Genomic DNA, 57671 nt, shown 5'->3' with positions numbered 1-57671 from the left:
GTCATGAACTTTTTAAATAATATGAGCTTTACCATTGTTGCAGGTATAGGCGGCGTGCTTGCATTGTATGGGCATGTGTCAATAGGGGTTATTGTTATTTTCACGGAATATGCAAGGCAATTCACACGTCCATTAAATGATTTAGCAAATCAATTTAATACAGTGCTATCAGCTATTGCAGGTGCAGAGCGGGTATTTGCCTTACTTGATGAGCAGCCTGAAAAAGAAACGGCTTCTGTACAAAAGCATCAGCTTCTGGGGCAAGTGACATTTAAACATGTATATTTTAAATATGAGCAGGAAGAAGAAGCATACACATTAAAGGATGTTCATTTTAATGTGGAACCAGGTCAAACAGTCGCACTTGTTGGGGCAACTGGATCTGGTAAAACAACCATTTTACAGTTGCTTGCACGATTCTATGAGGTAACAAAGGGTGAAGTATTATTTGATGGGGTAAATGTTCAGCATATTGACCGTCAAGCACTGCGCTCACAAATGGCTTTTGTCTTACAAGACCCATTTTTATTTGAGGCGTCTGTGCGTGAAAACATACGCTATGGCCGGCTGGATGCAAGCGATACGGAAATAGAGGAAGCGGCTAAGCGTGCAAATGCACATGATTTTATTATGAAGCTGAAGGATGGCTACGATACGATTCTTGCTGCAGATGGGCGTGAAATTTCACAGGGGCAAAAGCAATTGCTTTCTATTGCAAGAGCGCTAATTGCCGATCCAAAAATTTTATTATTGGATGAGGCTACAAGCAGTATTGATACAGTAACAGAGATGGCAATTCAAGAGGCTCTTAATACATTAATGCAAGGTCGTACAAGTTTTGTCATTGCACACCGTTTAAATACTGTGCATAATGCCGATATAGTTCTTGTTATGCAAAAAGGAGAGCTGGTGGAAGCTGGCCCTCAGCTCAAACTAATCGAATCAGGCGGTCTTTATGCACAAATGTTGCAGTCCTCCAACCATCATCTTGAAGAATAAATACCAGAAGCTTCTTTATCGGGAGGGTGTGTCTTAACGTAACTTTATAGACACACCTTCTCTTATTTGTATTTTACAATATAGCAACAGTCAAATTTTGGTGATGCATGAACTTGATTGGATGTTATAATTGTTTAAAATAAACAATAAATGTATTTTGTGCTTGGAGTGAGGTATGTGTGACTGTTTGAGGGGAAGCTTTTATATTATATGATAAAACGTTCTCCCTATTAGTTATGGTAAAATATTGATAGACTACAGTTTTGAAATAGCTAAGCAAATTAGCTTAAATTTTCCTTTTTAAAATTAGATAGAATGATTATTGTCTAGTAAAATTCGGTTGTTTTAATAATTGATAATAGTATAAATCCTTTTATTATTGACTAAATTAGAGTAAAATTTTGATTAATAAAAGATATTGATTAATTTTGTTAATATGACAATAGGGCAATAGTCTGTGGCGGAAACGGAGTAGAGGATGAACATTTCAGTAATGACAGTGTCCTTTCCATTAGATGGAGAAACACTGAAGGAATTAAAATTATTATGTGAAGAAGCGACAATCCATGATTATCGTGTATATGAAACAATTATGAATATACCGATGGCTGGCTCTTTCGAATCAAAGGGCTTTATGGTGCTTGCATACGAAGATGAAAAGGATGTGCTAGTTGGTGCTGCGAGTGCTATTGATTTGATGGGACTCCATACATATGAATGGTCACTTGTTGTAACACCTGCATATCGACAAATGGGCATTGGTACAGTATTAGTTGAAGGGATACAAGTGGGACTAGAAGCTAGAGGGGCAGAGGGACAATTAGCGGTTGTTATTGATGGCTCGCCTTATGGTCAAATATTTATTGAAAATAAAGGTTATACGTATAGCTTTTCTGAAGCAACTTTAGAAACAAAAGCAGAGCCTGTAGCATTACAACAGGATATTTATATTCAGCCGTATCGTGATGAGCAGGTAGCACTAATAGCAATTTATAGCGCAGCCTTTGGAGATTTACCTGAAGAATCGGAAGAGCTAATTGCTTTTAATACATCCACAAATGGGCGAGAGCTTTGGGTTGCCTATCGAGCTGGTGAGGTTGTTGGAACGGTGACAACAGCGCAGGAAAATGAAATTCAATGGGTAACTGCACTTGCTGTTCATCCACAGTATGAAGGACAAGGCATTGGCACGGCATTATTAGCATTTTCAAAGGATTATGCGAGTAAAGTTGGTGCAAAGTTTGTCATGCTGGATGTAGAGATTGACAATAAAAAAGCATTATCTGTTTATGAAAAGGCTGGCTTTATGAAAGCACAGCAAATTGATTATTATGTAAAACAATAGCCAAAAGGCGGGGGGTAGCATGAGCTTCTCGCCTTTTTATCATATTTGCGAACTATCTTCATATAGTATTAATAAGGATGATGAAGGGAGTCGTGATTATGCGCATGCCAGCATTGCCAAAAAAGAAATCTCCTCCACAGGAAGCTCCTCGTTCATGGTGGAAGGTAGTAAAAGCCTATTTATCAAAAGGTAAGTTTTATAAGCTGCCGCCGAGAAAATGATGATCGAAATAAAAAGCTTCTCTACTACGAAAAAGAGGTAGTGTAGAGAAGCTTTTTATCGCTTAGGTGAAGAAATTTAAAAAACCTGTAATAACAACGGCATTAAAGAAAAATGTAGAGGCTTGTTCGATAAATTTATGGCAGCAGCTATTCTATCATAAAGATAAGTGGCTAGCACCACAAATGGAGGGCTTTATTAAATTATAATCATTCGCTTTAATTAATATAGTAATCTAAATAATAATTGGTATTTCTATGTAATAAGCAAGGGCTTATTATACGGAGTATGTGGGAAGCTCTTTATCTTACAACTTGTTTGCTAGGAGGTAGTAGAAGCGAAACAGAGGCTAGGTCACTGTAATTTGTGGCATTACCTCCGTTATCAATATAAAGATTACATTATATGAAGCTATCTAGCTCTCCAACAAAAATAGACGTTTGGATGGGCCGATTAAATAAAGCTCATGCATTGCTCGTGTTAGGGCAACATACAGTAGCTTTCGATCAATGGCTGTATCGTAAAAAGGGGTGTCAAAGGCAGCAACAATTACCGCATCAAATTCTAGCCCTTTGGCAAGATGGCTTGGCACAACAAGCAGCATATCCTGATTGATTGTTTCATTTTCTGTTAATAGCTGTGAGGCGATATGATGATTGGTAAGTGCCTGTTGCATTGCGATTGCTTCAGCAGTCGTTTTACAAATTAAAGCAACTGAACGATGTCCGTGCTGACGAATCGTGTTAAAAATATCTTTAATTTGTAAGGCATCAAATGTCTTAGCTTGAATAAAGCTTGGCATATTGCCATGGCGAACAACCGGCTCCACTAATGGAAGCTGTTCATCCATTTGCGCTAAAATTTGGTTAGCAACTTCCATAATTTCAATGGTTGTTCGATAGCTTTTTTGTAATGTGCGGAAGCTTGCGCGAGGAAATAAATTTTGGACAGGCTCCCATGAAGTGAGCGAACGATAGCTATGAATACCTTGAGCTAAATCACCAACCATTGTAAACATATCTGTATCAAGACCTGCTTTTAAAGCCGCAAGCTGGAATAGGCTGTAGTCCTGTACTTCATCAATAAAAACAACACGCATTTTCCATTCATCTGCAATACCTTTTAGTCGTGCCTGCAAATAATAAAGTGCGGCTAAATCTTCGAGTGCCCATTGCTCTTTACGATGTGCCTGCAAAAACTGCTGCTGTTCAAGATAATGCCATTCAGGGGCAAGCTCTGCTAAAAGTTCTGTATTCGTAAGCAGGTTACGATAGAGCGTTTTGATATTGTGCTTAGCAAAGCGGCGCATATAAGTGGTTGCTGTTGATTTTGCCTCTTTTTCAATCGCGGGAATTCGTTCATCGCGTTCATCAATAAACTTTGTAACAACACGTCGACGTTTGTCATCATCTCGAATACCATTTAAAGCTTTACCTAATGCTTCATCGTATTTTTTATGAAGTGTAGCTAAAATTACTTGCTTTTTTTGACGAACATGGCTGGCTAACACCTTTTTAATATGGGCAAGCCGTTTTTCGATAGGCATATAAGCAAATTCATATAAAAAGAGCTTTTTAAGATGAGAGGCACGCATAATACGGTATTTTTCGATATAAACATCTTCAAATTGTTCTGCAATGGCTTGCTCTATTTTTTGAACGTAGCGTTCAACCATATCACGATAATAAAGTGAACCTTTTACTTCCGTAATCCATGCAGTTGATGGGTTTGTTTCGCCAGCTACAAGCGATTCTAACTGTTCATTTGGGTTTTGAAGTTTTAGCTTTAGCTTTGTGGCAGCAAGAACGTATTCTGTAAAAGTAGTTTGGCAAATTTTATCAACGCCGAGCTCTGGCAAAACATCGCCTATATAATCAATAAATAACTTATTAGGTGCTAAAATCATGAGCTGCTCAGGGTTGAAGTGTTCGCCCATTGTGTAGAGGAAATAGGATATTCGGTGTAGTGCAATCGTTGTTTTTCCACTGCCTGCTGCACCTTGGACAATAATTGGCTGACGTAAATGAGCGCGAATAATATCATTTTGCTCCTTTTGAATCGTTGAAACAATTTCGGTTAGCCGAACATCTGCTTTACCTGCTAGTGCCTCTTGGAGCAGTTCATCATTTGTTGTTAAGTCAATATCACGAATATCGAGTAATTCGCCATTTTCGATTTTGTATTGCCTTTTTGCAAAGAGATGACCTTTATGAATTTCGCCACGCACGTCATATTCCATATCACCAAGACGGCCATCATAATAGACATTTGCTACAGGTGAACGCCAGTCAACAATAATAGGCTCATGTGTTTCTCGATGAAATAGAGAGGTTTTCCCTATATAGAGGAATTCTTCAGGGTCACCCGTTTTTTGAAAATGGATTCTAGCGAAGTATGGCTTCTTTTGAATGGCTTCTAAACCTTCCTTTTGCGTACGAGCCATTTCGAAAAATCTGGCATTCGCTAAGATATTTAGATAACTTAAACTTGAATCAAGATAATCAAGGTCTGCCATCGATTGACGAATATTTTCTTGAGCAGATCGTAAATCTCTTTGTGATTCATGTAAGATTTGTTGCATATAACTTTTGGTATATGCTAACCGCTCCACTTCAGCTTGAAAATCTGGATGTTGTACAGTCATTTTTAGCACCTCCTAGGTACTTACAATTTCAAAGTAGATTACCATACTACTATATATAAGTAAGCCCATCAAGCGAAAGCTAAAAAGCTGATGATGTTATGATTATGTTGAGGTGGAAATGACAATAGAGGAGGCTTATGCATTTGGATATCTTTGCACATAGAGGTGTTTCGGCACATTACCCTGAAAATACAATCGCAGCATTTCAAGCAGCAGCGAAACTTCCCATTGCAGGGATTGAGTTAGATGTACATCTAACAGCAGATCGAGAGGTAGTAGTGATTCATGATGAAACAATAGATCGCACCTCTAATGGCTCTGGCTATGTAAAGGATTTGACATTACAGCAATTACGAATATTTGATTTTGGTTCGTGGTTTTCACCACAATATGAGGATGAAAGTATTCCAACCTTGGGGGAAGTATTAGAGCTTTTTGCAGGTACAAACCATCGCATTAACATTGAACTGAAAACAGATGTCTTTGCATATGAAGGCATTGAAGCACTTGTGCTAAAGGAAATTGCTACCCATCAAATGATAGAGAGAGTTATTATTTCCTCCTTTAATCATGAATCATTACAAACGGTTGCTCAAATCGCACCATATATTGATATTGCACCATTGTTTGCAGAGGTACTTGTGGATTTTACAACGTATATTGCTCTTATACCAGCTAAAGCGTTGCATGTCCATGTACCAACAGCATTTCGTAAATCAATAAAACTAGCCCTTGCTGAAGGGGCAATTGTACGTGTATATACCGTGAATACTAAGCAGGAAGCTCGGCGCTTACAGCAGCTTGGGATACAGGGGATATTTACTGATGATCCAGTACAAATATTGGAGGCTTTACGTTAGAATGACTGAATGGAAGCGTTAGTCATTCAACGCTTCCATTACCATTTTGCATGATGTTCCTCAATACAGCCAAGCATTTGCTGAATAATTAATGTTTCGCCATTATCAAGTAAAATTGTACCATCGTAATAACCAAATAATTGATGTACCTTCGATTTAACAAGCTTTGCATTTGTGTGGGCTACACGTTCAAAAAATGGTGAAAATGTTAATGAAACTTGCTTCGAAAATTTTGTTTTCACTTTCCATCGCTGCATATAATCCTCTCGATCATATTGAAAAATCAAATCCTCATGTATTTTGGTCATTTTACCATCAACAAAAACAGCATTTTCCGTCATACCAGTGCCATCTGTCCATTTACCACCTAAATTAAGCCCGATGCGTCTTCCACGAACCCGTTGAGAGGCCATTCCCCAATTCCATAGAGCATCACGAGGCCAGACACCACGCCCATAATCTAACACAGCAAAACTTTCTTCAGGTGAGAATAGGAAACGGCGAGTACCGATTGTAACAACACCCGAAGTAGGGAGGATATGATGCTTGCCTGTAAATTGAAATGTTTTTCGATTCCAAGGAATGACTACATTTAAGGTTTCATCTGTTGGGGGATGCTGAATAATAAGCTTTGCACGCAAAATATCTCCATCAAAATTAGGGATCGAAACGGACAAATGGGTCGCATTTTGTGCATAGGACATATCAATCATCATTTCACTATTTTTAAATGATACAGATTCTAAAACTTGTGTAGGCATTTTTAATTTGCCACCGAAGGGAATAGTTATTGTTTTTTCAAAATAGCGCTGTGTTTCATATTCAAGAAAATAAACGAAGCAGACCGCTGCGTAATCTAGATGACTAATCGTAGCAGAAAATAGGATTTCGTCACCGAAGACACACCAATAGTTCCATTTCTTTTTGCGCATAATATGACCGCTTAAATTGCTATAAATAAGAGGCTTGCGCGCAAATCCAATGGCTGCTGGATTTAAGTTACCTTTTTTATCGCATAAAAAAGTAGGCTGTAAAATTTCTTTCTCAGCATGCTGCTTCACATTCAACATCCCTTCTAGTCATAAGATAAATTTGATTGTTCTGTTATTTTTATTGTAGCAAAAATGCTTTGGAAAATGGAAAGGATCGTGCTGAATATCCCGTACTTTTAGTAAGAATATGAGTAAGGGCCTAACTAATAGAATGCTCTTAATAGACATATGATGACATGGGGAGGTGTATGGCAAAAGTGTATAATAGGCAAGCTGCTGTACAATATGCTAATTATTGGTGGGATAAACGTAATCCAGCTTTTCCAAACTTTGATGTAGATTGTACGAACTATATTTCTCAATGTTTACGTGCAGGGGGTGCACCGATGCGAGGAGCGCCGAATCGAGAGAAAGGTTGGTGGATTCAACAAGGAAATTGGAGCTTTAGCTGGTCTGTTGCCCATTCATTAAGATGGTACTTAGAAGGGTCTACAACTGGTTTAAAGGGTAGACGTGTACAATCTGCACAGGAGTTAGAGCTTGGCGATATTATTTTTTATGATTTTCAAGGAAATGGGAGAATTGATCATTCGGTAATTGTAACAAGTATTCAAAATGGTATCCCTTATGTGAATGCTCATACTTCAGATAGCATTCATCGACCGTATTTTTATGAGGATTCTACTGCTTATACGCCAAATATGACTTATTTTTTCTACCATATAGACGATAGCTTTGCTTAAAAAGAGATAGTTTTAAAGCATAGGAATTTATGATACTGTGAAAGGTAGAAAAGAAAAATTGTCTTAGGGTAGAAGGAGAATGGGGATATGAGTGAACAATTTTTATCTGTGAGAGATGCCATTATTCAACGTCGTTCCATTAAAAAATTTAATGGTCAGCCTGTAGATCGTGAGGATTTACTCGCTATTATTGATGATGCTGTATGGGCGCCAAACCATGGCAACCGTGAGCCTTGGCGTTTAGTTGTTGCATGTGGTGAGGAATTAACAAAGCTGCATGAATTATTGCGCGATTTAGCAATTCCAAAATGGCAGGAGCTATCGCATGAAACATTGGCGAAGCAAATGGAGAAGTTTACAACTCCTGGAGGCTATGCCTTTGTCATTGTACCAGAGGATGTGCGTCAAAAAGAGCGCTTAGAGGATTATGCAGCAGCAAGCATCTTTATTCAAAATATTCAACTGCTAGCGTGGGATAGAGGCATAGGGTCTTGCTGGAAAACACCAGCTTTCTTAGATCAGCCTAAATTCCGTGAAGCCTTAAAGGTACAGCCAGGTGAGCGTGTGATTGCCATGCTGCAACTTGGTTATTTTGATGAAGTACCAAAAGGAAAAGAACGTAAAGCAGCGGCAGAAATTGTAACAATTTTTGGTAAGCAATAGTGAAAAGAAAATCCCTTCGCAAATGAGCTGCGAAGGGATTTGTTTATCTTGGTTCAGCAAACTTTTTTTGTATCGAAAGCGAAGAGATAGATACAGAAGCCCCTTCTTCTGTAGGGAGGGGGGACGAGTGTCACTTCAGTTCAGTGAGTGTCCAAACGCCCACTGAACCAAGATAAAGCCCCAGTGGATATACCTGACGCTGGCGCTTTCAGTATAGCAAACATTGTTACGGATTTTGGTGAGAAGCTTTTCGCATGAACTCGAAAAATCCGAGCGTATTGTTTTATCTGCGCGAAAGTGAAGCGTCAGCGGCAGATGCTTTATGTACCGAAAGCATTAGCGACAGGTACAATTACGCTGGGGTGTAATTGATTATTTTTGTAATTCTGCAACTTCGTATAAATAATCGCTTAACACACGTAAGCCTTTATCAAAGTTTTCTAAATGGAAGTGTTCATTTGGTGCATGGAAGTTTTCGCTTGATAACCCAAAGCCCATTAACACCACAGGCAATTCTAAAATTTCATCAAATGCAGCTACAATTGGAATAGAGCCTCCACCACGTGTATAGGCAGTTGGGACATTATACACTTTTTCATAAGAACGTCCAGCCGCTTGGATAAATGGATGGTCGAAAGGTGTTAAGAATGGACGCCCTTTATCAAATTCAGAAATCGTTACTTCTACACCAGCAGGCTTATGCTTTTCAACATGTGCTTTTAAAAGTGTCACAATCTCGTCTGGCTCTTGATTTGGCACAAGACGACATGTAATTTTAGCGCCAGCCTCAGCAGGTAATACCGTTTTAATCCCTTCACCTGAGAAGCCACCAAATACACCGTTCACCTCTAATGTTGGACGAGCCCAAGTACGTTCTAAATAAGAGAATCCAGGCTCACCAAATAATTCTTGGACGCCCACTTCCTGTTTCACAGCCTCCTCATCAAAGCCAAGGGCACGATAAGCCTCACGCTCTTCCTCTGTTAATGGCAATACTTTGTCATAAAAGCCTTCAACTTGGATTGTGCCATGCTCATCACGGAAGGATGCTAAAATTTCTGTTAAAGCATGGATAGCATTTTGAACGCCGCCACCATAAAGACCAGAGTGTAAATCTCCTTTAGCACCACGAATATCAATTTGAATGCCTGTTAAACCGCGCAGCCCATAGCATACCGCAGGCTTACCAGGACCATATAGCCCAGTATCAGAAATTAAAATTAAATCTGCTGCTAACTTTTCCTTATGCTGTTCAACAAAGGCAGGTAGGTGAGGGCTGCCAATCTCCTCTTCACCTTCATAAATAAATTTCACATTCACAGGTAGCGTGCCTGTTGTAGCAAATAAAGCCTCGATCATTTTTAAATGCATAAACACTTGCCCTTTATCATCACTAGCACCACGAGCAAATAATTTATTATCACGAATTGATGGGTTAAATGGTTCACTTTCCCATAAATGTAATGGGTCAACAGGCTGTACATCGTAGTGACCATAAAACAAAATCGTTGGCTTGTCCTCTGCGTGTAACCAATCCGCATAGACAACAGGATGTCCCTCTGTTTCCATAATAGAGATATTTTCAAGATTTAGTTTTTCAAATGCACCCGCTAGCCATTTTGCAGCATGCTGAATATCTTCCTTATGCTCAGATAAAGAACTAATGCTTGGAATGCGTAAAAATTCCTTTAATTCTTCTAAATGTGCCTCACGATGCTCCGCAAAATAAGCATCTAATTGCTGTAAGTTTGTCATGATAGAAGCCCTCTTTCCTAAGTATTTCGATAATGGAAATAGTATAGCACAACCTGCCTGAGGAAGCCCAATATATCAATGGTTTGGGAGCTATTTATTAAGAGTTAGCCCCAGTTGCCAAGCTTGCGCTAAAGACGGTTACAGATTCCTGCTCTAATTCCTTCATTACATGACCGTATGTGTTCATGACCATGTTAGGCGTATTTCCTATACGTTCAGCAATCACTTTTACATTTTGCCCATTGTTTAAAAGTATTGTAGCGTGGGTGTGCCGTAAGCCATGTAATGAGATTTTAGGGCTGCCATCCTCATCTACTAGCTTTGCCTGCAACTGTACTCGCTTCAGCATCATATAAAAGGTTTGATTATGCACAGGCTCCTCATAGCTGTTGATAAATATCCACTTCCATATAAAAGAGGTCAGTTCAATGTTGAGCGTACACATAACAAAAGCATCCGCTTCCTGAATACACAGCAAATCCATAGACAGCTTTTAATAATTAATTCGACCTTTTGAGTATAAAATAGCAAAAGCACCCGTTCTTAAAGAATAGGTGCTTTTAGTGCGGTCGTATCGAATGCAAAGACTGCTCTCAAAAAAGTTACATTGACGAGAAGTATGTACATGCTACAATAAGTACGCAGCATCTAGCTGACTCCTTTTTCGAAAGGAGGTGCACTACATGCATAAGTTATCACGACAAGAAAAGAGCAAGGCTAAAAGAGAGAAACAGCGTGAAGAAAGACTAGCCATCTTTCGATACGCAGCGGATTTATTTCGTGCAATCGATACCGTTTATCGTTTCTTTCGTATGATGCTGTAAACAGAAAGCGCCATTCAGTATTTTTACTGGGTGGTGTTTTCTTTTGAATAAATAAAAAAACGCCCAAGAGCCACTTGGACGTTGCACTACATGCGATTCTCACGACAAGAATCTTACTACCACTATATTAACCCCAACAGGTTAAACCGTCAAGGCTTTAATAGTATACGTGATATTAGCGATGGTTATTCGTGTAAAAGGTATTTACTCTCAGGAGGGGATGCCTTTATATGTAGTTATTCCTTGTTTTCTTTTATATATGAAATGATGGTTAGTGTTTTTATTCTAGTAGAACTTGCTCTGTACTTTATAATAGTGATAGGAAATCTCTTGAACTATCCCCATTTACTCGCTAACACTTCTTGAAGTGGGAGTCTGCTGTCGGAAAACGATAAATTGGTTGCCTATTTCTATTTCGCTTATGTTTTTTGGCATTACTTCTGTTGTTTCCCCTAAAAAAGTTTTATAGGCAATTTCTTGCTATCTATTATGAAGACATTATAAGATGATACTAAATTTGTAAATAAATGATAAGGAGGCAATCGAATTGAAGAAAAATAAACTATATTTAGCGATGCTAGCAACTACCATAGCAATGCCTGCTTTAACTATGCCTGTTACGCAAGTAGAAGCGAAAAATGCTGTTGTACTTGCTACGAATGCATTCAAAGATGTAGCTGTAAGCAACCCTTATTATCAGATGATTCATGAAATGTGAAGTGACCCTAAAAGCTAGACATAGTTATTTCATGAGGCAGCTTGGGTAAAACAAGTTCGGTATTGAACTGGACTCGTTTTAATTTTTTTATAAAAATACAAAAATAAGCAATGTATATAAAGGTTGAGATAACTTGCCCAACTCATGAAAACCCACCCATTCCTACACACGCCCACCAATTGATATTAGCCCCAAACTAGCCCCAATTTAAAGCTATTCCATGCCCCAAAATGCATAATCAATATAATAGTAGAAACGCCAATAACCATTGATACATAACGTTTTCTAAGCAGTTTCTAGTCCCTCTTTGCAAAGCAAAAAAAATAGAAATAGTATAGAACAACCAACAAGCAGAAGCCCGTAATAGCAATTGTTTGTATGGTATTTATTGTAAATTGACTCCAGTTTTAGCCCCAATAGGTTAAAATAATAAGCTTTAATAGTATATGTGGATTGATGTGAATATAAAAAGACACCGTAATCTGTCGCTACAGTGTCTTTGGAATCAATGGATTATTCACTTTTCTTCGCTTTACTACTACTAATATTCGGTGTTGGTGGTGAGTTATAGACACGGGAATGTGGTGGGATAGAATTCATAAGCCAAATATTACTGCCCAGCACTGAATTGTGACCAATTGTTGTTTCGCCGCCTAAAATGGTTGCACCCGCATAAATTACTACATTATCCTCGATATTTGGATGACGCTTAATGCCTTTAATTGGATTGCCATTTTCATCAAGAGGGAAGCTTAATGCGCCTAGTGTGACACCTTGATAAATTTTAACGTTTTTGCCGATGCTGCATGTTTCACCAATTACCACGCCTGTACCATGGTCGATAAAGAATGATTCACCAATAGTTGCTCCTGGATGAATATCGATGCCTGTTACGCTATGTGCATATTCTGACATAATACGAGGCACAATTGGTACACCCATTTCGTATAGCTCATGTGCAATACGATGTGTGTATATAGCAACGATGGATGGATAGCTTAATAAAATTTCCTCTGTGGAAAGAGCTGCTGGATCACCATTGTAGGCAGCTTGAATATCCGTTTGTAAAATTTGACGGATTTTCGGGAATTGCGAAATTAAGTTCATCACAATGCGATCTGCATCCTCTTGGCACGTGCAGTTTTCTGGGCCGCTATACTCCATATTATAAATTAATACCTTTTCAATAATATCGCGTAAATCCAATGCCGTTTCACGCAGTTTATTGCTGCTAACGATATTGATGCGCGTATCGTCAATCGGTGGGGCTGTATGAATGCCAGGGAACAGCACTTCATGGAAATTATCTAAAATTTTATAGATTTGATTGCGCCCTACAAAGCCGATGGAATTTTCAATATCAACATATTGTCGATTAATATCCTTTAATGAATTTGTAATTTCTGGCACCTTTTCATTTAGCCAATCATTTAAACTCATACTAAAATTGCACCCCTTTAATTTCGTAATTAAACTATCATATTACTGATGTTCTAATAAAGGTACAAAAGATTTCATCAATTTGCAAGATAACAATTTTGAAGTAGCTCTTTTTGCTTTAAAACAAAAGAAATCACTTTTTATATACGAAATGATTGATCGTTCCTGACACTTTATTTAGCAGCGTGACGGTATTTGTTGCGATATTGCAATGGGGCAAGATGATAATTTTTGCGAAATAACTCTACAAAATAGCTCACTTGATTAAAGCCGACTTCCTCGCTAATTTCAGAAACTGCTTTATTTGTATGCAAAATTAAGCCCTGTGCGATATAAAGTCGATGCTTGTTTACAAACTTAATTGGTGATAGGCGTGTATATTTACGAAAAAGCTGATTACAGGCACTTTTATTAATGAGTGCACAGTTGGCAAGGTCGCTAACTGTAATTGTATTTTGATAGTTTTCTTGGACAAATTGCAACATTTGATTAAAAATAGCGATTTCCTGTTCTTCATTATTGTGTACTGTCGCATCATAGTGTGTGAGTAAATGCTCAATAAGTGTTGTTAACAGTGTGATGACCGAAAAAAGTGTTGGCTTTTTACCTTGTGTCCAATCAGTAAGCTTCGCCTTTTGAGTGGGGGATAGTGGCAGCGAATAGTAAGCAAATGGATTGCTTTCAAAAAATGGCTGTACATGGGCTGTCACAAGCTTTGGATGCAAAAAATTCAAGTCAAAGTTGATACATAGCGCATTTGTATTTTGCTGAATGGTTTTCGAGCTATGAAGCTGTTTTTTATTAATCAGTAAAAGTATATTTTCTGAAACAGTTAAAATTTCATGATTAATTTGATATTCAAGTGTGCCTTGATATACCCAAACAATTTGCAGGGCATCATGCCAATGAATCGGTATATAGTCTGAGCGTAAATGATGATAGGTTTGCGTAAATAAAGCAATCGCATAGTCTTCAAATGTATAGATTATTTGCTCCTCTAAATCCTCCGTTAATGTTATTTCAAACATTGTTCCATCTAAAATATTCTGTGCAATTGGCTTCGATTTCATGGGTATCACCTTTTCATTCAAATTTGATAAAAATAGTTACAAAAATTATAGAAGGAAGATTTTGATTATATGTATAGTAGTTGTAATAACAATAGTTTAGCGAATTTAGAAAAAATCGTTAAGCTTTTTGTATTGTAATTAAATTTGATAAAAGGAGAATGGCAATGAAGTATAGTTTAGAACAAGGTGCAGTTCGTGTCATTGCTGATTTAAAGGAGCTCGCTTTATTGACTTCAGATGAGCATGGAGCACAGCGTGTTGCATGGACAGCGTTATGGCAAACAGCACGCGATTGGTATCGTCAAAAAGCAGAGGCACTTGGTGCAGAGATTTCAATAGATAGCGCAGGCAATGTGTGGACAAAAATGGAAGGGAAGAGCGCAGAGGCAATTGTTATTGGTAGTCATTTAGATAGTGTGCCAAATGGTGGCTGGCTTGATGGAGCACTTGGTGTATTAGCTGGGCTTGAGGCATTGAGACGCTATTCAGCAGAGGGGCAAAAGCCAAGGAAAACGTTATATGTTGTTGATTGGGCAGATGAGGAAGGGGCTCGCTATGGCTATAGCTGCTTAGGCTCATCCGCGGCGAGTGGTTCTTTACGTATCGAGGAGCTAATAGGAAGAGCTGATAATAATGGCATTGCATTTGAAGAAGCTGTATCCGCCTATCAGGTGATGCCCGATAAAATGCTGCAGGCGCATCAAGAATTATTACAAAGAAATATTATAGGCTATTTAGAGCTGCATATTGAGCAAGGACCTGTGTTAGAAAAAGAGCAGAAGGATGTGGCGTGTGTATTTGGTGCAGCAGGAGTGGAGCGACATTATATAGATTTTGTTGGACAGGCTGCTCATGCGGGCTCATTCCCTGTGCCAACACGTCAAGATGCCTTTTTAGCTGCGGCAGAGGCAGCATTAGAATTTAGAAAGCTTGCGTTAAAATATAAGGCGGTTTGCACGGTCGGTCAAGTGCAGGTGCAGCCTGATATTGTCACAATTGTGCCGGGGAAATGTACGATTTCTTTAGACATGCGTACAATTGATGCGGCTGATTTGCAAAAGATGTATAAGGAAGCACAGGCTGTGACAGAAAAAATTGCGAGCGTAAATGGTGTTTCGGTAGGTTGGCGAAAAATTTATTCGGTCGCACCACAATTATTTGAGGAGCGGTTCATTCGCCTATGTGAAAATGCTGTCGAGGAGGAAACAGGTGAGGCAACAAAAATGTACTCAGGTCCTTTGCATGATGCGGTGGAAATGGCGAAGATTGTGCCAACTGTCATGATGTTTACAATGTCTGAAGGCGGATTATCGCATACGAAGGAGGAGCATACGCCGGAGCCAAAGCTAGAAGTGGGGATTCGTGCATTTTTACGATTAGTTCATGATGTGTTGGAAAATAAGACGTAGATTATAGCATTAATTGGTCAAATAAATGGGGTGGTTATGTGCAAATTCCAGATTTTATAGTCAATCAAAATTTAAAGGAGTTAACGCATCATCAAACGGTTGGCTTACCTCTTGCTTGTTATGAAACAACCATTAGGCAAAATATACATGGCTATATTCCACTTCACTGGCATGAGGAAGTTCAATTTATTTTAGTTATGCAAGGAAAGGCCATTTTTCAAGTAAATGAAGAGAAGCTTGTAGTGCGAAAAGGGGAAGGGCTATTTATCAATAGTGGCTGCTTGCATATGGCTAAAGATAAGGAGCATTCAAATTGTATTTATCTTTGCTTAAATGTCTTGCCAAAGTTTATTTTGCCACAAGAGCTATATACAACATATATCGTTCCATATATTCAAGCAACGAATTTATCTTATATTTTTATAGATAAAGGTGAGCTGTGGGGAAGAAATATTGTAGAAGGCATGATAAAAGTGAAGGAATTGACAGAGCATAAGCCACAGCATTTTGATTTTGATTTAACGATGCAGCTACTATTTATTTGGAAAAATTTAATTATGAATGGCTTTGCACCAGAATATGTGCAAACGGAAATGGTAAAGAGCCAGCGAATCAAGCAAATGCTAAGCTGGATTCACCTTCATTATACAGAGAAAATAAGCTTAGAGGATATCGCAAGGGCAGGTCATTTAAGTCGTTCCGAATGCTGTCGCTATTTTAAGAGAATTTTAAATACGACACCGTTAAACTATGTGATGGATTATCGTATTCAAAAAAGCTTACAATTATTGCAAAATCCAGAAGCTAATGTGACAGAAGTTGCGTATCAAGTAGGCTTTAATAGTACGAGCTACTTTATTGAAAAGTTTAGAAAAACGATGAATATGACGCCATTAGTATATAAAAAGTATCATACAGATATGAATGTATAATAGAAGTTTGACGCCACATCCCAATGTATTATGTAGGAAAGGAAAAATCCCCCCCTCAATATATTGATAAAATCAAATAATAATCTTGTATATTCCTAATTGACGAAATATTAGAATAACTGAAACGGAATAAGCAATATATTTGATTGATACAAAGGGGATGACGGGATGGAACTGTTAAACAAAGTAAATGATTTTTTATGGGGCTCATTCATTGCATATTTATTACTAGGAGTAGGGGCTTTTTATACGATCCGTCTAGGTGTTCCACAATTAAGACATTTTGGTCATGCAGTGAAATGTATGAAGAAAAATCTAAGAGGCAAGGATGGGGATATTTCGGGCTTCTCGACTTTATGTGCTGCGATTGGAGGACAGGTTGGGACTGGTAGCCTAGTAGGGGTGGCAAGCGCTTTAGCTGCTGGAGGACCAGGGGCAATTTTTTGGATGTGGGTGACTGCATTATTAGGCATGGTCATTACGTTTGCTGAAACAACTTTAGGACAATTATTCCGTGAAAAAATAGAGGATGGGACTTATCGTGGTGGTCCTGCCCACTACATAGAAAAAGGTCTTAACAATAGAGCTCTAGCGATGATTATAGCTATTTGTTACATTTTTGCAGTAGGTTTATTTATTGCATCAATTCAAACAAACTCTATTGCCAACTCATTTACTGGGGTTGTGGATATCCACCCAATTATTCCTGGAATCGCAGTTGTTATTCTTACAGCGATTGTTATTATTGGTGGTGTCAAGCGACTTGTTGATTTCTCAACATTAATTGTACCTTTCATGGCTTTAACATTTATTGCTATTACATTGTTTATTGTTATCACGAATATTACACAACTGCCAGCTGTTTTATCATTAATTTTTGAAAGTGCTTTCACTGGTCATGCAGTAATTGGGGGTGCAATTGGACATACGATTATGGAAGCTTTCCGTCACGGTATTGCAAGGGGGTTATTCTCTAATGATGCTGGTAATGGTGTGGCTGGTATGATGCATGCTGCTGCGGATGTTAAGCATCCTATTGAACAATCATTTTTAGCAATGTTAGGGACATTTATTACGACGATTATTATTTGCTCGTGTACAGCCTTTGCATTATTAATGACAGATGTTCTTGGTACAGGTTTAACAGGTATTAATCTTTTACAAGAGGCATTTTTTGTTGCACTAGGCTCTGCGGGTAAATGGATTGTATTTGGGGCAATGTTCTTATTCGGATTTACAACACTCCTTGCGGATATATTTTATGGAGAAACAAATATTCGTTATGTATTTAAAAAGAACGCAACTCCTATAATATGGATTTATAGAATTATAGCTGCTGGTGTACTGATACTAAGCTCAGTAGTTCCACTTACCACAATTTGGGCTTCAGTTGATTTTATGTTGGCGATTATTGTATTTATTAATGTTTATGCATTATTTGGTTTATTTAAGTACGTTCGCTATGCCTATAAAAATTATATGCATCAATTAAAAAGTGGTGTAAAGGAGCCTGAGTGGAATAAAGAGTTAGATGTTACAACAATTAATTTAGATAATATCGATGAAGCAACACGTAAATAATCAGATTTTTCTGTGAAAGTGGAGGTATATTATGAATAATATAGAGTTTAAAAAACAATTACTAGAATGGCGTCATTATTTACATAAATATCCTGAAACTGCCTTTGAGGAAGTAAAAACATCCGCTTATATAGCACAGGAGCTCAAAAAAATGGGCTTAGAAGTGCATGAAAATATCGGTACTACAGGTATTGTGGCGAATCTTACTGTTGGGGATGGTAAAGGTGTAATTGGGTTACGGGCTGATATGGATGCATTAAATCTACATGAGGTAAAAGACCTTCTATATCGCTCTAAGCATAAAGGAAAAATGCATGCATGTGGACATGATGGACATATGACGACATTATTAGGCGCTGCTCAATTACTTTCTACTCGAAAAAATTTTAATGGGACTGTTCGATTTATTTTTCAGCCTGCTGAGGAAATTGGAAAAGGTGCTCAAGCAATGATGGATGATCAATTATTTGAGCGATTCCCAGTGGATGAAATTTATGGTCTTCATAATATGCCGGGATTACCTGCTGGAACGATACACACAAAGTCAGGTCCTATTATGGCTAGTGAGGATAATTTCGTTATTCGAATTAAAGGAAAAGGCGCACATTCATCAAGCCCACATATGGGCGTTGACCCTTTAGTTATTGCAGCTGAAATTATTCTTGCGCTTCAAACAGTAGTGGCAAGAAATCTTGACCCACTTCAAACGGCAGTCGTGTCATGTACAGAAATTCAATCGGATGGTATTCGTAATGCCATTCCTTCTAATGTAGAAATTAAAGGCGATACAAGAAGCTTTACGCCAGAAGTGCAAAAACTATTGGAGAAAAGAATGAAAAGCTTATGTGAGGGTATATGTGCAATGCATGGCGCTGAATGTGAGTTTGACTATACACATGAATTTTCTCCTACGATTAACTGGGATAGATGCAATGAGGTTGCGACATTAGCTGCCAAAAATATCGTTGGTGCAGAAAATACAAACAGTGATTGTACCCCAATTATGGCGTCTGAGGATTTTGGTAAGTTTATTGAAAAAATTCCTGGCTGCTTTGTATTTCTAGGAAGTAAAGTTAAAGGTGAGGAAGTGATTCCACTGCATAACTCACTTTATGACTATAATGATGAAATTATCGAAACAGGTGCTGAATTTTTTGCAGAAATTATTAAGCTTAGCCTAGTAAAAGAATAGGAGAGAGTCACGATGAAATTAATAAAATATACTAGAAAGAAAAATCCAAGTACAAATATCGACTTTTTAGGGCTAGAGGAGGCTCAAAAAGTACATGCATTTCATAAAAGTTTTCCACAGTATGAAACGACGCCTTTAGCTGTGTTAGATCATTTAGCGGAGGAGTTGAATATTAGCAAATTATTTGTAAAGGATGAATCCTATCGTTTTGGTTTAAATGCCTTTAAAGCTTTAGGTGGATCATATGCGATTGGGCAATATTTAGCAAAGCAATTAAATATTGAATCTTCCAATTTAACTTACGAAAAGCTTGTTTCACCTGAAGTGAAAGAAAAGCTAGGAAACTTGACATTTATTACAGCAACAGATGGAAACCATGGTCGGGGTGTTGCATGGACAGCTAAACAGCTAGGGCTAAAATCGGTTGTTTATATGCCTAAAGGTTCGTCAGTAGAACGATTAAATCATATAAAGGCACAGGGGGCGGATGCTGCCATTACAGATCTTAACTATGACGATACAGTTCGTTTAGCTGCTGAACATGCTGAGCAAAACAATTGGATATTAGTACAGGACACAGCATGGGAAGACTACGAAGAAATTCCTAAAAACATTATGCAGGGCTATATCACGATGGTAGTAGAAGCATATGAGCAGCTAAAAAAATTAGACGAAAAACCTACACATATTTTTATTCAGGCTGGTGTTGGTTCAATGGCAGCCGCAGTTCAAGGCTTCTTTGCAGATGTTTATGGTGAGGATCGTCCGCTTACTGTTGTTGTAGAACCAGATAAGGCAGACTGCATATTTAAAACGGCTGAAGCAAATGATGGCAAGCTGCATTATGTAAAAGGTGATATGGATACAATTATGGCAGGCTTAGCATGTGGTGAGCCAAGTACACTAGGCTGGGCAATTTTAAATGACTATGCGGATGCTTTCCTTTCTTGTCCAGATAATATCGCTGCTCAGGGAATGAGGATTCTAGCAGCACCGATGAAGGGCGATGTACAAGTTATTTCAGGTGAATCGGGAGCAGTGGGCGTAGGAGCTGTAAGCGAAATCTTAAGACGAGATCAGTACACAGCTTTAAGAGAGCAGTTAAAGATGACTGCAGATTCAAAAATTCTATTCTTTAGCACTGAAGGAGATACTGACGCTGCACATTATAAAAAAGTTGTATGGGATGGTGCTTATTCAATTTAAATGATGGTGAAAGGGGAAATGATAATGAGTATTCAAAAGGTATCAACGGATAAGGCACCAGCAGCAATCGGTCCATATTCACAGGCAATTAAAGCAGGAGATTTTCTATTTGTGTCTGGTCAGCTTCCAATAGACCCTGAAACAGGGGCTTTTCCAGACGGTGGAGTAAAGGAGCAGACCTATCAAGTGTTTATTAATATTCAACATATCCTAGCAGATCAAGGATTAGATTTTACCAATGTAGTAAAAACAACAGTATTATTAGATAATATTGCTGATTTTGCGATAGTGAATGAAATTTATGGTGAATATTTCGCTGGTGAAATTTTGCCTGCACGAGCTGCTTATGCAGTCGATTGCTTACCTAAAAATGCGCTAGTAGAAATTGAAGTCATTGCATATTACGGTTAATAAAAATAACAAGGTTTAAGTCCTCATCTTATTAGGACTTAAACCTTTGTATTGCTGCTATATTAGTGAGCTGTATAACCGCCATCAACAAGCAGTGTTGTACCATTGACAAAGCTTGCGTCATCACTTGCTAAGAACAGAACAGCTTTTGCAATCTCTTCTGGTTTGCCAAGGCGACCTTGTGGGTGAAGGGATGCTAAGTATTCTTTACTTGCAGTATCTACTTCTTTAAGCAGTGGTGTTTCGATATAGCCTGGACATACAGCATTTACACGGATGCCTTCTTTTGCATAGGCTGTACATAGGTTTTGTGTTAATAGCTTTACGCCACCTTTTGCAGAAGCATAGGCTGTTGGATTTGGTAAAGCGACAAAGCTATGGATAGAGCCAGCATTAACGATAACGCCACCTGTACCTTGTGCAAGGAATTGTTCAATCGCATATTTATCGGAAAGGAAGACACCAGATAAATTAATATCAATGGTTCTTTTCCATTTTTCAAAAGTTAACTCATGTGCAGGTGCATCATCAGCTACACCTGCATTGGCATACATAATATCAAGCTTGCCATATTTGTTCACTGTTGCACTAATCATATTTTTAATATCTTCTTCACTTGTTACATCTGTTTTCACAAACAATGTATCGAAGCCATTGTTATTTAATTCTTCTGAGATGCTTTGCCCGCGATCTGAAAAATCAGCAATGACTACTTTTGCGCCTTCTTCTACAAATAGGCGAACAGTTGCTTCGCCAATACCACTAGCGCCACCTGTGACGATTGCTACTTTATCTTGTAATTTCATCTGAAAAAACCACCTTTATCCTGTATTAACAGGCTGTAAGTCCCTTCATTTCATAAAAGGAGAGAAACAACCTGATTGGTGAAACGTCCAATTAATGGAAGGTTCACTTTATTATTTTGCAGTTGCGCCACCATCAATCACAAATTCAGCACCTGTTGAGAATGAAGATTCGTCAGAAGCTAAAAACAATACTGTTTGAGCGACTTCCTGAACGGAACCTAAACGACCTAGTGGGAATAAACTTTTCCCTAATTCATCTTTAGAGCTTCCTGTTGTTGCTGATGCATAATCTGCCATACCTGTATCAATATAACCGGGATGAATAGAGTTGACACGCACACCGAATGGCGCATATTCCATTGCAGCATCCTTTGTCATAATACGTACAGCACCTTTACTAGCACCATATAATACATGTCCAGCAGCACCTGTTAAGCCTGCAATCGAAGAGGCATTAATGACAGAGCCTTTTTGTTGCTGTGCCATAAGTGGCATAATGTGCTTCATTCCAAGGAAGACACCAGTTACATTAATAGACATTAAGCGATTCCAGTCAGAAAGTTCAATTTCTGCAAGAGGCTTAATAATATAAATACCCGCATTATTGAAAAGAATATCAACTTTGCTAAAAGCTTTTATTGTTTCATCTGCGACCTTTTTCCAATCATCTTCATTGCTAACATCATGACGTATAAATAGTGCTTCTCCGCCAATAGCTTGGATATCGCGTACTGCTTCGTTACCAGATTGTTCATTAATATCAGTAATAACTACCTTTGCGCCTTCTTTAGCAAATAACAAAGCAGTTTCTTTACCGATACCTGTACCTCCACCTGTAATAATGGCTACTTTATTTTCCAATCTCATGTCAAGCACGCACCTTTCATTCTATCTGGATATAGATTTAGCTATAGGGTTTAAAAATATTCCCTTTATTTTAGGGATACCTTTATTTTACGCTTCGCATTTTCAAAAACCATCCTATAAGATGCTGTATAATAGTATGACGAGTATCCACCATTTATAGGGGTATGTTTAAATAAAGGAGGAGAGCTTCCTATGACACATCCAATGCAATCCTTTGAAGAAATGACATTTCAAGAGTTTGTGCTAGTTATTAAAATTCATTATAAGCAAATCGAGGAGAATACAAATATTTATCTTTATCTTGAGTCTTCTATTTCTGAGGAAGATCGCAAAAAAACGGCTATGCTGCTCGATTCATTTCTACGTTTACTAGCACGTACACATATTGAAGATTTACAGGATGATTATCGAAATTTTTTAAATACATGGCTGCAATCGCAACTATCCGTTATTGATATAAAAAGCTTTAATCTCTTTCAATTAATTTTTGAAAAATCATTGATTACATGTATGATTCAGCAAAAACATCATCGTATGAATGCTGCATTAATGTATGTACTCTCGATATTTACGTACTTAGTACAGCTTTATGATGATAGGATAGTGCACCCAACAAGTGATAATCATTCAACAAATCAACAATTAAGCCATCTTCAATTATTGGATAAGCTCGATAAATTGCTAATTTACTCATCAGGCTATAATGATTTAGCTTATATTTTAAAAAAATGTGAAGAGTATTTTAACTATAAAAGATGTGTATTTTACGCATATGTACCATGGTCTAATCAATTTTACGGCGTGATTGGTGCAGAGCTGCCAAAGGTGCAAAGTATGAAAGGGCAGATAACGGAGCTAAACACAGTATTTAGCTCTAAAAAGCCAATTTATTTAAAAAATCCTAAAAATTACGTGAAAGAGGAGCATATTCAATTATTTAATTTATCTTCTGTTATTTTTATTCCAATTATTCAACAAGATCAATTATTTGGCTGGCTGACATTTGATCAGCTAGGGGAGGAATTTGATTGTACAAAGGATGAATTAGCATTGCTTGAAGAAGTAGGGAAGCGCTTAGGGCTATTTTTATCACGTAAAGGGGAAAGGATAGAACAAGCTCCAGAGCTGCATTTAACTGAAAGAGAGTCGATGATTCTTGGCTTGCTTGCAGAAGGATATGATAATAAAAAAATTGCAGGGTTGCTGTTTTTAAGTGAGCATACAGTGAGGGATTATATAAGTAGCTTAATGACCAAGCTAAAAGCAAAAAATCGAACACAAGTTGTAGCGTCAGCCTTTCGCTTAGGTTTGTTAAGCTAGCATCCTTATAATAAAAATTATTCAAAATATAGTAATAAAAATAGTGGAATAGCGTAATGATGGAGGCGTTAATGGAATAAGTAATATAGTAGTAAAACAATCTTTACGAATATTACAAGTGATAGTGTATAAGCTTACATGATTGTAATGAAATTGAAAGCCAATGCGATAGAGTGTAATACATTATTTTGCGAGAATATGTATAGAAGCAAGAACAAGAAGCGGAGGCATACACAATGAATGAAAAATTAGAAGGCGTATATGAGGAATACAATCGTTATATTTATCACTTATGTTTAAAACTAACTCGCAATAATATAGAAGCTGAAGATTTAATGCAAGAAGTTTGGGTTAAGGTTGTGCGCTATGAAAACAGCGTTGCTGAAGTAGAGCATATTAAAGCTTGGCTAACAACGATAACAATGAATACATTTAGAGATCGCTACCGTAAAAAAGTACGTCGTAGCAAGTATATGATGAACCAACCTGAAACATTAGACGTACCGATTTTAGATTTGGTTCCCAATAATGATATTTCAACGGAAGAAAAAATTGAAAAAGATATTGTAACAAAGCTAGTGCAGGATAAAATGGGGCAATTGGATGCTATTTATCGTAAAACATTATGGTATTTCTACATAGACCAATATTCACTTGCTGAGATTTCTACGATTATGAAAGTTTCCATTGGTACTGTAAAATCCCGTTTATTCCGTGCAAAAGCTCGTTTAAAAGAAATGCTTATGTCTGATGAATCACTTGTGGAATCTGTGCTGCCAGCATAATGAAAGCAGATTGGTCGCACACCATAAATACTTAGACAGAGGTATTTGTTCGACGAATCTATCTACAAAAGCTGCATTCGCTAAAATTGCAATGCAGCTTTTTTATGTTGGTAAAAAAATAGAGAATACCCCTGAATAAACAAGGTGAATTTGAGCTTCATCATCTTGTCTATCAGAGGTATTTCGTGGTAGTAGGTAATTTTTAGCGGGACTGATTTGGATCAACATCCAGTAAGCATTTTGAAAAAATATTACGCAATGTTTGTAGCTCCTCTGCTGTGAGCATGCCAAACATATTGTTAATAATGGCATTTACCTGTTGACGAGATTCTTCTAAAATAGTTTCACCCTCAGGTGTAATGACTAATTGTGAAGCGCGTCGGTCTGTTGCGTGCTGTGTTTTTTCAATAAAGCCAGCATTAATAAGCTTTGTTGTTAACACTGTAACACCACCTGTTGTTACTTTTAGGCGTTCAGCAATAGCAGAAGGGCGTTTAGGGCCCTCCTGCGATAAGTAGTCTAAAATTAAAATATGGGATTTTGAAAAGCCGAGCACATTATGATTATTCCACTCGTTTGCCCACTTACGCTCTATTGATGAAACTACTTCAAACAATGAGGTAATGGCTTGTTGTTTTTCTTGATCCATAGAAGGTCATCTCCAAAACTGTTTTAACTTTCTTGTGCCAATCTTGTCATCGCATTTAACTCGTAAGCACGTACTTTACGTGGAATAAAACGACGGATGTCCATCTCATTGTACCCAACTTGAATACGTTTTTCATCTATTAAAATAGGGCTACGTAGCATTCTTGGGTGTTCTTGAATAATGGCAAATAGCTCTTGAATAGAAAGCTGGTCGATATCAATATTTAAGTTTTTAAAATCATTAGAGTTTGTTGCAATAATTTCATCTGTGCCATCTTCAGTCATGCTAAGAATTTCTTTAAATTCTGCAAGTGTAAGTGGCTGTGATGTAATACGTTTTTCTTTATAGTCAATGTTGTGATCTTTTAACCATTTAAGTGCTTTTCTGGATGAAGAACAGCTCGCTTGTGAGTAAATTGTAACTGTCATTCTTCATTCCTCGCTTTCTTTTTTAGATTCTATTTTATAAATATCTTATCAGTAAGTTAATTAGCTTATATACATATCTTACTAGTAAGATATAAATAAATCAATAGTTATTTGAAAAAAATTTAGTATAAGAAGTTATTTTTTTACTTACATTAACATATACGCAAAAAGCAGCAAAAAGTTTCGTTATTCCAGCTTACAATGATGTAAGTTTAAAAAAGCTAATAGAAATCTCAGGCTTGTCTTATTTATTAATCCACTGATTATAATATGTTTGCAAATGACTATTTATGCGTTATTGCGAGGAAAAAAGATGCTGTTAATAGAGGAAAGGAGATTTTTAGAAAAGTAGGGAGGTGATTTTTAATACGATTACGTACTTCATGTACGGATATTTATTATGCGAGAGTGCATCTCCATATTCTTGAGTTATTATTTAGAAATGCTGGGAAAGAGGTTGGAATGCTCCAAAAGACTGTTTAACTTTTCAATACAATAATAAAGGGGCTGTCCGAAAAGTATATATCTTTTCGGACAGCCCCAGCTTCTATATTAAAAATTCGCTAAAAATGCTTGCTCCCGCGGTAGTCACAATCAATTGTCACTATCCTCGCCGCAAAGGGGTCGTTTCAAAATGACTTTTCAAACGACCCCCTGTAGTGATAAATATTAACTTTGTTGCCCTGATGTGAACCAATCTTGAACATTCCAAACTTTTGTGACGAGTCCATCGTAAAACTCAGGCTCATGACTAACAAGTACAATTGTGCCTTTAAATTCTTTCATCGCACGCTTTAATTCATTTTTAGCATCGACATCTAAATGGTTTGTTGGTTCGTCAAAAAGCAGCCAGTTTGCTTCTTCCATCATTAATTTACATAAACGTACCTTTGCCTGCTCGCCACCGGATAATGAATTAAGCGGACGTGTAATATGGTCAGTTTTTAAGCCTGCACGCGCTAACGCTGCACGCACTTGCGCTTGTTCCATAGAAGGGAAGGCATTCCATACATCGTCAATCGGTGTAATTTTCTCCGCTTTTACCTCTTGTTCAAAGTACGAGGGGTGAAGGTAATCGCCTCGAATAACTTGTCCAGCAAGGGGATTAATTTTTCCAAGCATGGTTTTTAATAATGTTGATTTACCTACACCATTCATGCCAACAAGCGCAATCTTTTCTCCGCGCTCAATAGTAAAAGTAAGCGGGGGAAGCAATGGCTTGTCTTTATCATAACCAATTACTAAATTTTCAGCCTCTACAACGTAACGGCTCGTGGAACGAGCTTCTTTAAAGCTAAATTCTGGCTTTGCCGCTGTTTCTGGGCGATCAATACGCTCTAAACGATCAAGCTGCTTTGCGCGCGATTTTGCACGACCAGTCGTTGAGTAGCGCGCTTTATTTTTAGCAATAAAGTCCTCTTGCTTCTTAATAAATTCCTGCTGCTTTTCATAGGCTTCAATATGCTGACGCTTATTAATTTCAGCAAGCTCTAGGAATTTTTCATATGTTGCTGTATAGCGTGTTAATTTTGAAAACTCAAGCTGGAAAATAACATCCACTGTTTCATTCATAAATTCTGTATCATGTGAAATTAAAAGAAAGGCATATGGATAGTTTTTTAAATAATTTTTTAACCATGTAACATGCTCTTCATCAAGATAGTTTGTTGGCTCATCCAGCAGTAAAACTTTTGGTTTTTCCAATAACAGCTTTGCTAATAACACTTTTGTACGCTGTCCACCAGAAAGAGCAGCTACATCACGCTCTAAGCCAATCGCATCAAGACCAAGCCCACGTGCCACCTCTTCAATTTTCATATCTAATGAGTAAAAATCTCCTGCGTCCAATGCATCCTGCACCTCAGCCATTTGCTCTAGCAGTACCTCTAATTCTTCAGGTGTTGCTTCTGCCATTTTACCTGTAATTTCATTGAGCTCTTCTTCTTTTTTATATAAAGGTAGAAAGGCATCACGCAACACATCACGCATTGTTCGACCAGCAGTAAGTACCGTATGCTGATCTAAATAGCCATAATGCGTACCAGGAAGCCATTCTACCTTCCCTGTATCATGGATGGTTTGACCAGTAATAATGCCCATTAATGTTGATTTTCCAACGCCATTTGCCCCGACAAGTCCAATATGATCACCCTCTACTAAGCGAAACGATACATCTTTAAAAAGTGTACGATCACCAAAGGAATGACCTAAATTTTCAACTGTTAATATTGCCATGTATGTTCCTCCAACTGTCTTTCAGTTTACATTTTAAAGCTCTGCTAATTGTTTATTCAGCTCTGCTAGCTTAGCTTCCATATTTGCAAGGCGTTCTTCTGCTTTTGCTACCTGATCGTTATGCCCTGTAGATTCCAATTTTTCAATATCGCCTTGTAAATTAATATAGTCCATTTTTAACTCTCGAATTTGGTATTCAATATCGCTTTTTGTTGGCATAATCATTGCTCCCTTAGACAGAATATTTGTATAGCGAATGCGTGCAAAAGCGATGAAGGCTTTTATAACCTTCACCGCCTAGTTATCAAAATCAATCAATTCCTTATTATTTTGGCTTTCTTCATAAGGCTAAGAAAGCACAAAAAGTAAAAAATTCTTATATATTGTATCATATTCACCTTTGTAGTAGCACTAAGTAGAGGCGATATTGTGTCGGTCATATGCAAAATCTAGTAGCAATGCTTGCAGCGTTTCATTGTTATGACCGAGATTTAATTGTCTTTGCTTTTTAATTGCTCGTTCACTTCGAGCTTCATGTAAGAGCAATTCCATAACAGCATTTTGTATTTGTGATTGCTTCATTTTACGACCAAGCCCCAAATGAATAAAACCATTGTGCTCTCGTGGGAAGGCATGGAGTAGCTCTGCCTCAGATTGTGCAAGTGTAATACATGGCACACCATAGGAGGCAATTTTATATGGCGTATAATTGGCATTACAAATTATAATATCAGCTTTTGGTAATAGTTTAAGAAGTGCATTTTTATCGCGAAGAATAGCTGTATTGCGACGGCTTAGCACCATCATTTGCAAGTCATCTGTAACATGGCGATAGCTATCGTCAATCATCACTGTAATTTGTAGTGGAATTTGTAGCTGCGTTAAGTGTCGAAGTGTACGGTAGGTTAAATTATGCTCGTCCCCATCCTCAAAAGCAACAACTATATGTGGAGGGTCTTCAAGTGTTTTATGCTCAGGTATATTATTAAATTGCTGGTAAGCCTTTGGCAGTGCAAAAGCAAAGTTTCCGCCAATATAATGCGATGGCAAATAATCTTTTACTTCCTGATAGAGTGCTAGTAGTACGCAGTCACAAGCTTGACCACCCTCGCCAAAATCATCAAAATGAATAATTGTTTTACAATAAGGACGTAAATTTTGTACTTGCCATTCTTCTGAATTGCGTCCATCCCTTACAATTAAATCGGGCTGAATTTCTTTTATATGCTGGGGTAGCTCATTAAAATGATTAAATAAAATAGGGGATAATCCTTCATTAAGTAAAATTGGAATCCCATCATTTGAAGGGCTTTTAACAAATATCACAACTTTTTCATGCGTCAGTAACTTCGCTAATGTTGAAACCCGTTCAAAAGGATACAGCCCTTTGTCAATACAGCTTTCGATAATGAAAACAATTGTTTTTTTCGGTTCTATTGCTCGTGTTTCGTTTTGCAAATGTATCCCATCCTTTCCTCTGTCCTTTTAAATTATGGTGAAGAAAGGGCAAGTATGTGTAAAATTTAGCATTTGATAAAAGATACTATATAAAAATTCTCTAGTCATCTGGGTGCAATCATAAGCTTTTGAAGTATAAAAAATGGTCGATATATAGTGTAGAGTAGGAAATACATATAGATTATTAAACAAAAGGAGGGATGGAAGTGGGTATGCGTGCAGCAATTGTTGTTGGGGCAACTGGTTTAACAGGCACGGCTCTTGTTGAGCAATTATGTGAAAATGATGAATATGTATCTGTAACAGCTATTGTACGAACGAAACCAGCTTTTACGCATCCGAAGCTAGAAGTGAAAATTCGAGATTTTGAGCGATTGGAAGAACAGGATATTGAATTTGCCCATGAATTATATTGCTGTTTAGGTACAACCATCAAAAAAGCTGGTTCTCGCGAGATATTTGAAAAGGTCGATTTTGAATATCCATTAGCGATTGCTTCTTTAGCAAAAAAGCGAGGCATTCCTCATTTTCTTGTGATTACCTCAATGGGAGCAAATGAACATTCACCTTTCTACTATAATCGAGTGAAGGGCAAGCTTGAGCAAGATTTAATTGAACTAGGTTTACAACGGCTGTCGATTATTCGTCCATCACTGTTAGTAGGGCAGCGTCAGGAATTTCGTTTAGGGGAAAAGGTGGGAGAGAAAATATTAAAGCTTGCCAAGCCTTTCTTAGTAGGGCCTTTTAAAGCTGCTAGAGCTATTGAAGCCTCACAGGTAGCCAAGGCAATGATTGTTATTGCGTTATATGGAAAACACCAGCCTGTGACAATTTATAAATCACCTGAATTGACGGCATTAGATTATCCTGAAATACCAGAAGAAGATACTTCAAGGGAAACATTATTTAATTGGGATAAGCACAAGCTAGCGGATACAGTTGTAGATAAGGAAGTTCATTTTCACCGTCAGGATCAGGAACAAAAATAATATGGCAGCTTTTTGAGCATTCCGTCTAAAGGCTGAATTTCTTCCTTTCATCACGACAATTCTTTTCGGGCAAGTTGTCATTTGTTACAATATTATTGTAGAAGATGAATGTGGAGGCAAAGTAAAGATGAAAATTTTACTCGTGGACGGCACTATGTTTGGTCGTAAAACTGGTGTTATTTTAGAGCAAGTGGAGCAATATATTAAAGAATTAGATGCTAGTTTCGAATTAGAAATGATGCATTTTAGTCAATATAAGCATCAAATTGTTGATGGTTCACCATTAAATGATGATATGAAGAAAATGATTCAACAATTTGAGGAAGCGGACGCATATATTATCGCAACACCCATTTTCCAGGCATCTATCCCTGGCGTGTTAAAGAATGCCTTTGATTTCTTGCATCCTAAAACAATGCGCTATAAGCCAGTATCAATTGTGGCGAATGGTGGCACATACCAGCATCACCTTGTAGTAGAAAATCAGCTAAAGCCTATTTTAGACTATTTCCGTGCCCTTGTAACACCAAACTATGTGTACACACATACATCGCATTTTGATGCAGACAATAATATTATAGACGAAGACGTTCATAATCGTTTACGTGAATTAGCACGTGTTTTTGTGCAATATTGTAAAATGAGCAAAAATCTACCGAAGGAAACAATTGACCAGCATTAATATGAATTTTACGCCCCTGTACAGTGGTAGGAAATCACTGTACAGGGGTTTTTTCATTATAAGTATTTTTTTAAAATATGATAAAATAAAACTTTAGTGATATGGAAGGGAGGGCTGCTCATTGCAGGACATTGCTTTACTAGAAAAGCAACGCTGTAGCCTTATTTTGACCAATAAGGCAAAGGAAGCAGTAGAGGAATGCTCAGCAAATGAGCATGCCTTTTTTACGTTACAAAACGCTTTTACAGTTTATATTGAAAAAAGAAAAGCTAAAACAGCGGGTGAAATATTTTTATCTATTTATTTTAATGCTGAGGATAATAAAAAGCTACATGAGGTTCTTGCAGGGAAAACTGTGATTATGGATTGTGTCCTCAAGGTTGAGGGATTGTTAGCAACAAATATTCGCTTTGTTCATATGCGTGGTCCTATTCATACCAATCGCCGCCTAGCAGCCGCAATGCAATTTATCACAAGACCGAATAACGGAGCAGGTATTCCGCTTGAGCTGCATACGAAAATAAGACAATTACCAATCGCAGAGGAACGTACAGAGTATGTAAAAAAACGGATAGCGAGCTGGGAAGGCTATTTAAAAATCCAAGAACGAGATGCTACGATAGATGATATTCATACAGAATTTAAACAAAGCTATTTCAATGAAGACTTTACACGCTTAACGATTGTTTGTCCCTACATAAAAAGCAAGGAATGGAAGCAGCTAGAAGGGCTAAGTGTCAGCATTCAAGGCGTACGCGGTGAGATTGGACAGGTTTTAAAGGCTACTGCTAGTAAGCAAACGGTAGAAATTGATTTAAAGCCCTTTATACAGGATTTGGCACGCAAGGATCAGCTCAATCTTCGTTCAAAGCAAGTAAGCTTTAGTAATTTTGCCACGCTGAGTCAAATTAGAAGGTTGCGCAATGGCTTTACAAAGCTGGAGAAGGGCGAGGCAGTAAACCCTCATTTAGAAACAATTTTATTTGAAAAACGCCCAACTGTTCGAGCATCTAAGCTTCGACAAGATATTGAGTTTCACAATAATTTAAACGAATATCAGCGTCGAGCGGTTTTAGGGGCATTATCTGTTGAGGATTTATATGTGATACAAGGTCCACCGGGTACAGGGAAAACAACGGTGATTTCAGAAATTTGTCAGCAAAATGTAAAGGCTGGCTTAAAAACACTCGTTGCCTCGCAATCCAACTTAGCGGTGGATAATGCATTAGGGCGATTATTATCCAATCAGGACATCCGAATTTTGCGCTACGGTAGAACAGAAAGTATTGAAGAGGAAGGTAAAAAATTTATCGAGGAAAATGTGGCTTTGCATTGGCGTGAGCAAACACTTACTGCCATTGAAGAGGCAATTGCAACATTTCCTGAGCGTGAGCAGGAGCTAAAGGGAAATCTATTAAAAGCACAAGATGAGCTAGCAAAATTGGAGCAGTGGCTAGAGGAGCTAACAAAGGAAATTGCCGCAAAAGAGCAGGCAGCTATCGAAGAGCCTATTGTACAGCAAGAAATTCAAACATTGAAAAAGGAATTAAAGGCTGCTAAAGCGGAGCAGCAAACATACGAGGCACAAAAAGAGCATTATGATAAACAGCTTGCACAAATTGAGCCTATTGTACAGCGACTTACACAAACACTTGCTGACAATCCTTCTTTAGAGGAGCTACAGCAGACCATTCAGGAAACAATACAAAAAATCGAACAACTAAAAGCAGCTATTCAATATAAGGAATTGCAAGAGCAAAAGCAGCAGCTAACAGAGCAATTTCAAGAGATACAGCTTAAATATGATACGGAAAGCCAACGTTTAGCTACAATGAAGGAAGCGCAAAAGTATATTCAAACATTAACAGCCTTTGAACGTATTCAGCGATTTTTACAGCACTATCAAATTCGACCTAGCCATGTACTGTCACAGCAAATTAGTCGCTTACAGCATTTAGAGGATGCAAAGGATTTAGCAGCTTGGTCTACTATTAATACACGCCTACAAAAAGCTATTGCAAAGCTGGAAGGATTGGTAACAGAGGAAGTAAAGGAGCGGGCTTTTGCTAAAAGCAGGCTACAGCCAATACAGTCATTTTCTTTGCAAAACCTTACGGGTGTTTTTGCACAGCTGAACAAGGCATTTCAAGAGGGGCAATCGCCAATGGCAGAGGAGCTAGAAAGCTACCTGCTTGGGCTCTATATGCGCCGTGATTTTGTGTGGCAAAAAGGGGTAGCATTGCAGCAACAGCAGGCACATAAAGACCAAGAGTTTGAGCTGTTTCGTAAAAATATGGCAAGCTTTATTCATCAGGAATGCGCCATCACAAGCTTTGATGTCCAAAGCTTACAGCGTCAATTGCAGCCATTTTTACAGCATACAGAGCGACTAAAGCAGTTAGCAAGCACCTTCCAGCTGGAAGAGGAGCCAGAAGAATCCGCTGAGTATTTAAAAATAGTAATAGCACAGAAGCAAGAATCACTACAGCAAGTACAGCAGCAGCTTGAGGGGGTAGAGCAAGCAAAAGCGCAATTAGTTCCAAAGCAGGCAGCTCTTCAGACTGTGCAAACAAGCTTGCAGGAGGTTGAGCAGCAGTTAACAGCAATAGAAGCACGCATTAAAGATATTAATATTGCTGGACTGAAAAAGGAAAAGCAATTAACAGCCTATACAAAGCTTTTACAATCAACGCCAGAACGCACGGCTGAGGAGGTTGTGGAAGCGATTAAAGCGGCTAACCAAACTATTGAAGAGTTGCAGCGTAAGGAACAACAGCTACCACTTCGCCAAAAATTACAGGAGCAATGGCGTGATAAGCTACAAAGTGCTACAGAATATGATTTAGATGAAATTAGAAAACTATATGTGCGCCATGCGAATGTGATTGGTACAACATGTGTAGCCTCTGCAAGCAAGGAGTTTATGGAAAATTATCCTACCTTTGATGTAGTGATTATTGATGAGGTATCAAAGGCAACACCACCAGAGCTATTATTGCCGATGCTTAAAGGGAAAAAGGTTATTTTAGTAGGTGATCATCATCAGCTACCGCCATTGCTTGGAGATGATACATTGGAGGAAACATTAAAGGCGATGCTGGAGGAAAATCCGAATTTTGAAGGTGCACAGGAATTAAAAAATCTATTGCGCGAGTCATTATTTGAGCGCCTATTTAATAATTTGCCGTCAACACATAAGCAAATGCTTGCATTACAATACCGTATGCATGAGAAAATTATGCAAAGCATTACACCATTTTATGCAAAAGAGGAAAATGGCTTGCAGTGTGGCTTACCAGATTCAGATGCAGCGCGAGATCATGGCTTAGAGAGTCAATTTGTCAAGCGTGATGACCATTTATTATGGATTGATATTCCAACTGAAAAGCCTTATTTAGAGGAGCAGGTAAAGGGTGGAACGAGTCGCTATAATAAAGGTGAATTACAAACAATTCGTCATATTTTGCTGGACTTAAATGATGCTGTTAAGGCAGCAAAAGAGGCAGGTCGTATACCACAGGATGCCCAAAAAAGCATTGGTGTCATTAGCTTTTATGGTGAGCAGGTGAAGAGAATCAATCGTCTGCTACAGCAGGAGTTACAGCTACCGCATTTACAATTTAGAACAGGCACTGTCGATAAATTCCAGGGTATGGAAATGGACATTATACTAGTAAGTATGGTTCGTAATACAGCAAAAGGCGGAGATATTGGCTTTGCGAGAGATTATCGCCGCTTAAATGTTGCATTATCTCGTGCGCGTGAGCTACTATTGCTAATTGGCAGTGCGGATATGTTTGCTAAACGCGCAAAGCATCAGGAAACAAGAGAAATGTATACAACATTATTAAAGACAGTGAAATCCTACAATGGCTTGCGTAATCATAAAGGGTTGGTGATGTAGATTGTCCAAATTACAGCAACGACTAATGCGAGAGCTTCAACAAAATCGAGCTATTAAGATTCTAAAAATGGATGAATGGTGTATTCCTATTCGAACGGTTGAAGTAACCTATAAGCCTGTGCGCCGATCAACAATGGATGTTTTAATGACAATGCTGCTGCTGAGTATTAAGGAAGCTAATTTTAAAAATGCACAGGAATTAAGTGAGCTATTGCTAGTAGACCCGCTATTTATCGAGGATTTAGTAGCTTTAATGAGTCGAGTCAACCTAATGAAAAGTGAAGACGATATTTTTACATTAACTGATAAAGGGCAGCAGCAGCTAGAGCAGGGCATTTTTGAGGAGGAGCTGGATATTGAAACAGCTACTCTCTATTTTAGTCCCTGCCATCAATTGTTTCTTCCTATTGAAGCAGATAGTATCGAAGAATATGATGACCTGCCAAAGCTCTATCGTTACGTTGATAAAGAGGCTGAGCAGCAAGAGCAGTTTGAAGAATCGTTGCTGATTACAGCATTACAGCATGAAAACGAAGAGGAGGCAGGCACTTCTCAAAAAATTATTACTATGATTGAGCAGGTAGAGGCGAAGCAAATTAATGATAGCCCATGTTTAGAGTTTGTGCTTTATAATAAGGAGCAGGATATGGTCTTTGTGCGTGTGTGGAATACTTTATGGAATCAATGGGATAAACAGCTTGAGCAGCAGCTAACGGAAAAAGAGCAGTTACAATGGCGGGAGCAGTATTTATAAGATTAGGCGATAATCGGCTGTTATGGCTATGGCACATTAATAAATAGCACATGAATAGCTTGACCAATTGAGATAGAAACAACGACCACAATTGTCATAAAAATAACATTGCGTGGTCTAAAATTTTTCGCTTCCATCAAAAACCCCCCTTAAACCAATTTATTAATTCAAGGTATGTAAAAAGGGCGTCTCTGATGATTGTTGAGACACCCTTTTTCTTATTCATCAAATTTTAACCCTTTTAATGCCTCTGCAAGTGCATTGTTGACAGGCTCTTCATTTTTTTGCTGCTTTAAATATTTTTGTACGGAGCGTTTATCGACCTTGCCGCCGCCTTCTTTTTTGCGTCTTGCTTCAAAGGCTGATAGTTTTTCACGATAGCCGCATTTGCATACAAAAATTTGACCATCACCTTCACCACGAAGCTCCAGTTTCTTTTTGCATTGTGGGCAACGTGCGTTTGTTGTACGGGAAACATTTTTACGGTGACCACATTCACGATCTTGGCATACAAGCATTTTACCCTTTTTGCCGTTGACCTCAAGCATTGGTTTCCCACAATCAGGACAGGATTTAGTAGAAATATTGTCGTGCTTATATTTTTTGTCACTTGCCTTAATCTCTGACACAATTTCCTTCGTATAATTTTTCATTTCACTAATAAAGACATCCTTTTTTAGCTGCCCTTTTGCAATAAGCTCAAGCTTCTGCTCCCATTCTGCTGTAAGAGCAGGGGATTTTAACTCCTCTGGCACTAAATCCAATAATTGACGTCCTTTAGAAGTAATATAAATATCCTTGCCACCACGTTTTTCAATTAAGAAGGAATTAAAAAGCTTATCAATAATATCTGCACGCGTTGCAACTGTCCCAAGACCGCCAGTAGATTTTAATGTGTCGGCTAGTTTTTTGTCATTTGTCACCATGTATTTTGTTGGATTTTCCATTGCTGATAATAATGTTGCCTCATTAAAACGAGCAGGTGGCTTTGTTTGACCAGATGTTTGTGCAAGTAGCTTTATCTTTAACGTATCTCCTTTATCAATACGAGGAAGTAGCTGTTCCTTGACATCATCTGCTGTATCCTCATCCTCAAAGCGATTTTCATAAACTTCCTTCCAGCCTGCCGATAAAATCGTTTTGCCACGAGCAATAAAGCTTTCATCGCCAATTTTTGCACGTAGTGTTAGTTGTTCATATTCAAAAGCAGGCAGTAGAACAGCTAAGAAACGCTTTACAACAAGATCATAAATTTTACGTTCCTTATCTGAGAAGGCTGAAAGATTCACATAGCCTTCTGTTGGAATGAATAGGAATAGGTAACTTTCCACTTCGGCATTATCCGTTAAGTGTACTTGTTTTCCCCTCCTCCGCACCGTACGTGAGAGTTTCCCCTCATACGGCGTTCCATCAAATAGTCAGTAGATTAATCGGTTCAAGATTACAATGTTTTCGAAGTTTATTTAGCTTGTTTAGGGCTTTTTTATCTTCAATGATATTTTGGTATTTCTCAATCGTTTCATTTGTTGTTGCGTGTATTAATTTGTGCACCAATTTATGGACAATTCGTAGGTTTTTATATTCATCTGTACCACCTTGATTTCGGGGGAGTACATGATGACAGTGTAGTTCTTCTATGGTTAATTGCTTTCCTGTTACTTCACATTTCATTTGTGACATGGAAGCTCTTGAAACACGGTTATCATTGTATTCAGCACTTTCATACGGATTATACATCTTTGCCAATTGGATAATGTCATCTCTTGTTTGACTTGTTAGGCTTTTCGAAGATTTTATTCGACCTTCTTGTGTATAATCACAGACATCTTGACTAAAGTTCATAACTTTTTTATGCTGAACGTAATGAATTGGGTAGATACATACATTGTGAATCTTCCATGTTTTTGATTCAGATTTCCCATAGAATTTCTTATATAACGGTGACATGTCGGTGTCACTTGGTTTTAAGAATTTTCCTACTTGCCTTAACTTATTGTGCATATATGGTTTCAGTGAGAAAGCCAATTTCGCAAAATCTATATTGCAGTAGGTGGCACAGCTATAATATTCATGCCATCCTAAAATCATGCTGTTGAGCTTTGTTACGTGGGATGATTGAATGTTATCGGGGATAATTTTGACTTGCTCTTTTATCTCCTTTTTCATTCTTTCAAGTGCTTTGTCTGATATATGTGATTGTGCCACATACCCTCCAAATGTTTTTCCCTTTTTCACAGCTTTAATTTTTACCCCTAAAAAGTCAGAGTAGTTTTTCCGCAAATTGATAATTTTTGATTTTTCCTCACTAATATCTAATTTCAAGCGAATCTTTAGCCAGTCTTTAACCGCACATAATATTCTTTTCGCACTTTGATAATCTCTACACATAATTTTAAAATCGTCTGCGTATCTCACAATATACATTTGTTTTAAGTTTGTTTTCTTTTGTTGATTGTATTGACTTTGATACGTTTTATATTGCTTTTGTGTTGTGAACGTTTCCCATTGTGAAGAAATCCACCAATCTAATTCGTTTAACACGATATTAGATAGTAAAGGGGAAAGAATTCCTCCTTGTGGTGTTCCTTTGTTTGGAATGCCTTCTCCTTGAATCGGAGCTTTTAACATAGCTTTAATGATGCTAATTAATTTTCTATCCTTTATTCCTAACGCGTACATTTGTTTAATAAGCTTTGTGTGATTTACGTTATCGAAAAAGCCCTTAATATCAATATCAACTGTATAGTAAAACTTCCCGATATTAAGGGCGTGTTTTGCCATTAGCTTTCGGAATGTAAACTCGTCGAACAGTGTCTGGTGTATAAAACTTTAGTTTTTCTTGCACTGCTTCAATATACGATTCCAATGATTGACCTTTAATATCTTTAATTGTGAGTTTATCTGTGCCAGCAGTTTGACTGCCTGTGTTACTTTTAATTGTGCGAAAGGCTAAGCGAATATTATTTTCACTCGAAATAATACGCATTAAATTTTGAAACGACTCATTGTTTTGTGACCGTTTGTATAAGTCATCAAATAGTTTTGTCATATCATAATAGTCATTGTATCTATACTTGTTCGTCACTCTGTTGGGACAACTCCTTTGCAGAAAATTGTTTTCCCTTTCTTACTCGAAAAACAGAGTTAGTTTTGAATCTATTAATCCATTCTTATTTGACTCGTGCCTATCCCTCCACTACTTATTATCGTAGTTTCATCGGTACTGTGGCACTACTTTCACCAAGATAAAGTAGCTTATTATACCCGAAGGATTTTCGTCTACAACTGTCCTCGACTATGAGTTTCTGTAAAACAGATACAGTTCTTGGCTTCCCACGTTCCAAAGATTCCCGTTCACGTAATACTTAGGTGCTTCCTTTGAGCCTGTTAGCTTGATACCGTCTGTCGCTCGGTATAGAGTTTTTCATAACGCCAAATTTTACTCAGCTCCACTAACTTACCACTATTGGTAATACCTTATCATCACAGATAAGATAACCACCTATAGACTCGTACATTCAGAAGTTCGTCAGTACATGTGTACATTCTCACCGTATATTACAACCACCCGACTACTCTAAGTGACAGTTCTTTATTCCTGTTCACTTTCGCCGACTTCACCCCGCTTTAAACAGTTCCATAATAGTCTGCTTCCCTGCTTAGGGGAGTATTAGTGTGAGGGTTTCAGCACAGCATGACGGCTTTCATTCCCCTCAAGGATTCTTCAGTTTTCTAATAAATCTTCCCAACCAATATTTCTATTGGAATTTCAGATTAACGTGTCGCACTGGCATGATGATCTGACACTTTGCTATCATCAACAAATGCTTTTGTTGCTTTGATTGGCTTTGTCAGCAGTTTATTGGCGATGGAACGGTACTCACCAATGCCACATGCCTTTAAGCGTTCAGGTATTGTAGCAACAATATCCTGAGAAATAAAGCGAGAATCTGTACGAGGGTATGTTAATACTTTATGTTGCTCATACAGCTTTTGCATAATATTTAATGTTTCCTTTGCGGAATAGCCGAAGATTTTATTGGCATCACGCTGTAATTCTGTTAAATCGTATAGACTAGGCGCAAATGATTTTTTTGGCTTCTTTTCAATATCTGTTACGACTGCATTACTATTTCCTAGCTTTTTCACTAGTATGTCGATTTTTTCCTTATCAAAGCTGCGACTATTGCCTTTTTGATCTTGCCAAGTAAGCTTTAAATTGTCTGCTGTTTGTGCCTCAATACCATAATAAGTTTGTGCCTTAAAGTTTTTAATTTCATCTTCACGTGCAGCAATTATCGCTACTGTCGGTGTTTGGACACGTCCACAATTCAACTGTGCGTTAAAGCGGGTAGTTAAAGCACGAGTAGCATTAAGCCCGATATACCAATCTGCCTCAGAACGAGCAACGGCAGAAGCATATAAATTATTGTAGGCTTGCCCAGGCTTTAAATTAGCAAAGCCATCTTTAATCGCCTTATCTGTAACAGAGGAAATCCATAAACGTTTAATTGGTTTTTTAACATTTACTTTATCAATAATCCAGCGTGCTACTAATTCGCCCTCACGCCCAGCATCTGTAGCAATAATAATTTCACCTACATCTTTACGAATAAGCTGGCTTTTGACCGCATTAAATTGTTTACCTGTTTGTTTAATAACGGTTAGCTTTAAACGCTCTGGCAGCATTGGTAGGTCCTCTAGGTTCCACGTTTTATATTTCACATCATAACTTTCAGGGTCAGCTAGTGTGACAAGATGTCCAAGCGCCCAAGTAACAATATATTGATCTCCCTCAAGGAAGCCATTTCCCTTTTTATGACACTTCAGCACACGCGCAATATCACGTGCAACGGAAGGTTTTTCAGCAATTACTACACTTTTTGCCATTGTTAACACCCTTTCATTATTCCATGATTTTAAATATAGCATAGGTTGAGAGCGTTAGCAGTTGAAGTGCCATGAAAAATAACAGGAAAGCAAATTGTCATAAAGAAAAGATGTTTATCATATTGTATAGATGTGTTTGTCAGAAATTTAAATCTCCTTTATGTTGCATATATGCTCGGAAATTTATAAAAAATCTACATTGCTGCTAGACATGAAATTTTGTGAATGCTATATTTAGATTGTCATAGTATTTTTATAATTTGGAAAAATCTATTTTCTTAATTATAAGGAGTGATACAGTTAGATAAAGGATGACAAGTGCCTATGGAAAAGAAAACGTTAAAGCAAAGAATTGTAGACGCTTCAGTTGAGCTGTTTCAGCAGGATGGCTATCACAATGTAACGGTTGATCGTATTGTGGAGCATATTGGAGCATCAAAGGGTGGATTTTATCATAATTTTAAGTCGAAAGATGAGCTGTTATATGAAATTCATGATGTCTTTATTTCATATGTTATTTTGCAATCACAGAATGCATATGACAAGTACGATACACCAATTACACGTTTGTGTGCCATGCTGCAGACATTGACTCAAGTATTTGATATGTATCAAGCACATATTACGATTTTTTATGAGGAAAGTCGTTTTTTATCTGAGGATTATAGTGACATCATTCATAAGAAACGGGATGAATATCGTGATATTTTACAAAAAGTGATTGCAGAGGGCCAAGAAGCAAAGGTTTTTCGTACGGAGCTGCCTTGTACAATTGTTACGATGGCAATTGTTGGGATGATTAACTGGACGTATAAATGGTTTAAGCAATCAGGACCATTAACAATGGAGCAAATAACAGAGGTTTTTACGGATATGGTATTACGTGCGATTGTAACGGAACAAGCAATCGAGGAAGCAAGGCAATTTATGATAAAGGGGTAGCCAGTAGGAAACACTGGTTTTATTATTTATTTCAACAAACCGACTGGTCGGTATTGTCTAAAGCAATAATCAATGCTACGAAATCTACTATGGCAAATTTAACATTCACTAGGGGGACTGGGCATGAATTTTGAATTAACAAAAGAGCAAGCGATGATTCGTGATATGGTACGTGATTTTGCTGAAAATGAGATTAAACCGTATGCTCGTGAGGTTGATGAAACATCAACAATGAGAATAGAGAGCTTTAAAAAAATGGCGAAACTAGGCTTATTGGGTATTCCGTTTCCTGAGGAGTATGGTGGCTCAGGCGGTGATACGGTGTCCTATGCTTTAGCTGTTGAAGAAATTGGACGTGCATGCGGAGGCACAGGGCTAAGCTATGCAGCAGCAGTTAGCTTAGGTGCTTCACCAATTTATAACTTTGGCACAGAGGAACAAAAGCAGGAATGGCTTGTTCCATTAGCAAAGGGAGAAACGTTAGGAGCATTTGGTTTAACAGAGCCTAATGCAGGTTCAGATGCTGGTGGTACACGTACTACAGCAGTAATTGATGGGGATGACTATGTTATCAATGGAGAAAAATGCTGGATTACGAATGCAGGCTATGCTCGCCAAGTAATTGTTACCGCAGTAACGGGTAAACGTGAGAATGGTAAAAAAATTATTTCTTCTATTATTGTGCCAACGAATACACCAGGCATAACGATTAATTGTAACTATGACAAAATGGGTGTCCGCGGTTCCAATACATGTGAGATTATTTTGCAAAATGTTCGTGTACCAAGAGCCAACCTTTTAGGGGATGAAAAACGAGGCTTTAGCCAATTTTTAAGCACACTTGATGGTGGTCGTATTTCTATCGCAGCACTATCTGTTGGTATTGCACAGGCAGCTTATGAGAAGGCATTGAGATTTGCGAAAGAGCGTGAACAATTTGGTGCACCTATTTCAAAGTTACAGGCGATCCAATTCAAGCTAGCAGATATGGCGATGGAAATTGAGCTTGCCCGCACATTAGTACATAAGGCGGCATGGCTGAAGGATCAAAAGAAACCATTTGGTAAGGAAGCGGCTATGGCAAAGCTGTACGCTTCTGAAATGGGCTTCCGTACATGTAACCAAGCTATTCAAATTCATGGTGGCTCTGGTTATATGAAAGAATACGATGTAGAACGTCATTTGCGTGATATTAAGTTAATGGAAATCGGTGAAGGAACATCTGAAATTCAACGTCTTGTTATTTCTCGTCTAATTGGTTGTTAATCATAGCAAAGAGCATGAATAAGGAGGATTTTCATGGCAGAACTTGTGTATCAAACAATTGGTCAATTGCTAGAGGAGCAAGCTAAAAAGTATCCGCACAATGAGGCTTTAGTTTATGCAGATAGAGATGTTCGTATGACATATGAGCAGCTGAACCAGCAAGCTCGTTTAGTAGCGCGAGGCTTAATGGCACTAGGTATTGAAAAAGGAGAGCATATCGCGGTATGGACAACGAATGTTCCTGAGTGGGTGCAGCTTCAATTTGGTACAGGTAAAATGGGTGCGCCAATCGTTACCGTTAATACAAATTATCGTGCAAGTGAACTAGAGTATTTATTAAAGCAATCCGATGCAACAACGATTTTTTTAATTGAAAATTATCGAGACCATTCCTTTATCAATACACTGCAAGAGTTATGTCCAGAGCTTGAATATTGTGAACCAGGTCATTTGCAATCAGAGCGACTACCCCTATTAAAAAATGTAATTTTAATCGGTGAAACAAAGTATCCAGGCATGCTTAATTGGTCAGATGTCTTAGCTGCTGCTGAGCAAGTAACAGAAGAACAATTAGCAGAAAGAGAGCAAATCCTTCATTATGATGATGTCATTAATATTCAATATACATCAGGTACAACAGGCTTTCCAAAGGGTGTGATGCTGACGCATTATAACTTAGTAAATAATGCGATTAATATTGCAGAATGTATGCATTTAACCACACAAGATCGTTTATGTATTCCTGTTCCATTTTTTCACTGCTTCGGATGTGTTATTGGCACATTAGCCATTACAACAAGTGGTGGAACAATGGTGCCAGTGCAGGAGTTTTCACCTGAAGAGGTGCTCAGAACGGTTCAGCAAGAGCGATGTACAGCATTACATGGTGTGCCAACAATGTTTATTAGTGAACTGAATTTACCAAACTTTGAAGCTTTTGATCTTTCCACATTGCGTACAGGGGTCATGGCAGGCTCTAACTGTCCGATTGAGGTAATGAAAGCTGTTATTGAGAAAATGGGCATGAAGGATATTACAATTTGCTATGGTCAAACAGAGGCATCACCAGTTATTACACAAACGAGAACAGATGACCCGCTAACATTAAAGGTAGAAACAGTTGGTAGAGCATTGCCAAATCTAGAGGTGAAAATTGTTGTGCCTGGTACAACAGAGGAAGCACCACCAAACGAGCAGGGAGAGCTATGCACAAGAGGCTATCATGTAATGAAGGGCTATTATAAAAATCCAGAGGAAACAGCTCTTGCTATTGATCAAGATGGCTGGCTGCATACAGGGGATTTAGCAACAATGGATGAAGCAGGCTATGTTCGTGTTACAGGTCGTTTGAAAGATATGATTATTCGTGGTGGTGAAAATTTGTATCCACGAGAAATTGAGGAGTTTCTTTATACACACCCAAAAATAGCAGACGTGCAAGTTGCTGGTGTGCCTGATCCTGTTTATGGAGAGGAAGCGGCAGCTTGGATTATTTTAAAGAAGGGCGAGCAGGCAACAGAGCAAGAAATTCGAGATTTTTGCCAAGGCAAAATTTCAAGACATAAAATTCCACGATATATTTTCTTTATCGATCAGTATCCAATGACTGCATCAGGAAAGGTGCAAAAATATAAATTACGAGAAGATTTTGTAATGACCGTTAAATAGGGGGGGCAATGGTGATGTTCAACAAGGTATTAATTGCAAATCGTGGAGAAATTGCTAGACGTGTAATCAGAACATGCAAGCGCCTCGATATTCAAACGGTTGCAATCTATTCAGAGGCAGATGCTGAAAGCTTACATGTAAAGGATGCAGATGAGGCGTACTGTGTAGGGAAGCCTCCTGTTGCACAAAGCTACTTAAATATTGATCGTATTCTTGAAATTGCACAAGAGAGTGGCGCAGAGGCTATCCATCCTGGCTATGGCTTATTATCGGAGAACGCAGACTTTGCGAGGCGTTGTACAGAGGCAGGCTTCGTATTTATCGGACCGAATGCCGATGTAATAGCCTCGATGGGCAGTAAATTAGAAGCACGTAAAACAATGAAAGCTGCTGGTGTGCCTATTGTTGAGGGTGTGGAAGCACCTGTGAAAGATATAGTAGAAGCGACTGAAATTGCTGAGCGTCTAGGGTATCCAATTATGTTAAAAGCCTCTGCAGGCGGTGGTGGTATTGGGATGCAGCTTGTTGAAAATGCAGAGGAGCTTGCGAAAGCATTTGAGGGCAATCAAAAACGTGCACAGTCATTTTTCGGTGATGGCACAATGTATATGGAGCGCTTTATTGCCAATCCACATCATGTCGAGGTACAAATTATCGCAGATCACCAAGGAAATGTAGTGCCGTTATTTGAGCGTGAATGCTCTATTCAACGCAGAAATCAAAAGGTAGTAGAAGAAGCACCGTCACCGTTTATTTCACAGGAAACAAGAGAAAAAATGCTAGAAGCCTCCGTCAAGGCAGCGAAGCATATTGGCTATATTAATGCTGGCACAATCGAATATTTAGTAGATGAACAGCAAAACTTTTATTTCTTAGAAATGAATACAAGGCTGCAGGTGGAGCATCCAGTGACAGAGGAGATTACGAAGCTCGATTTAGTAGAGGAGCAATTAAAAATAGCCGCAAAACAGACTCTTACATTTACAAGAGAAAGCATTACTAAAGAAGGGCATGCAATAGAGGTACGGATATATGCTGAAAATCCCTCTACGTTTTTCCCATCTCCAGGTACGATTACGGCTCTTGAATTACCAGCAGGTGAAGGTGTTCGCCATGAATGTGGTGTAGAGGCAGGCTCAGTTGTAACACCGTTCTATGACCCAATGATTAGTAAATTGGTTGTGTGGGGAGAAACAAGGGCTATTGCTTGTGAAAGACTGATTCAAGCATTGCAAGCCTATAAAATAGAGGGCATTCAAACAAATATTCCAATGCTATTGAAAACTGTTACACATGAACAGTTTTTACAAGGCAATACAACAACTAAATTTGTGGAGCAGTATTATTTACCACAATTAACAGAAACAAAGTAAATATTAAATAGTAGGAGTGAATGATTATGGCAACAGTAAAAGCAAGCATGGCAGGGACAGTATGGAAAATCGTTGTAGCAGAGGGCGAGCAGGTGACAGCGGGGCAAGATGTAGTTATTTTAGAGTCAATGAAAATGGAAATTCCTATTGCGGCGGAAGAGGATGGCGTAGTGACAAAAATTATTGCCAATGAAGGGGACTTTATTAACGTCGATGACGATATTTTAGAAATTGAATAAGAGGAGGCTTCTTTATGCAGCTACCTAAGCATGTCACAATTAAAGAGGTAGGTCCCCGTGATGGCTTGCAAAATGAACAAGCGCATATTCCAACAGCAGATAAAGTACAGCTAGTCAATTTATTAAGTGAAACAGGCTTACAGTATATTGAGGTAACTTCATTTGTGCATCCGAAGTGGATTCCGCAATTGGCAGATGCTATGGAGGTGCTGCAAGCCATTAAAAGAAACAAGGATATTACCTATGCAGCGCTTGTGCCGAATATGCATGGCTTGGAACGTGCACTGCAGGCTGAAGTAGATGAAGTAAGCATTTTTATGTCCGCGAGTGAAAGCCATAACAAAAGTAATATTAATAAAACAATTGACGAAACATTTCCTATTTTAGAGGAAGTAGTAGTAGGGGCAAAGGCTGCAAAGAAAACAGTTCGTGGTTATATCTCAACAGTAATCGGCTGTCCTTATGATGGCTATATCCATCCTGATAAAGTGCTACGTGTAGCTGATCGATTATTAGAGATGGGTGTGACGGAAATCTCCCTTGGCGATACAATTGGCGTTGGCGTTCCAACTCAAGTCGAGTTTCTTTTAGAGGAGCTATTAAAAAGATATACTGCTGAACACTTTGCCATGCATTTTCACGATACACGCGGGACAGCACTCGCTAATATGATGAAATCTTTAGAGATGGGTGTTACCAAATTCGATAGTGCCCTTGGTGGCTTAGGAGGCTGCCCATATGCAAAGGGGGCATCGGGCAATGTAGCCACTGAGGATGTCTTATATTTATTTGATGAAATGGGCATTGAAACAGGCATAGACCGCCAGAAAGTGCTAGAGGCAGCACTCTTTATTGAACAGAAGCTAGGGAAGGCTGTTGCATCAAAGCAGATGGCTATTGTCCGCAATGAAAGGAGTGCACATCAACCATGACACAGCTTGTACGCTTTGAAATCGTAACCGAAAATATTGGACTGATTACCCTATCAAGACCAGAGGCTGCGAATGCAATGTCTGTCCAATTATTGCGTGAGCTATCCGATACACTTGATCAAATTAATGGTGATCCAGCAGTACGTGTAGTTTTACTAACAGGTGCAGGGGAGAAGGCATTTTGTGCAGGTGCAGACTTAAAAGAACGTAAGGGGATGTCTGATCGACAAGTCAAGCAAATTGTACAGCTAATTGGTGCAACTGTAGCAAAGGTAGAGGCACTTGCTCAGCCAGTTATTGCGGTATTGAATGGTGTAGCCTTTGGCGGAGGGCTAGAGCTAGCACTTGCCTGTGATTTACGTCTTGCAGCTACACATGTAAAGCTAGGTTTAACAGAAACATCTCTTGGTATTATTCCGGGAGCTGGCGGGACACAGCGATTGCCACGGCTTATTGGTGTTGGGAAAGCAAAGGAATTAATTTATACAGCTCGTAGATTAAATGCAGATGAAGCGCAAAGCTTTGGCATTGTTGAATATGTTTACGATGGTCGTGAATTGTTGGAGAAGGCACAGCAGCTTGCGCAGGAGATGGCGAAAAACGCACCATTATCATTAATACAAGCGAAAATTGCTATTAATCAGGGTGTAGAGGTAGAGTTAGCAACTGGTTTAAAAATTGAATCACTGGCATATAGTGCATTGATCCCGACAGAAGACCGATTAGAGGGCTTGCTGGCCTTTCAGGAAAAGCGAGCACCACAATACTCAGGGAAATAAAGGGGAAAAGCTTGGCATACCGTAATAGATTATTGTGCATAAAAAGTGTGCCAGTAAAATGCTGTTATGGATTGGCAAAGGGAGGAATAAAGTATGAGCAATATATCAACCGAAAATACATCACCAACAATGAAGGAGCAAATTTTAGCAGGCGGTGCACCAAAATATCATGATAAAAACGCACAACAAGGAAAGCTATTTGTACGTGAACGTCTTGAGTTATTACTAGATGATGGACTGCAATCAGAGGACGGTCTTTATGCAAACTGCTTAGCAGGGGATTTACCTGCTGATGGTGTTGTAACGGGGATTGGTAAAATTCATGGTCGTACAGTTTGTGTACTTGCCAATGATTCAACAATTAAAGCTGGCTCTTGGGGGAAACGTACCGTTGAAAAAATGATTCGTATTCAAGAAACTGCTGAGAAGCTGAACTGTCCATTATTATATTTAGTTGATTCAGCAGGGGCACGTATTACAGACCAGTTAGAAATGTTCCCAGGTCGCCGTGGGGCAGGACGCATTTTCTATAATCAAGTAAAGCTGTCAGGAAAAGTGCCACAAATTTGCTTATTATTTGGGCCATCTGCAGCAGGTGGGGCTTATATTCCTGCCTTTTGCGATATTGTGGTGATGGTGGAAGGCAATGCATCCATGTATTTAGGGTCGCCTCGTATGGCAGAAATGGTTATTGGAGAGAAGGTTGATTTAGAAACAATGGGCGGCGCAAAAATGCATTGCTCCGTTTCAGGCTGTGGGGATGTACTTGTAAAAACAGAGCAGGAGGCGATTGCCTATGCTCGAAAATATTTGGGCTATTTCCCAAACAACTACGCAGAGCGCAGCAAGGTAGAGGAGCCTAAATTACCTGCTTCATTTGATAAATCGATAGCAGAATTAATACCGCAAAATCAAAATGTGCCATTTGATATGTATAAGCTAATTGAGCGTATTATTGACGAAGATTCGTTTTGTGAGGTTAAGAAACTATTTGCACCAGAGTTAATTACAGGTCTTGCACGTATTAATGGGCAGTCTGTCGGCATTATTGCGAATCAGCCGCGTGTAAAGGGGGGCGTGCTATTCCACGACTCTGCGGATAAAGCTGCGAAATTTATTTCTCTTTGTGATGCTTTCAATATCCCGCTATTATTCCTAGCAGATGTTCCAGGCTTTATGATTGGTACACAAGTGGAGAAGGCTGGCATTATTCGGCATGGTGCGAAAATGATTTTTGCGATGAGTGAGGCAACAGTTCCAAAGATTACAGTAATTGTCCGTAAGGCATATGGTGCAGGCTTATATGCCATGGCAGGCCCAGCATTTGAGCCTGATTGCTGTATCGCATTCGCCAATGCACAAATTGCGGTAATGGGACCAGAGGCTGCTGTTAATGCAGTGTATGCCAATAAAATTGCTGAGCTACCAAAAGAGGAGCAAGCAAGCTTTATTGCCGAGAAGCGTAAAGAATATCAAGAGGAAATTGATGTGTACCGCTTAGCATCAGAGCTTATTATTGACGATGTCATTGAGCCAAATGATTTACGTAAGGTATTAGAAAATCGTTTAGAGCTTTATATGTCAAAATACTTACTATTCTCAGAGCGTAAGCATGGGGTAAATCCTGTATAAATTACTTGTTAGGCTGCCTTATTTATAGAGGCAGTCTTTTTTCTTGATATAAGTTCTAGGCTGCTATTTGTGTATAGAAAATGAAAACAGCAATGACACTGAAATAGTGCTTCAACCTAATAAGCTGATAATAATAAATTAGGTAGCCTATTTTATTATAAGTAACCAATTGCTTTTATAGAAAGGGATGACTTTACATAAAGCTTAATTAAAAATAGTGGATGAAGCTGTATTGTACGGAAAAATTAAAAGAATCCATTTTGACAAAAGATTAATCAAAATGGATTCTATCTAGCAGAATTTAAACTTTGGTTTTATGAAAAATTTATGCATTTGCTACTTATATTGCTCTACAATAGCGCCCCGCAATTGAATAACGAAAGTACCTTATAATTAAAATATACTTATTTTGCCGTTATTTAATAGAATGGCCAGAATAGCGGTACTAATACAACACATACAATAAGTTGAATAATAATGAATGGGACACCACATTTAATATAGTCTATAAATCTATAATTACCTGGAGCATATATCATCGTATTTGGAGGTGTACCGATTGGTGAAGCATAAGCAGCAGAAGCACCTACACAAATTGCCATTAAAATTGCTCGTGGGTCTGCTCCCATACTTGTAGCGATTACTAAGCCAATAGGAGCCATTAATGCAGCAGCTGCTGTATTAGACATTATTGAAGTTAAGAAAGTTGTTAATAAGAATAGCAATGCAGTAATCAAATATGGACTAGTGCTTTCACCTGCAAAGCCAATAACTGTATCTGCAATAATTTGAGCAGCGCCTGTTTCTGATAAGGCAGTAGCCATAGGCATCATAGCAGCTACTAAAATAATAGTAGACATATCAAGTGATCTATAGGCTTGCTTTTCTGTCATTGTACGGGTTAGTACAATTAATAATGCACCGATAATGGAGACAACATGTAACGGGATACCAATTTGTTTTTCGAATACCATAAAAATAACCGTAAAGATTAAAATACCAATGGCAACGAATTGTTTTAATGTATTCTCATTTTTAGTATTTTTTGATTCTGTTTTTTCTTCATGTACATCAAGCATTGCATTTTCTCTATTGGGAATAAGCTTGTAACCAATCGTCATCATATAAATAATTCCAATAATGGCTAGCGGAATCCCAATTTTCGCAAATTCAAAAAATCCAAATGTAGTAATTCCTTCATTCTCCATTACACCTTGAACAGCTAAATTACTATTTGTCCCAACTAATGTAACTAAGCCACCTAAAGCTGTCGCATAAGCTAACGGCATTAATAGCTTTGCGCGATTAAATCCTAATTGATCTGCAATTAAAATAATGATAGGCATTAATACCGCAGTTGTACTAGTATTTGATAAAAATCCAGATAATCCCGTTCCGATAATCATTATTGCGAGTAATAATTGTTTTTCGGTTTTAGCAAATTTTGTAATTAAACTACTAATTCGTTTTGCCGCTCCGGTTTCAAACAATGCTGCCCCAATAACAAACATCCCTGTAATCAAAATAACAATATTATTGGTAAACCCTGAAAACAACATATCTGCATCAATAATTCCAAAAAGGAATAGTAGAAATGCGGACAAAAGAGCAGTCGACGCAACTGGAATGACTTCTGTGACAAATAAAATTCCTGCTAATAGTAAAATCAATAAAGTAATTGTTGCTGCAGTCATAAATTTCCCCCTTTCCCTATCAGTGAATTATTTATCCCACTTTGCTATAACTTGGTTAACAAAAGTTGTACATAGTCCGATATAACTTTTTGGATTTAAGTATTCGCATACTTGCTCTGGTGTGAAATGTTTCATAACTTGTTCGTTTTCTAAGGCAACATCGACAAGAGGACGCTTAGATTCGAATGCCTTCATTGAGATTTCATAAACATAATCATGAGCTACTTGGCGACCAACAAATTCGCCTAGCTTTAACATTAGGTTTTCAGAAACAATCAGCCCCTGAAGTAGGTTTAAATTACGTTCCATATTTTCTTCATGTACAATCATGCCTTCAAGTACACCCTGCATTTGTTCTAATCCACCGCTTGTTAAAATACAAATTTGAGGGATATAAGACCACTCTGTAAGCCAGAAAGTCATATCACGCTCATGCTCTTGAATCATCCCATCAAAAGCAAGACTTGCATTTCGTTGAACAATCCGTGTTAATCCTACGACATACTCACAGACCATTGGATTTCGCTTGTGAGGCATTGTGCTACTTCCAACTTTCCCCATATCAAATCCTTCTTCAATTTCTCCTAGTTCTGAGCGTTGAAGGTTGATAATTTCATTTGCAATTTTGCCGATAGTTCCAGAAATCATAGCAACAATTGAAGAGAACTCTGCAAATCCATCACGCTCAACATGCCAAGTAATAGTTGGTTGACCTAAACCAAGAATGTCACAATATTTCTCTTGAACTTGTAATCCATATTCACTAATAGATGCTAACGTACCAGCAGCTCCGGCAAATTGGCCAAGTAAATATCGTTTTTCACCATCTTTTAGACGTTCTATATGACGTCCAATTTCATCTGCCCAAATTGCAATTTTATAGCCAAGTGTTATAGGCAAAGCATGCTGACCATGGGTACGTCCAGGCATAATTGTTTCCTTATATTGTTCCGCTAATGATAAGCATGTTTTTAAAAACTTGTTCAATTGTGATATGAGAATTTGTTGTGCATCTTTCATTTGTAACACTACTGCAGTGTCCATAATATCTTGCGTTGTTGCCCCCCAATGTACATAACCACCAGCATCACCATCACATAGCTTTTCAAGTTCACGAATTAGTGTAATCAGTGGGTGGGAAGTATCTACAATACCTTTTTGGATTGTTTTCATATCTAAATATTTATATTTTGCTTTTTTCGTAATTTCCGTTGCAGCTTCTTTTGGAATTAAACCAATTTCAGCTTCTGCTTGTGCTAATGCAGCTTCCGCATCTAACCATTTTTGAAGTAAAGACTTATCAGAAAAAACATTACTCATTTCTGTTGATACATAAATGCCTTTATAAAGCTCTGAATCAATTACAAATGAACCCATAATATAATTCCTCCTATTTGTATAAGGAAAACGATTTCCTTGTGGATAAAAATAAAACTCTTTAATAATATGAATATTTACTAAGAGATTAAGGAAAACGTTTTCTTTTTTAATAGATTAATCGATCGAAGAATGACTGTCAATATAATTTTGAATATTCACCCTATTCAGGAGGGGACATTGTTATTCTTATAGTGAGTTTGTTATAATTTTTACAAGACTATGAAGTTTAGGTGATTCGAATTGACTACACTAAAAGATGTTGCAAAATTAGCTGGTGTTCATCCATCTGTTGTATCGAGGGTTTTGAATAATAATGACACGCTACATATTAAACCTGAAACACGCCAGAGAATTATGGATGCTGTTAGAGAATCTAATTATGAACCAAACCAAGCTGCCCGAAATTTAAAAAATAAAGAAACAAAAATGCTAGCCATTATTATTCCTGATTTTTCAAACCCTGTATATGCCGAAATTATTAAAGGGGCAGAAAAAGAAGCAATTAAAAAGGGATATACGTTGATTGTTTCCACTCTTCAACAAGAGAAAAAAAATATGACTCAACAATTACTCAGTCTTCAAACGAAAGTAGATGGACTGCTTATCGGTAGTATTACAAATGAGCAAGAAATGACCAGGACGTTGAATAAATTTAAAAAGCCTTTTGTTATATTTAATCGTGAAGTTGAAAGTGTAAATAATAGTGTGTTACTTGATGATTTAACAGGTAGCCGAATAGCTACGGAATATTTAATTGAATTGGGACATGAGAAAATAGCACATATTGCAGGTCCACTTTTTACAAGTACGGGTTTAATGCGTTTAAAGGGATATCGAGAAAGTTTAAATAAGTATGGTTTAGAGTATCACGCACATTTTGTACAAGAAAGCGATTATTCACTACAGGGTGGATTTGCTGCAACAAAGCGTTTACTACAAGATCAAACGGGTTGTACGGCTATATTTGCATCTAATATTTTGATTGCCTTGGGTGTACTTGAGGCATTGCATAGTGAAGGAATTCGAGTACCAGAGGATATCTCTGTCGTTGGGTTCCATGATGTTTTCTTTGCAAATACAATTCACCCTCCGTTAACAACTGTCGAGCTTCCATTATCTAAATTAGGTGAAGTAGCGGTGGAAAAATTAATTGCGACATTAAAAGGTGAACATGTAATTATGGAGGAAAAGACGATAATAACCGGTGGGAAATTAATTGAAAGATCGAGTGTGAAAAGAATAAAGCGCTAAATGGATGCAGATTATTATGGAATATTAATGATTATTGGAACACCTTATAGCGCGAGCATTGCATTAAGAAGTTGAACTAGGTAAGAGATTTATTGATGAAAGAAAACTACAACTAGATATAAGTATGTTATTATCCATATCTTTCTATCCAATTGCAAGGCATTGCACGCTAAAAGACATGAAAATAAGGTAGAGAGCACCATCCTCTTCTTGAAAAGTGCTCTCCTACAACTATTAATACTAAAAGACTCAATCTAGCAACTTAGCATATATAAATCAATCGAATTTTCATCAAGTAAACTACCTCGTCAGCTATTTACAATCTCCAAAGCATTTTACTTTATTCCACAATCTAACCTGTTTGTGGAACAGGCCCTCCTTGATACCAACATAGGATTTTTAAATAAATTTTTTTCAAAAGTTATAAAAAGGATAATTTGTGTGGAGTCTGTATTACTTGTAGGAGATTCTCAGATAAGACCTTGCAATGAACAGAGCGAATGAAGTAGTTTATGCTATCGACGCTTTTTATTTTAATTAATGGAAGAGCCCTTTGTAGCACAGGTTTGCAGCTAAAAATAGCGAATAGCTTTATCAATCAACATATTTGATAATAGTTTGGTGATAAGTGATTACCCACTTGCACAGTGTAAGACAGCGTATTAAAATATGAGAAGAATAAAGGGAAGTAGGTGTTAAGCTTGTCAAAAAATAACATAACGAATATACAAGGTAATGCCAAGCTTCCATTACCATATCGAGATGTTATTGATACATACTATTTACCAATAAAAGTAATTGGTTGGATTTTATTTAGTATTTATTCATTTGTGGCTTTTTATAAATTAGTAATTGATCGTTTAGTCAATGTTGCTGTTATTTTATTGAAAGACGATCATTCTATAGGTGATTTAGGATTGTTTGATTATAGTAGCTGGCGGATTACTACTAATTTTGTTCCTTTTGAAACCATTCTCCGTTATATTAACTACTCTCAATATTTTAATTGGGATATTATTATTATTAACTTACTAGGTAACTTATTCATTTTCACCCCAATGGGCTTTTTGTTACCATTATTATCAAAGAAATTTCGCAAAGCATGGGTTGTAATTTGTTTAGGCTTTCTTTCGAGTCTTGCTGTCGAAACAATTCAATTTATTTTTACAGTAGGTTCTGCTGATATTGATGATTTAATTTTAAATTCAATTGGTGCATGGCTTGGTTATATCGCTTATAAAGGAATATTAATACCACCTAAAAAGGTAAACGAGCAGTCCAATTAAAAGGACTGTTTTTTATTTCCTATTAATAGATAAAATAGTTGCTTTGTACCTATGTAGAAGGGAATTAAGTATCTCTTTAAGCGGTTAGTCGCGAATTGTCCTTGAATTTAAGAAAAAAATTCCGATAATGAGTGTACAGAAGCTGTTCAGATGGTATAGATATAGTAATAAAAGATATGTATATATCTAATTGGTTATTTGCATATAAAGATAGAGAGATGAGGTGAAAAGCTATGAAAATATCCAGCTTAATAGAGCAAGAAAGAATTTCAACGCAACAGAGTCGTAAAAAGATTATCCAACGCAAAGAGGCAGGAGATGCCTATCGCAAAAATGCTATGTATTTTCAGCCAAAGAAAAATCCATTATTGCTTGAGCTTGAAAACTTATTGCTAGGGCGTACTGATCAGAAGCTTTATGAGCAACAGCAAGAAGATGCTAATGAAGTCACATCTCAACAACAAACTATTATGCAAAGTTTACAGCAAACTGAAAAAAATGTACGTGCACATGAGCAAGCATATAAAACAGATAATAATGAGAGCGTCCAAACACCCACTACATCAGAAATAGCTGACCCAGAGCTAAATAATACGCTACAAATTTTAGAGCAGGTACGGAATGCAGCATTGGCATCAGAGGCTCCTTCTCCTCAAGATTTACGTGTTGCAGCAAGCGCTGATGCTCAGATTCAGCATCTATTAGATGGGGAGGGTGATGTAGAAGATATTGAGCCTCCTTTTATCCATGATACAATTGAAATAAAGGTTCCTGAACGTTTTTCAAAGGAATTGAAATTAGACCCATTTGCAGATACAATTTTCGGTAAGGGTTACGAGGATGCACTAAGAGTAAATAAATTTAAGCATGCATCTGAAAAATACGCGACTCATATTGAAATGACGAAAAATGGCTATCGTCCAGATCAGGATCCAATGTTTTCTTTGATAGCCTAATGCTGTAGATAGGGGATTGTTAACATGGCAAAGGCAAAGCATGCGAAAACAAATGCAATTAGATTGTTAGATCAGCAAAAAATCGATTTTGATGTAATCGAATACGAAATTGGAGACGGTCAAATTGACGGTATATCCGTAGCAGAAAAGATTGGTCAACCTGCTGCAAGAGTGTTTAAAACATTAGTTGCAAAAGCAAGCGCACAAAAGTTATTTGTGTTTGTGATTCCTGTAGCTGGGGAGCTAGATTTAAAAGCGGCTGCAAAAGTAGTTGGAGAAAAGAAAATTGAGATGTTAGCTGTTAAAGATTTGCTTGGCTATACGGGCTATGTTCGAGGTGGATGCTCGCCAGTAGGGATGAAAAAATTATACCCAACCGTGATTGATGCCTCTGCACAACAGCAGGGTAGTATTATTGTAAGTGCTGGGAAAATTGGCTTACAAGTACATGTACAATTAGCTGACTTAATACAGATAACAAAAGCGCAAGTAGCACAAATTACAGCTACCCATGATTAAATGGGTAGCTTTTCATCGTAAGGGAGATCGATCAAAATGAGCAGAGTAAAAAGCTGGCGTTGGGCATTTTTTATTGGAGGTCTTATTGTTATGTCATTAGGGATTTCCATGTCTATTAAAGGAAGAATTTTAGGAACAAGCCCATGGGATGTATTACATATTGGTTTATTTAAGAATTTTGGTTTAACGATTGGCACTTGGTCGATTTTGACAGGGCTATTTATTGTCGTAACGACATCTATTATTTTACGAGAGATGCCGAAAATAGGCACATGGTTAAATATGCTACTAATCGGTCTGTTTATTGATATTTTTAATTGGCTATTACCAACTACAACAAACTATGGCTTACAAGTAACTTATTTTATTGTGGGCTTATTTGTTTTAAGCTTTGGCTGTGGTATGTATATTGCGCCTAATATGGGTGCAGGTCCACGTGATACATTGATGATGTTAATTGTTGAGCATTTTGGTGGAACTATTAAAACAGCGCGAATGGGTATGGAGATTCTTGTAACAGTTGTTGGCTGGCTACTAGGAGGGCCTGTTGGTGTAGGAACAATTATCATTGCACTGCTGTCGGGCTATATTGTGCAATATTCATTACCGTATTGTCGCAAGGTTTTAATCAAACATACAGGTCCTATTGAAGGGATATAGAAAAACGCTTTGTCGAATGGAGATTTGAAATTCGGCAGAGCGTTTTTCTTTGTTTAGAAACATAGTAGTCAAAATAATTAGAATATTTATCTTACACAGTGTCTAATGGCGAGAAAGAAAAATTTTATTAATGTAATACATATAAACTATAAAGAGGTGATAAAACGTGACAACAGTAAAAGAGACAATTCCACAGACTCCACGTGTATCAGTGCAAAAAATGTATATATATATACGGTGAAAGAAAATTAGAGTTTCAAGCACAGCCTATTCACCGTATTTTCAGGTGTTTGATTAATCATTTGGATAAAGCCTTGGACAGCA

The 57671-nt window shown here is 37.8% G+C and carries 51 protein-coding genes and 2 pseudogenes (1 of these 53 running past the window's edge); 34 read left to right on the top strand and 19 right to left on the bottom strand.

The genetic code is table 11. The annotated features are described in order from the left end of the window. From ACIQVU_RS09650 to ACIQVU_RS09635, 4 genes are all read left to right on the top strand, one after another. Nucleotides 1-999: the 3' portion of an ABC transporter ATP-binding protein gene (locus tag ACIQVU_RS09650; RefSeq protein ID WP_402895205.1), read on the top strand. The gene continues 834 nt to the left of window position 1, outside the view; 999 of the gene's 1833 nt are visible here — the last part of the coding sequence; its start codon lies beyond the left edge, outside the window; it ends in the stop codon at nt 997-999. 478 nt (nt 1000-1477) lie between these two features. After that, nucleotides 1478-2344, top strand: a complete 867-nt coding sequence (locus tag ACIQVU_RS09645; protein WP_340804113.1) for a GNAT family N-acetyltransferase — start codon at nt 1478-1480, stop codon at nt 2342-2344. Between the two features lie 98 nt (nt 2345-2442). After that, nucleotides 2443-2565, top strand: coding sequence for a hypothetical protein (locus ACIQVU_RS09640; protein WP_402895201.1), 123 nt, complete (start codon nt 2443-2445; stop codon nt 2563-2565). A gap of 66 nt (nt 2566-2631) precedes the next feature. Beyond that, nucleotides 2632-2772, top strand: coding sequence for a hypothetical protein (locus ACIQVU_RS09635; protein WP_340804116.1), 141 nt, complete (start codon nt 2632-2634; stop codon nt 2770-2772). Between the two features lie 206 nt (nt 2773-2978). Here the strand turns inward: ACIQVU_RS09635 and helD are convergent, their stop codons facing one another. Further along, nucleotides 2979-5207 carry an RNA polymerase recycling motor HelD gene (helD, locus tag ACIQVU_RS09630; RefSeq protein ID WP_340804117.1) on the bottom strand — a complete coding sequence of 743 codons (2229 nt, stop codon included), beginning with the start codon at nt 5205-5207 and terminating at the stop codon, nt 2979-2981. Between the two features lie 143 nt (nt 5208-5350). On the opposite strand from helD, the gene ACIQVU_RS09625 reads away from it, so the two are divergent. Then, nucleotides 5351-6067, top strand: a complete 717-nt coding sequence (locus tag ACIQVU_RS09625; protein WP_402895197.1) for a glycerophosphodiester phosphodiesterase — start codon at nt 5351-5353, stop codon at nt 6065-6067. Nucleotides 6068-6105: 38 nt separating this feature from the next. Here ACIQVU_RS09625 and ACIQVU_RS09620 read toward each other — a convergent pair whose 3' ends face one another. Continuing rightward, complete coding sequence (locus tag ACIQVU_RS09620; RefSeq protein ID WP_340804120.1) at nt 6106-7128, bottom strand: DUF2804 domain-containing protein; 1023 nt, start codon at nt 7126-7128, stop codon at nt 6106-6108. Between the two features lie 179 nt (nt 7129-7307). On the opposite strand from ACIQVU_RS09620, the gene ACIQVU_RS09615 reads away from it, so the two are divergent. Then, nucleotides 7308-7802: an amidase domain-containing protein gene (locus ACIQVU_RS09615; RefSeq protein ID WP_340804121.1), complete on the top strand. Its 495-nt coding sequence runs from the start codon at nt 7308-7310 to the stop codon at nt 7800-7802. 87 nt (nt 7803-7889) lie between these two features. Further along, the gene (locus tag ACIQVU_RS09610) at nt 7890-8465 is read left to right on the top strand and encodes a nitroreductase family protein (protein ID WP_340804122.1); all 576 of its coding nucleotides are present in this window, start codon (nt 7890-7892) and stop codon (nt 8463-8465) included. A 372-nt stretch (nt 8466-8837) separates the two neighbouring features. On the opposite strand, the gene ACIQVU_RS09605 is transcribed toward ACIQVU_RS09610, so the two are convergent. Further along, nucleotides 8838-10220, bottom strand: coding sequence for a dipeptidase (locus ACIQVU_RS09605; RefSeq protein WP_340804124.1), 1383 nt, complete (start codon nt 10218-10220; stop codon nt 8838-8840). Nucleotides 10221-10317: 97 nt separating this feature from the next. Then, nucleotides 10318-10665, bottom strand: coding sequence for a tyrosine-type recombinase/integrase (locus tag ACIQVU_RS09600; protein ID WP_402895193.1), 348 nt, complete (start codon nt 10663-10665; stop codon nt 10318-10320). Between the two features lie 238 nt (nt 10666-10903). Here ACIQVU_RS09600 and ACIQVU_RS09595 point away from each other — a divergent pair, with 238 nt between their 5' ends. Both ACIQVU_RS09595 and ACIQVU_RS09590 read left to right on the top strand, forming a co-directional pair. Continuing rightward, entirely contained in the window at nt 10904-11044 is a 141-nt protein-coding gene (locus ACIQVU_RS09595; protein ID WP_340804126.1) for a hypothetical protein, read from the top strand. A 547-nt stretch (nt 11045-11591) separates the two neighbouring features. Then, on the top strand, nt 11592-11762 hold the full coding sequence (locus ACIQVU_RS09590; RefSeq protein WP_340804127.1) for a hypothetical protein: 171 nt from the start codon (nt 11592-11594) through the stop codon (nt 11760-11762). Nucleotides 11763-12275: 513 nt separating this feature from the next. On the opposite strand, the gene epsC is transcribed toward ACIQVU_RS09590, so the two are convergent. After that, nucleotides 12276-13202, bottom strand: coding sequence for a serine O-acetyltransferase EpsC (gene epsC, locus ACIQVU_RS09585; protein ID WP_340804128.1), 927 nt, complete (start codon nt 13200-13202; stop codon nt 12276-12278). Nucleotides 13203-13375: 173 nt separating this feature from the next. Next, the gene (locus ACIQVU_RS09580) at nt 13376-14272 is read right to left on the bottom strand and encodes a helix-turn-helix transcriptional regulator (RefSeq protein WP_402895189.1); all 897 of its coding nucleotides are present in this window, start codon (nt 14270-14272) and stop codon (nt 13376-13378) included. Nucleotides 14273-14436: 164 nt separating this feature from the next. On the opposite strand from ACIQVU_RS09580, the gene ACIQVU_RS09575 reads away from it, so the two are divergent. From ACIQVU_RS09575 to ACIQVU_RS09550, 6 genes are all read left to right on the top strand, one after another. Continuing rightward, on the top strand, nt 14437-15681 hold the full coding sequence (locus ACIQVU_RS09575) for a hydantoinase/carbamoylase family amidase (RefSeq protein WP_402895187.1): 1245 nt from the start codon (nt 14437-14439) through the stop codon (nt 15679-15681). A 38-nt stretch (nt 15682-15719) separates the two neighbouring features. Further along, on the top strand, nt 15720-16613 hold the full coding sequence (locus ACIQVU_RS09570) for an AraC family transcriptional regulator (RefSeq protein ID WP_402895184.1): 894 nt from the start codon (nt 15720-15722) through the stop codon (nt 16611-16613). Between the two features lie 168 nt (nt 16614-16781). Beyond that, nucleotides 16782-18194 (top strand): alanine/glycine:cation symporter family protein, encoded by a 1413-nt coding sequence (locus ACIQVU_RS09565; protein ID WP_402895182.1) that lies wholly within the window; start codon nt 16782-16784, stop codon nt 18192-18194. 31 nt (nt 18195-18225) lie between these two features. Beyond that, complete coding sequence (locus ACIQVU_RS09560) at nt 18226-19386, top strand: M20 aminoacylase family protein (protein ID WP_340804137.1); 1161 nt, start codon at nt 18226-18228, stop codon at nt 19384-19386. A 12-nt stretch (nt 19387-19398) separates the two neighbouring features. Continuing rightward, on the top strand, nt 19399-20592 hold the full coding sequence (gene dpaL, locus ACIQVU_RS09555; protein ID WP_340804138.1) for a diaminopropionate ammonia-lyase: 1194 nt from the start codon (nt 19399-19401) through the stop codon (nt 20590-20592). Between the two features lie 24 nt (nt 20593-20616). Continuing rightward, entirely contained in the window at nt 20617-21003 is a 387-nt protein-coding gene (locus ACIQVU_RS09550; protein WP_402895178.1) for a RidA family protein, read from the top strand. 62 nt (nt 21004-21065) lie between these two features. Here ACIQVU_RS09550 and ACIQVU_RS09545 read toward each other — a convergent pair whose 3' ends face one another. Both ACIQVU_RS09545 and ACIQVU_RS09540 read right to left on the bottom strand, forming a co-directional pair. Then, the gene (locus ACIQVU_RS09545; RefSeq protein ID WP_340804141.1) at nt 21066-21809 is read right to left on the bottom strand and encodes an SDR family NAD(P)-dependent oxidoreductase; all 744 of its coding nucleotides are present in this window, start codon (nt 21807-21809) and stop codon (nt 21066-21068) included. 111 nt (nt 21810-21920) lie between these two features. After that, on the bottom strand, nt 21921-22676 hold the full coding sequence (locus ACIQVU_RS09540; protein ID WP_340804142.1) for an SDR family NAD(P)-dependent oxidoreductase: 756 nt from the start codon (nt 22674-22676) through the stop codon (nt 21921-21923). A 192-nt stretch (nt 22677-22868) separates the two neighbouring features. Between ACIQVU_RS09540 and ACIQVU_RS09535 the strand changes: the two genes are divergently transcribed. Together ACIQVU_RS09535 and ACIQVU_RS09530 are read left to right on the top strand one after the other, a co-directional pair. After that, nucleotides 22869-23996 (top strand): LuxR C-terminal-related transcriptional regulator, encoded by a 1128-nt coding sequence (locus ACIQVU_RS09535; protein WP_402895175.1) that lies wholly within the window; start codon nt 22869-22871, stop codon nt 23994-23996. 236 nt (nt 23997-24232) lie between these two features. Next, the gene (locus tag ACIQVU_RS09530) at nt 24233-24781 is read left to right on the top strand and encodes an RNA polymerase sigma factor (RefSeq protein WP_340804145.1); all 549 of its coding nucleotides are present in this window, start codon (nt 24233-24235) and stop codon (nt 24779-24781) included. Nucleotides 24782-24983: 202 nt separating this feature from the next. On the opposite strand, the gene ACIQVU_RS09525 is transcribed toward ACIQVU_RS09530, so the two are convergent. From ACIQVU_RS09525 to ACIQVU_RS09505, 5 genes are all read right to left on the bottom strand, one after another. Next, on the bottom strand, nt 24984-25430 hold the full coding sequence (locus ACIQVU_RS09525) for a MarR family winged helix-turn-helix transcriptional regulator (protein WP_340804146.1): 447 nt from the start codon (nt 25428-25430) through the stop codon (nt 24984-24986). Nucleotides 25431-25453: 23 nt separating this feature from the next. Continuing rightward, a complete protein-coding gene (spx, locus tag ACIQVU_RS09520) occupies nt 25454-25858 on the bottom strand; it encodes a transcriptional regulator Spx (protein WP_340804147.1) in 405 nt (134 codons plus the stop codon). Nucleotides 25859-26527: 669 nt separating this feature from the next. After that, the gene (locus ACIQVU_RS09515) at nt 26528-28093 is read right to left on the bottom strand and encodes an ABC-F family ATP-binding cassette domain-containing protein (protein WP_340804148.1); all 1566 of its coding nucleotides are present in this window, start codon (nt 28091-28093) and stop codon (nt 26528-26530) included. Between the two features lie 33 nt (nt 28094-28126). Continuing rightward, the gene (locus ACIQVU_RS09510; protein WP_341301479.1) at nt 28127-28312 is read right to left on the bottom strand and encodes an SE1832 family protein; all 186 of its coding nucleotides are present in this window, start codon (nt 28310-28312) and stop codon (nt 28127-28129) included. Nucleotides 28313-28504: 192 nt separating this feature from the next. After that, the gene (locus ACIQVU_RS09505; protein ID WP_340804150.1) at nt 28505-29551 is read right to left on the bottom strand and encodes a PseG/SpsG family protein; all 1047 of its coding nucleotides are present in this window, start codon (nt 29549-29551) and stop codon (nt 28505-28507) included. 200 nt (nt 29552-29751) lie between these two features. Here ACIQVU_RS09505 and ACIQVU_RS09500 point away from each other — a divergent pair, with 200 nt between their 5' ends. The 4 genes from ACIQVU_RS09500 to ACIQVU_RS09485 all read left to right on the top strand — a co-directional run bounded on the left by ACIQVU_RS09500 (nt 29752) and on the right by ACIQVU_RS09485 (nt 35880). Next, the gene (locus ACIQVU_RS09500; RefSeq protein ID WP_402895167.1) at nt 29752-30540 is read left to right on the top strand and encodes an oxidoreductase; all 789 of its coding nucleotides are present in this window, start codon (nt 29752-29754) and stop codon (nt 30538-30540) included. Between the two features lie 127 nt (nt 30541-30667). After that, a complete protein-coding gene (locus ACIQVU_RS09495; RefSeq protein ID WP_340804152.1) occupies nt 30668-31222 on the top strand; it encodes an NADPH-dependent FMN reductase in 555 nt (184 codons plus the stop codon). Nucleotides 31223-31343: 121 nt separating this feature from the next. After that, complete coding sequence (locus tag ACIQVU_RS09490) at nt 31344-35126, top strand: DEAD/DEAH box helicase (protein ID WP_340804153.1); 3783 nt, start codon at nt 31344-31346, stop codon at nt 35124-35126. 1 nt (nt 35127) lies between these two features. Continuing rightward, nucleotides 35128-35880 (top strand): hypothetical protein, encoded by a 753-nt coding sequence (locus tag ACIQVU_RS09485; RefSeq protein ID WP_402895164.1) that lies wholly within the window; start codon nt 35128-35130, stop codon nt 35878-35880. 218 nt (nt 35881-36098) lie between these two features. Here the strand turns inward: ACIQVU_RS09485 and ACIQVU_RS09480 are convergent. The 4 genes and pseudogenes from ACIQVU_RS09480 to ACIQVU_RS09470 form a co-directional block, all read right to left on the bottom strand. After that, nucleotides 36099-37190: pseudogene (locus ACIQVU_RS09480) on the bottom strand (DNA topoisomerase); the annotation flags it as partial. 100 nt (nt 37191-37290) lie between these two features. Continuing rightward, nucleotides 37291-38661, bottom strand: coding sequence for a reverse transcriptase domain-containing protein (locus ACIQVU_RS09475; RefSeq protein WP_483869649.1), 1371 nt, complete (start codon nt 38659-38661; stop codon nt 37291-37293). Beyond that, the gene (locus ACIQVU_RS20260; RefSeq protein WP_483869648.1) at nt 38642-38965 is read right to left on the bottom strand and encodes a hypothetical protein; all 324 of its coding nucleotides are present in this window, start codon (nt 38963-38965) and stop codon (nt 38642-38644) included. The genes ACIQVU_RS09475 and ACIQVU_RS20260 overlap by 20 nt, the downstream gene beginning before the upstream one ends. Before the next feature lie 704 nt (nt 38966-39669). Further along, nucleotides 39670-40770, bottom strand: a pseudogene (locus tag ACIQVU_RS09470) (DNA topoisomerase); the annotation flags it as partial. A 324-nt stretch (nt 40771-41094) separates the two neighbouring features. Here ACIQVU_RS09470 and ACIQVU_RS09465 point away from each other — a divergent pair. The 8 genes from ACIQVU_RS09465 to ACIQVU_RS09430 all read left to right on the top strand — a co-directional run bounded on the left by ACIQVU_RS09465 (nt 41095) and on the right by ACIQVU_RS09430 (nt 49601). Further along, nucleotides 41095-41712, top strand: coding sequence for a TetR/AcrR family transcriptional regulator (locus ACIQVU_RS09465; RefSeq protein WP_340804156.1), 618 nt, complete (start codon nt 41095-41097; stop codon nt 41710-41712). Nucleotides 41713-41835: 123 nt separating this feature from the next. Next, nucleotides 41836-42978: an acyl-CoA dehydrogenase gene (locus ACIQVU_RS09460; RefSeq protein ID WP_340804158.1), complete on the top strand. Its 1143-nt coding sequence runs from the start codon at nt 41836-41838 to the stop codon at nt 42976-42978. Nucleotides 42979-43011: 33 nt separating this feature from the next. Next, nucleotides 43012-44646: an AMP-binding protein gene (locus tag ACIQVU_RS09455; protein WP_402895160.1), complete on the top strand. Its 1635-nt coding sequence runs from the start codon at nt 43012-43014 to the stop codon at nt 44644-44646. A 14-nt stretch (nt 44647-44660) separates the two neighbouring features. Further along, the gene (locus ACIQVU_RS09450) at nt 44661-46019 is read left to right on the top strand and encodes an acetyl-CoA carboxylase biotin carboxylase subunit (RefSeq protein WP_340804161.1); all 1359 of its coding nucleotides are present in this window, start codon (nt 44661-44663) and stop codon (nt 46017-46019) included. Nucleotides 46020-46045: 26 nt separating this feature from the next. Further along, on the top strand, nt 46046-46258 hold the full coding sequence (locus ACIQVU_RS09445; protein ID WP_340804162.1) for an acetyl-CoA carboxylase biotin carboxyl carrier protein subunit: 213 nt from the start codon (nt 46046-46048) through the stop codon (nt 46256-46258). 14 nt (nt 46259-46272) lie between these two features. Beyond that, complete coding sequence (locus ACIQVU_RS09440; RefSeq protein WP_340804163.1) at nt 46273-47190, top strand: hydroxymethylglutaryl-CoA lyase; 918 nt, start codon at nt 46273-46275, stop codon at nt 47188-47190. Further along, the gene (locus tag ACIQVU_RS09435; RefSeq protein ID WP_340804164.1) at nt 47187-47969 is read left to right on the top strand and encodes an enoyl-CoA hydratase; all 783 of its coding nucleotides are present in this window, start codon (nt 47187-47189) and stop codon (nt 47967-47969) included. Before ACIQVU_RS09440 ends, ACIQVU_RS09435 begins: the two co-directional genes overlap by 4 nt. A 93-nt stretch (nt 47970-48062) precedes the next feature. After that, on the top strand, nt 48063-49601 hold the full coding sequence (locus ACIQVU_RS09430; protein WP_340804166.1) for an acyl-CoA carboxylase subunit beta: 1539 nt from the start codon (nt 48063-48065) through the stop codon (nt 49599-49601). Nucleotides 49602-50020: 419 nt separating this feature from the next. On the opposite strand, the gene ACIQVU_RS09425 is transcribed toward ACIQVU_RS09430, so the two are convergent. Continuing rightward, the gene (locus ACIQVU_RS09425; protein ID WP_340804167.1) at nt 50021-51295 is read right to left on the bottom strand and encodes an SLC13 family permease; all 1275 of its coding nucleotides are present in this window, start codon (nt 51293-51295) and stop codon (nt 50021-50023) included. Nucleotides 51296-51322: 27 nt separating this feature from the next. Next, nucleotides 51323-52672, bottom strand: coding sequence for an adenylosuccinate lyase (purB, locus tag ACIQVU_RS09420; protein WP_340804169.1), 1350 nt, complete (start codon nt 52670-52672; stop codon nt 51323-51325). Between the two features lie 243 nt (nt 52673-52915). On the opposite strand from purB, the gene ACIQVU_RS09415 reads away from it, so the two are divergent. From ACIQVU_RS09415 to ACIQVU_RS09395, 5 genes are all read left to right on the top strand, one after another. After that, nucleotides 52916-53926 (top strand): LacI family DNA-binding transcriptional regulator, encoded by a 1011-nt coding sequence (locus tag ACIQVU_RS09415; protein ID WP_340804170.1) that lies wholly within the window; start codon nt 52916-52918, stop codon nt 53924-53926. Nucleotides 53927-54627: 701 nt separating this feature from the next. Then, nucleotides 54628-55212 (top strand): VanZ family protein, encoded by a 585-nt coding sequence (locus ACIQVU_RS09410; RefSeq protein ID WP_340804171.1) that lies wholly within the window; start codon nt 54628-54630, stop codon nt 55210-55212. Between the two features lie 233 nt (nt 55213-55445). Further along, nucleotides 55446-56168: a hypothetical protein gene (locus ACIQVU_RS09405; protein ID WP_340804172.1), complete on the top strand. Its 723-nt coding sequence runs from the start codon at nt 55446-55448 to the stop codon at nt 56166-56168. Nucleotides 56169-56192: 24 nt separating this feature from the next. Beyond that, a complete protein-coding gene (gene ybaK, locus ACIQVU_RS09400) occupies nt 56193-56687 on the top strand; it encodes a Cys-tRNA(Pro) deacylase (RefSeq protein WP_340804173.1) in 495 nt (164 codons plus the stop codon). A 36-nt stretch (nt 56688-56723) separates the two neighbouring features. Continuing rightward, nucleotides 56724-57347: a YczE/YyaS/YitT family protein gene (locus tag ACIQVU_RS09395; protein ID WP_340804174.1), complete on the top strand. Its 624-nt coding sequence runs from the start codon at nt 56724-56726 to the stop codon at nt 57345-57347. Nucleotides 57348-57671 lie beyond the last annotated feature (324 nt).

It is taken from the genome of Lysinibacillus sp. NPDC098008, from assembly GCF_044760715.1.
Classification (GTDB): domain Bacteria; phylum Bacillota; class Bacilli; order Bacillales_A; family Planococcaceae; genus Lysinibacillus.
Note: the sequence above shows the minus strand (reverse complement) of the source record. Positions and strands in the feature narration are given on the sequence as shown.

Excerpts from the sequence above, each read along its gene's own strand:
- ACIQVU_RS09645 (WP_340804113.1), top strand. The coding sequence starts at position 1,478 with ATGAACATTTCAGTAATGACAGTGTCCTTTCCATTAGATGGAGAAACA.
- ACIQVU_RS09640 (WP_402895201.1), top strand. The coding sequence starts at position 2,443 with ATGCGCATGCCAGCATTGCCAAAAAAGAAATCTCCTCCACAGGAAGCT.
- helD (WP_340804117.1), bottom strand. The coding sequence starts at position 5,207 with ATGACTGTACAACATCCAGATTTTCAAGCTGAAGTGGAGCGGTTAGCA.
- ACIQVU_RS09615 (WP_340804121.1), top strand. The coding sequence starts at position 7,308 with ATGGCAAAAGTGTATAATAGGCAAGCTGCTGTACAATATGCTAATTAT.
- ACIQVU_RS09610 (WP_340804122.1), top strand. The coding sequence starts at position 7,890 with ATGAGTGAACAATTTTTATCTGTGAGAGATGCCATTATTCAACGTCGT.
- ACIQVU_RS09605 (WP_340804124.1), bottom strand. The coding sequence starts at position 10,220 with ATGACAAACTTACAGCAATTAGATGCTTATTTTGCGGAGCATCGTGAG.
- ACIQVU_RS09600 (WP_402895193.1), bottom strand. The coding sequence starts at position 10,665 with ATGTGTACGCTCAACATTGAACTGACCTCTTTTATATGGAAGTGGATA.
- ACIQVU_RS09595 (WP_340804126.1), top strand. The coding sequence starts at position 10,904 with ATGCATAAGTTATCACGACAAGAAAAGAGCAAGGCTAAAAGAGAGAAA.
- epsC (WP_340804128.1), bottom strand. The coding sequence starts at position 13,202 with ATGAGTTTAAATGATTGGCTAAATGAAAAGGTGCCAGAAATTACAAAT.
- ACIQVU_RS09580 (WP_402895189.1), bottom strand. The coding sequence starts at position 14,272 with ATGAAATCGAAGCCAATTGCACAGAATATTTTAGATGGAACAATGTTT.
- ACIQVU_RS09575 (WP_402895187.1), top strand. The coding sequence starts at position 14,437 with ATGAAGTATAGTTTAGAACAAGGTGCAGTTCGTGTCATTGCTGATTTA.
- ACIQVU_RS09565 (WP_402895182.1), top strand. The coding sequence starts at position 16,782 with ATGGAACTGTTAAACAAAGTAAATGATTTTTTATGGGGCTCATTCATT.
- ACIQVU_RS09560 (WP_340804137.1), top strand. The coding sequence starts at position 18,226 with ATGAATAATATAGAGTTTAAAAAACAATTACTAGAATGGCGTCATTAT.
- dpaL (WP_340804138.1), top strand. The coding sequence starts at position 19,399 with ATGAAATTAATAAAATATACTAGAAAGAAAAATCCAAGTACAAATATC.
- ACIQVU_RS09550 (WP_402895178.1), top strand. The coding sequence starts at position 20,617 with ATGAGTATTCAAAAGGTATCAACGGATAAGGCACCAGCAGCAATCGGT.
- ACIQVU_RS09545 (WP_340804141.1), bottom strand. The coding sequence starts at position 21,809 with ATGAAATTACAAGATAAAGTAGCAATCGTCACAGGTGGCGCTAGTGGT.
- ACIQVU_RS09540 (WP_340804142.1), bottom strand. The coding sequence starts at position 22,676 with ATGAGATTGGAAAATAAAGTAGCCATTATTACAGGTGGAGGTACAGGT.
- ACIQVU_RS09535 (WP_402895175.1), top strand. The coding sequence starts at position 22,869 with ATGACACATCCAATGCAATCCTTTGAAGAAATGACATTTCAAGAGTTT.
- ACIQVU_RS09530 (WP_340804145.1), top strand. The coding sequence starts at position 24,233 with ATGAATGAAAAATTAGAAGGCGTATATGAGGAATACAATCGTTATATT.
- ACIQVU_RS09525 (WP_340804146.1), bottom strand. The coding sequence starts at position 25,430 with ATGGATCAAGAAAAACAACAAGCCATTACCTCATTGTTTGAAGTAGTT.
- spx (WP_340804147.1), bottom strand. The coding sequence starts at position 25,858 with ATGACAGTTACAATTTACTCACAAGCGAGCTGTTCTTCATCCAGAAAA.
- ACIQVU_RS09515 (WP_340804148.1), bottom strand. The coding sequence starts at position 28,093 with ATGGCAATATTAACAGTTGAAAATTTAGGTCATTCCTTTGGTGATCGT.
- ACIQVU_RS09510 (WP_341301479.1), bottom strand. The coding sequence starts at position 28,312 with ATGCCAACAAAAAGCGATATTGAATACCAAATTCGAGAGTTAAAAATG.
- ACIQVU_RS09500 (WP_402895167.1), top strand. The coding sequence starts at position 29,752 with ATGGAAGTGGGTATGCGTGCAGCAATTGTTGTTGGGGCAACTGGTTTA.
- ACIQVU_RS09495 (WP_340804152.1), top strand. The coding sequence starts at position 30,668 with ATGAAAATTTTACTCGTGGACGGCACTATGTTTGGTCGTAAAACTGGT.
- ACIQVU_RS09475 (WP_483869649.1), bottom strand. The coding sequence starts at position 38,661 with ATGGCAAAACACGCCCTTAATATCGGGAAGTTTTACTATACAGTTGAT.
- ACIQVU_RS09465 (WP_340804156.1), top strand. The coding sequence starts at position 41,095 with ATGGAAAAGAAAACGTTAAAGCAAAGAATTGTAGACGCTTCAGTTGAG.
- ACIQVU_RS09460 (WP_340804158.1), top strand. The coding sequence starts at position 41,836 with ATGAATTTTGAATTAACAAAAGAGCAAGCGATGATTCGTGATATGGTA.
- ACIQVU_RS09455 (WP_402895160.1), top strand. The coding sequence starts at position 43,012 with ATGGCAGAACTTGTGTATCAAACAATTGGTCAATTGCTAGAGGAGCAA.
- ACIQVU_RS09450 (WP_340804161.1), top strand. The coding sequence starts at position 44,661 with ATGTTCAACAAGGTATTAATTGCAAATCGTGGAGAAATTGCTAGACGT.
- ACIQVU_RS09445 (WP_340804162.1), top strand. The coding sequence starts at position 46,046 with ATGGCAACAGTAAAAGCAAGCATGGCAGGGACAGTATGGAAAATCGTT.
- ACIQVU_RS09440 (WP_340804163.1), top strand. The coding sequence starts at position 46,273 with ATGCAGCTACCTAAGCATGTCACAATTAAAGAGGTAGGTCCCCGTGAT.
- ACIQVU_RS09435 (WP_340804164.1), top strand. The coding sequence starts at position 47,187 with ATGACACAGCTTGTACGCTTTGAAATCGTAACCGAAAATATTGGACTG.
- ACIQVU_RS09430 (WP_340804166.1), top strand. The coding sequence starts at position 48,063 with ATGAGCAATATATCAACCGAAAATACATCACCAACAATGAAGGAGCAA.
- ACIQVU_RS09425 (WP_340804167.1), bottom strand. The coding sequence starts at position 51,295 with ATGACTGCAGCAACAATTACTTTATTGATTTTACTATTAGCAGGAATT.
- purB (WP_340804169.1), bottom strand. The coding sequence starts at position 52,672 with ATGGGTTCATTTGTAATTGATTCAGAGCTTTATAAAGGCATTTATGTA.
- ACIQVU_RS09405 (WP_340804172.1), top strand. The coding sequence starts at position 55,446 with ATGAAAATATCCAGCTTAATAGAGCAAGAAAGAATTTCAACGCAACAG.
- ybaK (WP_340804173.1), top strand. The coding sequence starts at position 56,193 with ATGGCAAAGGCAAAGCATGCGAAAACAAATGCAATTAGATTGTTAGAT.
- ACIQVU_RS09395 (WP_340804174.1), top strand. The coding sequence starts at position 56,724 with ATGAGCAGAGTAAAAAGCTGGCGTTGGGCATTTTTTATTGGAGGTCTT.